This is a genomic window from Nonomuraea sp. NPDC059023 (assembly GCF_042740095.1).
Classification (GTDB): domain Bacteria; phylum Actinomycetota; class Actinomycetes; order Streptosporangiales; family Streptosporangiaceae; genus Nonomuraea.
Genome location: NZ_JBHYIO010000002.1, coordinates 149,493 through 207,163, shown reverse-complemented (window position 1 = coordinate 207,163; position 57,671 = coordinate 149,493). Strand labels below are relative to the sequence as shown.

The following is a 57,671-nucleotide window of genomic DNA, read 5'->3' as shown; positions in this document are numbered from 1 at the left end:
AACCGTATCTGATAACTGCCACTTAACAACGAGAGGTGGCCGGGTCGTGATCCAGGGCAGCTCGTGGTTCGTCAGAGACCAGACCGGACAGGGCGCGCAGGCCCTCGCCATCCAGCAGATCTGCGTCCGGATAGCCGGTCCTGAAGCCCGGATACGCACCGCCGACCTGCCCTTGGGCGGCGTCCAGGTGTGGGCGGAGCCCGATTCGTGCGCTCATGACCGGCTCTGGGCCGTCCACCACCGGATGGCCCGCGAGATCGGCCTGGCCGGATGGCATACCGAGGTCGGCTCCGACCGGCTGCTCGTGCTCGGCTGGAGCGCGCCCGCGCTCGACCACCGCGCCCGTGTGCTGCGCAACGCGCTCGAACACCGGCTCGACGACCACGAAAGGACCGCCTCGCTGGCCCTCAGGACCGCCGCCCGGCTGCTGTGCCGGCCCGGCGCCGACCCGGCCGACATCGCCGCGCAGACCCTGGACCGCGTGGCGCGGGACCTGCGCTGGCCGGCCAGGCTCGCCGTACTCGGAGACCTGGAACGCACCTCCACCGTCGAGCCACTCAGGATCAGGCTCGCCCAGGTGACCGGCCTCGAGGAACGCGTGCGCCGGCGCTGCGCCGAACACCTGGACATCGCCTTGCGCGCCATCCGCACCCTGGCCGGACTGACCGCCCCTCCCCCGGAACCGCAACCCGAGACCCGCCTGGTGGGCACCGCGGAGCGCCTGGTCGCTGCGACCGTACCCAATCGGAGTCCCCAATGACGCTCACGCCCATCCGTGAGCACGTCACGCTCCCGCCGGCGGCCAAGAAGGCCGCCGAGAAGAAACCCAGGAAGCGGCGGCGCCCGCACCGCCACCGCGCCCGCCGTGGTTACGTCCTGCTGCGCCTGGTCGCCGCCGGCGCGGTCGTGGCGATCATGGCGGACAGCACGGCGACGACGCTGGCCGTACCTCTGCTGAGCGCCGATCCCATGACGGCGGGACTGCCCCTCGCCGAGATCACGTGGGTGAGCACGGGGAACTTCGCGGCGGTCGCCGCGCTGCTGGCGACGGCGGGCCGCTTCGCCGACCTGCTCGGCCGGCGCAGCGTGCTCGCGCTCGGCCTCCTGATCTACGGCCTCGGCGCCACCGCGGTGATCCTGGCGCCCGCCTGGCACGTTCTGCTCGCCGGGCGGCTCGCAGAGGGCCTGGGCGCCGCGATGATGTTCCCCGCGTCGCTGGGGCTGCTGCTCGGCGAGCTCCCTCCCGCGCGCCGCGCCGGGGCGGTCGCGCTGTGGGGCGCGTCCTCCGGGATCGGCGCGCTCGCCCTGCAGGGCGGTGGTGGCTGGCTCATGGAGGCGTACGGCTGGCGCGGCCTGTACCTGCCCGGGGCGATCCTGGCGGGCCTGCTGCTCTGCCTCACCATCCGCCTGCCACGGTCGCGCGGCAGCAATCGCCGCCTCCCCGACATCCTCGGCGCCTTCGCCCTCGTCGGCGCCATCGCCAGCGCGGTGATCGCCGTCTCCCGCGGCGACGTGTGGGGCTGGACCTCCGACCGGACACTGATCTGCGCCGGAGCGGCGGTGGTGCTGCTCGGCGCGGCACTGGCCACCTCGTGGCGGCACCCGGCCGGGGCGATCGACATGGGGTTGTGGCGGCGGCCCGGGTTCCTGTGGGGCGGCAGCGCGTCGTTCCTCTACGGCGCGCTGTCGTTCATCGTGCTCGCGACAGGTCCGCTCTACCTGCGCGAAAGCGGGTTCGACACCATACAGATCGGCTGGTGGCTGACGCCGATCTCGATCGCGATGATCGTGGCCAGCCCGATGGCCACGCTGGCCAGCCGCCGGCTCAGCCTCAACGGCGTCATCTACCTGGGCGCGCTGATCCTCGGCGGCGGCTGCGCGCTCCTGCTCGCCCAGCCGTCGCCCACGATGTGGAGCCTGCTGGGCGCGGTCCTGCTCGGCAGCGGCTTCGGCCTGCTGTCGACTGGAACGTTCACCGCGGGCACGATCGCCGCCGAACCGACCCAGTACGCGGCGGCGGTCGGCGCGATCAACACGGCCAGGATGCTCGGCGGCGCCATCGGCGTGGCCGCCGCCTCCGTGCTGATCGAGCACCCGTTCCTGAGCGGGCCCGCCCCGGGGTTCGCCTCCGTCTTCACCGCCTGCCTCGGGATCACGGCCATCATCGGGACGGCCGCGCTGGTGCGGGTCGCCCGCGGGGCCGGCCGGACTCCCATGCCCGGAGTGCTCGCCCTCGAAGAGGAGGTGGCGATGCTGCGCCACCTGCTCGCCGAGCTGCGCGCCAGCTTCATCCAGGTCCGCGCCGAGGCCGAGGAGGAGCTGGCCAGGTTCGGCATCCACGATCCGTCCGGAGTCCGGGTTGGCTGGCCACCTGGCGTCCCCGGGCAGCGGCAACCCTCTGACCAGCGCTGAACCCCCCGTAGGAGCACTTCATGCACGACGACGACGAACCCCGCCGGCCGTACCAGCACCCCTACCAGAACCCCGACGAGACGCCCACCGACGACATGCCCGCGCTGTCGGCGGCGACCGCGCGCACCGTCCACCGGCTGCGCCACATCCGACAGGTGTCCGACCTGGCCATCAACGTGATCGACCAGGCTCTGGAGCGCGCGTCGTGAGCGCCCGCCGCAAGCTCACCGTCACGGTGGAGCCGGGCTTCACCGGCGAGCAGCAGGACGAGCTGGCCGCGCGGATCGGCGGCGCGGCCCGCGAGGTGCTCGGCCGCGGCGCCCGGGTCGAGGTGGACGCCGAGCCCCCGATGGACGCCCGTGCCCGTCGCGAGGCGGCGATCCGCGCCGCGTCGTGGTCGGGCTGCTGATGACCGCCCCGACGCTGTTACCCCGGACCGCTCCGGTGCCCTCCTGGGGCAGCACGGTGCTCGTGATGGCACTGCGCGCCCGGGCGGCCGTGATCTGCGACGCGGAGCTGCGCCGCCTGTCCGCCCGCGTCCCGGAACTGGACGCCCGTGCCCGCGACGAGGTGGGCCGGACCGTCCAGCGGGTGGTGGACGCCTTCCTCGGCGGCGACCTCGGCCAGCGCGTGGCCCATGACGCGGGCCTGGCGGAGGCGCTGCGCGTGCTCTTCTCACTCGACCCCTCGGGAGGCAGATCGTGACCAGAGTGGGTGTCGTGGTTCCGCCCGCCAACCCGGCGGTGGAGCCGGAGTTCGCGCGCCTGCTGGGCGCGCGGGCGGACCTGCACGTCACCCGCTTCCCCGTACGGCCCGGCCTGCAACTGGCCGAACGCCTGGACGCCTACAACGAGGCACTGCCCGCCATGATCCGCTCGTTCGGCGGCCTGCCGCTCGACGCCCTGGTCATGGCCTGCAGCGGCTCGCGCTATCTCCTCGGCCCCGAGCTCGACCGGCGCCGCTGCGAAGAGCTCAGCGCCGAGTTCGGCCTGCCGGTCGCCTCGGCCACCGAGGCCACCCGGCGGGCGCTGGAACACCTGGGCACGCGGGAGATCACGCTGGTCTCGCCGTACCAGCCGTGGCTGACCGACCATGCCGACCGGTACTGGTCGGCGGCCGGGGTGCGGGTGTCCAGGGTGATCCCGGTCAAGGCGGGCGAGCGCTTCGCGCCGTACGAGGTGACCACCGAAGAGCTCGTCGGCCAGATCGAGCAGGCCAGGGCGGCGCCCGACGCCGTACTGCTGCTGACCGGCACCGGCATGCCCACGCTCCGCGCGATCGGCAAGCTGGCCGAGGACAACGACCGGGTCGTGCTGACCTCCAACCTGTGCGGCGCGTGGTGGGCGCTGACCAGCGCGGGCCAGCAGGTCATGCTCGGCCGCAGGAAACACCGTGACGGCGAGCGGGTGCCGACGTGAGCGCCGTGATCGTGGCCGGAGCCGGCCCGGTCGGGCTGGCCGCGGCGCTCACCCTGGCGAGGGCGGAGGTGCCGGTGCTCGTGCTGGAGCGCGAGCCGGCGCTCGGCACCCGCTCGCGCGCCTCCACCATCCATCCGGCCACGCTCGACCTGCTGGACGAGCTCGGTGTCGCGGCCGGCCTCGTCGCGCGCGGCGTGGTCGTGGACCGGGTGCAGTGGCGCGACCTTGCCGGCGCGGTGCTGGCCGAGATGCGGATGGCGGGCCTGGCCGGGCTCACCGCGCATCCGTTCCGCCTGCACGCCGAGCAGGCGGCGCTCACGCCGCTGCTGCTGGGCGAACTCGGCGCGTACGCGCATGCCGAGGTCCGGTTCGGGGCGCCGGTCGAGGCGGTGGCTCTCACGGGCACCGCCGTACGGGTCAGGACCGGGGGCGGATGGGAGCGCGCCCGCTACCTGATCAGCGCCGACGGGGCGCACAGCACCGTCAGGTCCCTGCTCGGCCTGCCGTTCCCCCAGTCCGGCTACCCCACCCAGGCGCTGCGCATCTTCACGGGCTCGCGCCTGGAGGAGATGCTGCCGGGCCTGGCCCCGCTCACCTACGTCCGCGATCCGGCCCAGTCGTGCAGCCTGCTCCGCCTGCCCGACCACTGGCGGATCATCCTCAGGCTCGCGCCCCGGGAGGCCATTCCCGGCCGGGTGGCGGGCCTGGCCCTCACCGACCTGAACATCCTCGGCACGCACCGCTACGACCTGGCCAGCGGTGTGCTCGCCTCCTTCCGGCACGGCCGGGTGCTGTTCGCCGGTGACGCCGCGCACGTCACCTCCACCGCCGGCGGCCTCAACATGAACGCCGGCATCCACGACGCGGTCGACCTCGGCAGAACACTCGCCGGCGTACTCGGGGGACACCAGCCGCCTGCCGCGCTGGAGAGCTGGGCGCGCCGCCGCCGCGCCGTCCTCGTCGACCACGTCATCCCGGCCAGCGAGGCCAGGGTCGCGGGGGTGCAGGACGGCGACGCCGCCCGGCTGCCCGCCGCCATGGCCGCGCTGCGCGCGATCGCCGCCGACGGCGAGGCCACCCGGGCCTACCTGGCCAAGGCCTCCATGCTCGACACCGTCCCCCTTCCCGTGAGGCACACCTGACATGCGAATCTGGTTCCAGAAGCACGCCGTCGAGGGCCGCTCGCCGCTGCTCGACAAGCTTTACGCGGAGCACCTGTCCAAGGTGGCCGGACCCGGCACCACCATCGAGATCCACACCCTGCCGCCGCAGACCTACGCCGCCGAACTACCCGAGGAACTGGTCGGCTTCGGGCCGCTCGGCCTGCTGTTCGGCGACTACTTCGCGCGCACCGCCGGCGCCGCCGAGCGCGACGGCTGCGCCGCCTGGATCAGCGGCGCCGGCCAGGACCCCGGACTCGCCGCCGCGCGCGTGCGCGCCACCATCCCCGTCATCGGGTACGGCGACGCCACCTGGCACGCCGCCCGCCACGAGCGGCACCGGCTGGGCCTGATCGGCTTCATCCCGCACCTGGCCGAGCCGATCACCGACAACATCCGGGCCGCCGGCGCCACCCTGGCCGCCTACGAGATGATCGACAACGGGGCGGCGGTGGTCACCAGGGCGCTGGCCCAGGACTTCGACCCGTTCGTCCGCGCGTACACGGCGGCCGCGCGGCGGGCGGCCAGGGCCGGCGCGCAATGGCTGGTGCCCGCCGAGGGCATACCCAACGAGATCCTGGTCCACCTCGGCATCCGCGACCTGCACGGGCTGCCGGTGATCGACCCCGGCGGCCTGGCCGTCAAGACCGCCGAGCATCTCGTACGGCTGCGCGACCTCGGCATCACCGCCCGGGCCGACGCCGGCTACTGGAACCGGCGCCCGCCCGCGGTCGTCCTGGAGCACGCCGAGCGGATCCTGGGGGCACGGCCATGAGTTACCCGTCCGACCGGCCGCGGCGGCTGCGCCGTACCGCGGCGTTGCGCGCGCTCGTCGCCGAGACCAGGCTGCACCCGTCGGACCTCGTGCAGCCCCTGTTCGTCCGCGAGGGCATCGAAGAGCCCCGGCCCATCCCCTCCATGCCGGGCCAGGTCCAGCACACGCGCGAGAGCCTGCGCAAGGCCGCCGCCGCCGCGGCGCAGGCCGGCGTGGGCGGGATCATGCTCTTCGGTGTCCCCGCGGCCAAGCACGCCGACGGGCGCGGCGCCTGGGACCCCGAGGGCATCGCCCAGCTCGCCCTCGCCGACGTCGCCGCCGAGGTCGGCGAGGCCACCGTCGTGATCGGCGACATCAACCTGGACGAGTACACCGACCACGGGCACGTCGGCCTGCTCGGCCCGGACGGCGACGTCGACAACGACGCGACGCTGCGCGCCTACTCCAGGGTCGCCGTCGCGCAGGCCGCCGCCGGCGCGACCATCGTGGCGCCCAGCGGCATGATGGACGGCCAGGTAGCCGCCATCCGCGCCGGGCTCGACGCCGCCGGGTACCAGCGGGTGCCCATCCTGGCCTACGCCGCCAAGTACGACTCCGCCTTCTACGGGCCCTTCCGCACCGCCGTGGAGTCGTCGCTGGTCGGCACCCGCTCCACCCACCAGCAGGACCCGGCCAACCTCCGCGAGTCGATGCGCGAGGTCGAGCTCGACGTCGAGGAGGGCGCCGACCTGGTGATGGTCAAACCGGCCGGGCTCTACCTCGACGTGGTGCGCAGGGTCGCCGACGCGGTCGACGTCCCCGTCGCCGCCTACCAGGTGTCCGGGGAGTACGCCGCGCTGGAGGCCGCCGCCGGGCACGGCTGGCTGCAGCGCGAACGGGCCATCGAGGAGAGCCTCACCGCGATCCGCCGGGCCGGCGCCCGGATCGTTCTCACGTACTGGGCCACCGAGGTCGCCCAGCGACTGCACCGCTAGCCCCTCCGGAGGAGAAGACGTGTCCCGCGAACTGTGTGAGCACTACGGGCCTCACCTGTACGACTACTGCAGGACGGAGCTTGGCGAGTCCGACGCCGAGCTGGCCGCCGCGGGCACGTTGCTGACCGCGTCGGCGCGCGCGGGCCAGGTCACCGACCCGGCCGCGCTGCGCCCCTGGCTGTACGCGCTGGCCCGCGCGCACCGCGCCGCGCGGGCCGCCTCGCACCCGGCGAGCACCGGGTCGTGGGCGCGTTCCAGCCGCATGTCCGACCTGCTGCCCGAGGCGCTGATCGCGCTCGACGGCCCGTACAGGGAACTGCTCGATCTTTCGGTACGGCACGGCCTGCCGCACGCCGAGATCGCCCTGCTGTTCGACGTGCCCGAATCCCTGATCGACGCCACCGTCAGGGAGGCGGCGTGGCGGCTGGAGACCTGGCTGGCCGCGGTCACCGCGGCACGGGCCGCCCACGGGTGCGCCCAGCTGGCCGGGCGGGTGGCGGAGTGGGCCGCCGCGCCCAGCCGCAGCACCCGCGCCCGGCTGGGGCGGCACCTGTACGGGTGCGTGTCGTGCCTGGCCGCGCCCAAGGGGATGCCCGCGGCCACCCTGCTCACCCACCTGCCGATCGCGGCGCCGCGCGGGCCGCTGTCGGACCTGCTGCCGCTCGCCTCGCCGCTGGCCCCGGACACGGTGGGGTGGCGGGCCGACGGGTTTCCCGTGCAGTCCCACGGTCTTGGCGGCGTCCCGCACGCGCGCCTGGCCGACGGCGCCGCCCTGGCCACGCCGCCGCCGAGCGCCCTCACCGCCACGCACGCGGCGTACGCCGACGCGCGGGCGGCCGATCCCCTGAACACCCCGGTCGCCGACCCCACGACGGCGACCGGGGCCGGGGTCCGACCGGGGGCGGGCGCGGCTGCCCCCGGCCGGATTCCCCTCCCTCTCGGCCCGGACTTCACCTCGACGGACGCGTTCCCCAGCCTTCCCCCCGACGCACCCTCCACCCCGAGCCCCACCGCCGCACCACCGGCCCTTGGAGCCACCAGCACGCCACCCGGCCTTGAGGCCACCAGCGCGTCACCCGGCCCGGCGCCCACCGGTGCGCCATCCGGCCTTGGGCCCACCGGTGCGCCATCCGGCCCTTTCCCCACCGGGGGCGCGTCGTCTGGCCGGGGTTCCGGCGCCTCGTCCGCGCGGGTTTCGGCCGACCACACCTTCTCCGGGCGTGCTTCCGGTGACACGCCCGGAGAAGCGGCGGGGTCCGGGTACCTGGACGCGCTGATCGCCTTCGGAGCCGATCGCAGGACCGCCGCGCCGGATGCCGAGGCCACCGATCCCTCCCTCGGACCGACGGCCGGGCCGCCCCTGGGGTTCGGCGGCCCGGCCCGGCCCGGCGGGTCATCCCATGCGGGGCAGCCAGGTCGCGGGCACCCGTACGCGACGCCCATCTACGCGGCCCCCGTCTACGGCGCGGAACCCGACGAACCCCCCACCACCCACGAGCCCGCCGTCGCCCACCGCAGCACCGACTTCCAGGAGACGGACCCTCGCGGAGCCGGCACCTCTCGTGGCGAGGCCACCCCGTTCCACGAGGACGCCGCTCTACCTCGCGGGGACACGGGCCTGCCGCGCGGGGACACGGGTCTCCCTCGTGGGGACACGGGCTCCTCTCGGGATGGCGCCACGTCCTCGCGCGGCGACGCCGTTCCACCTCATGGGGACATGAGCCCCACGCGCGGCGACACCCGGCCCTCGCACGGGGACGGGGGCGACTTCGCCGAGCGTGATCCCTACGCCCTCCCCTACACCGCGGCCACCCCCGAGGAGCCGCTGGCCGAGGACGAGTTCCGGGCGTGGGAACGGCGGGGCGGCAAGTGGGACGAGTTCTGGAAGGACCGTCCCGACGAGGCCGATCCCGAGGCGCGCATCTCGGTGCGTTCGGTGGCGAGGGTCGGGCTGCTGGTCGGCGCCGGGGTGCTGGTGGCCGGTCTGGCGTGGTCGGGCATCCACGCCCGCCCCCGTCCCACCACGGTCAGCGAGGCCGCGGCCCCGCAACCCCGGCCCGTGATCACCCTGAACGAGCCGGGCTCCGACCCCGAGGTGGAGGTCCCGCCGCAGGAGAACCGGGGGACGACCGATCCAGAACAGCTCATACCGGGAAGGACGCCGCCGCCGACCACCTCCCCCAGCACGAACCCCGCGGAGCCGAAGGACGGCGCCACGAAGAAGCCGTCGGACACGAGAAGCTCCGACGACTCGCCCGATCCGCCGCGCGAGCCCACCACGGCGCCCACCCGCCAGCCGACGAGACAACCGACGAAGCAGCCGACCAAACAGCCGACGAAGCAGCCCACGAAGGCGCCCGACAGGGGTCCGGCGAGGGAGTCGGCGGAGCCGATGGCCAAGAAGGTCGAGCTGCCGAAGCCGCCGCCGCCCAGCGCGCGGTTGTCGAACTCGTCGGCGTCGCTGGGGTCGGGCCGGACGGGTTCGTTCTCGCTCGACTGCGAGGGCTCCTGCCAGATCACCTCGGCCTCCGGCTCGAACAACATCAGCGTCTCCGGCTCCTCCTACACGGTCAGCGCTCCCACCAGCCGTCCCGGCTGCCCGGGAGCCCCCACGACCGAGTCGGGCACGATCACCGTCTCGTGGTCGGGCACCAGGACCGGTGACGGCACCACCACCGCCGGAACCACCAGCGGCGACGGCACGCTGACGATGAGCGTGTCGTGGACGGTGGCCAAGGACAAGGGCACGTTCGTGCCCGACATGAAGGGCGGCGGCTACTGGAGCAACTGCAGCCCGAACAGCGCCGACTACTGAGGCAGGGGATCTGATGAAAGGGTTCTTCACCGGCATCTCCCGGCGCGAGAAGCAGTTCGCCGTCGCCGGGATCGTGATCGCGCTGGTGTTCTTCATGCCGTTCCTGGCGATGGCGGATCCGGGCAGCATCCCGGGTTCCGGGCCATCCGGTACGCGGCCGACGTCGGCCCAGGAGAAGGCGCTCGACGTGAAGCAGGGCGACTCGTGCAAGGACGTGCTGCCCGCCGACACCCCGTCGTACGTGGTGTGCGAATGGCTGACGCCGCCGCAGGACGCGGCGAAGGTGGCGGCGTTCTGGGCGGCGGACGGCGGGGCCAACTTCGAGAAGGCGCGCCCGTTGCCGCAGAACTACGTGCGCTGCAACCAGAAGACGGACCTGTCGAAGGAGCCGAACTGCCGGGGCGGGCAGACGTTCTGCGAGGAGTTGCCGAGCGGCTGGTACAAGTGCATCAACATGGTGAACAACCAGGTCACCTACGAGAAGTACGTGAACGGCAAGAAGCAGGTCCTGACCAGCCCGCCGCCCGACGCCATGACCCCCGCCGACCGCGACGGCACCGACCGTGCCCCCTCAGACTCCGGCACGACGGACCCCGGCAGGACCGACTCCGGTACGACGGACCCTGGTAGGACAGACCCGGGTACGACGGACCGGGGTACGACAGACCGGGGTACGACGGACCCAGGAACGACAGACCCGGGTACGACAGACCCGGGTACGACAGACTCCAGGACGACGGACCCCGGTACGACGGATCCCGGCAAGGGTGACACCGGTGAGACGGGGCGGCCCGCCGTACCCTCGCCGGCGCCCTCCGACGAGCTAGGGCCCGGGCCCACCGTGGGCTCCACCGCGCCCGTCGCCACCGCGATCACGGCCGCGAGCAAGGCCGGGCTGCGGATCTGGGTGGAGAACGACCTGGCCGACGACTTCCGCGCCGGTGACGCGCAGTTCAGGGCGGCGGTGGCCAAGCTCGTGGCGGCGGCGAAGCGGCCGGGCGTGGTGGGCGTGAAGTTCGCCGACTACCTGGGCTTCCGTGACTTCACCTCGGCGTCGCAGGTCAAGCGGTTCGTCTCCGAGGCGACGAAGGCGCTGCGGGCGAAGCTGCCCGGCAAACGGCTGGCGATGGGCGTCGTGGTGCCCGAACTCGGCTGCGGCCAGGCCGAGCAGTGCGTCGCGGACATGCGCTCGCGCTATCCGCTGGTGACGCGCTCGCGGGTCGACGACTACATCCGCACCTCCGGGGTGGACCGCGTGTACGTGGCCTCCGGCCTGTTCGGCAAGTCGTACAGCGGCTTCAAGGTCACCCTGGACGGCCAGGAGAGCGCGATCACCCCGGCCATCGCCGCGCAGGCCCAGTGGATGGCGGTCAAGGCGCTCGGATGGGACGCCGTGGTACAGATCGGCTCGCGCGAGTACGGCCTGACCCACGCCGGCCAGAGCTCCCCCTGGGACAAGGAACGCGCGCAGGCCGAAGTCGACGCCCGGGTCGGCAACGCGATCGGCCTCGGCGCGCAGACCGTCACCCTGTGGGGCCACCGGATCAGCTACGACGCCGACCACCGCCGCATCCTCGACGCCGGCCTGGCGCCGAACGCGGTGTGGCAGGCCCTGATCGGCAAGGGCATGCGGGAACGGCTGTCGGTGCTGTTCGATCCGGGCAATCCGGAGGTGAGCGTGAGCGCGGACATCCAGGCGCTGGCCAAGGGTGTCAGCGAGATCTTCGTGCTGGTGTGAGTCACATGTCGGGCGGCAGATCATGACAATCCACCCAGTTGTCGCAGGTGGGCTCGGGCTCCCCGCCGGACGGGGGCGAGCTGGGCTTCTGGGTGGGCGCCTGGGTGGGCTTGGCGGACGGCAGGGCCGACGGCTTGCCCGACGGTTTCGCGGACGGCCTGGCGCTCGGCTTCGCACTCGGTTTGCTGCTCGGCTTCGCACTCGGTTTCGCACTCGGCTTGGCCGACGGTTTCGCACTCGGCCGGGCGCTCGGCTTCGTGGAGGGCTTAGCGCTCGGCTGGGCTGGGGGTTTGGTGGTCGGCTCGCGCGCGCCGGCCGTGGGCTCGGCGCTCGGCTCCCGTGCGGGCCCGCTCGTCCCGGGCTCCTCGGGGGTACGGCTCGGCAGCGGCGTGAAGACCACCTCCCCCGGCACCTCCATGAGACTGACCTCGGGCGTGGCCACGGCGGGCCGCTCGTCCGGATCGCCCCCGCTCAGTCCGAGCCAGGCGCCGAGCCCCGCCAGCACCACCATCCCGGCGGCGACGGGCACCACGGCCCGCATCCTGAGGTGCCCGCGCCCCGGCCAGTCGTCCAGCACATCGGGCTCCGGCTCCCCCGGCCACCGGGTACGCGGCCGGCTCTCCCACACATCCGACCCCGACCCACCCTGCTCCCCACCCCCGGACCAGGACGCGCCCCGGTCATCGGACCCGGCGCCGGACCACGACGTGTCGGACCGCGCAGTGCCGGACTGCGAACGGTCGGACTGCGAACGGTCGGACTGCGAAGTGCCGGGCCACGGAGCGTCGGGCCGTGGGGCGTCGGACCCGGCCTCTGATCGGGGTGTGTCTCGTCGGCCGAGAGCGTTGGAGCGTGAAGTGTCGGGTCCCGATGTGTCCTGTCGGGCTGACGGGGTCTGGTGGCCGGGGTCGGGGTCGGGCCAGGGTGGGGTCTGGGGGCCGGGGTCGGCGTCGCGGTGCCGGCCGGCGTCGTACGGGTGTGTCATCGTCTTTGACTCCCCATAACGCGAAAAATCGGCAAAAAGGGGCCCGGGGCCGCCAAGCCCCGGGCCAGGGTCCGGTTAGAAGAACGTGTTCTCCGGCTCCGGCAGGTCGAGCAGCGCCGGACCGCGGAAGGCCGTCCTGTCCTGCGGCACGTCCGCCAGCGGGCTGCCGACCACGAACGGCACCCGCACCTGGCTCTTGGCCAGGTCCACGGTGACCTTCGCTCCGGTGCCCGCCTCACCGCTGTAGTCGGCGTCGGTGCCGGCGATCACCAGGCCGATCCGGTGACCCTTCTTGAACGTGTAGTCGTGGGGCAGCGTGTCCCACGCCACCTTCACCGACGTTCCGGGCGGCACCGGCTGCGAGACCAGCGACGAGTCGCGGTTCTGCACGTCGATCCAGCCGCGGGCGACGATCTCAAGCGGGCGCGTGGCCACGTTGGTGATCGTCTTCTTGTAGCAGGCGTCGTCCTGGGCCGTGCTCTCGCCGTGGCAGCTCTCCTCGGTCAGCGTGGTGATGCCGAGGCCGCGCCGCCAGTCGACGCGGGTGTCCTCGCCGAAGTCGACGAGCAGGGCGGTCAGGTTCGAGGTGGACTTGTCGAGCGACACCCGCAGGTCCACGTTCGGCGTACCGGACAGACGCATGTTGAGCGGGAGCTCGCCGGTGGTGAAGGCGACCCGGCCCGGGTGCGGGGTGCCGACGTCGGCGACCATCTGCTCCTCGCTCAGCCTGGTGTCGGTGAACGTCGCCGTCGTGCCGCGCCTGGCTGGCTTCAGGCCGAGCGAGCCGTCGGCGCCGGGCCGCAGGCTCACCTGGGCGGCGTTCGGCGCCGGCCAGTCGCGCTGGGTGATCCACTCGGTGGGCGAGAGCTGGACGTCGGCCCTGGGCTCGTTCATGATCCCGTTGCGTACGTCGTGCAGCCAGTAGTCGAACCAGCGGTGCAACGTGTCCACCCACAGGTCGCGGCGGCCCTCGAAGTCGAACGGGTCGACGTGCTGGTAGTGGCCGACCCAGATCTTGCGCGGGACGTTCCGCTCGGCCAGCTTCTTCCACCAGATGGAGAAGTTGTCCGGCTTCACGTTGAGGTCGTTGCTGGTGTGGGCGACGAAGACGCTCGCCTTGACCTTGGACACGTCGCCCTGCAGCCCGGCGATGTAGTCGCGCAGGGCCCAGAACGCGTTGTAGTTGCCCGTGGCGTCGCCGTCGTCGGCGTCCATCCTGTCGCGTACGGCCTTGCACTTCGGCTCGGGATCGGTGTCCACGTAGTTGGCCAGCCAGGAGGCGTAGTCGTAGTTGTAGACCACCCCGTTGGAGCGCTGGTACTTGTACCACGAGCTGATGGCCGAGATCGGGACGATGGTCTTGAGCCCGTCGACGCCGGTGGCCGCGACGGCGTTGGCCAGCGTGCCGTCGTACGACTTGCCGATCATCGCGGACTTGCCGTTCGTCCAGTCGGCGAGGGCGGGGCTGCCGTCGGCGCGGTAGGCCTTGGCGCGGCCGTTCAGCCAGTCGATGACGGCCTTGCCGCCGAGCACGTCGGCCCGCCCGCCGATGTCGGGGCAGCCGTCGGAGCGGGTGGTGCCGAGCATGTCGACGTTCAGTACGGCGTAGCCGCGCGGCACGAAGTAGTTGTCGTAGAAGAGGGGGAACTTGACCACGTTCCCGGCGGCGTCGTAAACCTTCCGCTCGCCCTCGTTGCCTCGCCCGGAATTGTCGTAGTAGGGGCTCTCATCGATGATGACCGGAACCTTCAGCCCCGGGCCGGACTCCTTGGGCCGGATGATGTCCACCCGTACCCGGTCGAGCCTGCGGTCCCCGTCGCTGTCGAGCGGCGCCTCGACGTAGACGTGCTCGCGTACGGCGTCGGCGTAGGAGAAGACCGGCTGGGTCCGGCCGTTCGCCACGGTGACGGCCGGATCGGCCGTGGCCTGGGCGGGGGTGGCGAGCGCCAGGGTGACGGCGATCGCGGCGATGGCTGGGGATAATTGTGGCACGCGTGTCCTCCGTGACTATTGACGAAAAACATCCGCAATGTGTCACGAACCCCCAACCTGATCAACCCCCCACCTGCCGCCATTACCGGACAAACGATCAAAAGCCAATCGATAACGGTGCGTTCTACCGTCTGGCCCATGCTGAGAATCACGAAGGCCGCCGCGGTCGCCGCCCTCCTCACCGCCGGACTGTCCATGGTCGGCAACGCTCCGGTTTCGGCCGCGTCGGCCGCCGGGCCGTACAAGTTCATCAACTTCGGCAGCAACCACTGCCTCGACAGCAACAAGGCCGGCGACGTCTACTCCATCGCGTGCAACTCCAAGGACTACCAGCGCTGGTACATCGAGCCGGGCATCAGGCCGGGCTGGTACTTCCTGAAGAACAAGGCGACCGGGCGGTTCCTGGAGTTCCGGCACACCGGTTCCAACGGGGTCATCACCCAGCCGTACGCCTCCAAGCTGGTCAACCAGAACTGGTACATCGAGAACAACACCATCCGCAGCGCGACGGACAAGGAGACGCTCTACGACGAGAAGAGCGGTAAGGACGTCCGGGCGACGAGGGGCAGCGTGAACCCGTCCGGCTACGGGAAGTGGACCCAGGACTAGCTGATGGACCGAGGCCCGGACGGGAACGCGATCCCGTCCGGGCCTCTCACGTGCCCCGCGAAGCATCGAAAGCGGATCAAAAGCCGAGTACTTTACCGTCCGGCGCGTCAGGTGAACATCAGCGACGTGCGAGGACGACATGAGCTCAGGTTTACGCCGGTCGGCGGCGGTACTGGCCGCCGTGGCGGCCGTGTGGTGGGGACATCCGGCGGCCGCCGCCGGGCCGGGAGAGCCGCCGGAGCCCCCGGCGATGGGGTCGCCGGAGGAGCGGGTACGGCCGGACGAGTCCGGGACCGCCCAGGCCACCGGCCGGCGCGTGGAGGTGATCGGCGAGCGCACCGAGACCGGCAGGCTGTTCGCCAACCCCGACGGCACGTTCACCCGGGAGCAGCACGCCTCTCCCATCCAGGTACGCACCGCCGCCGGCTGGGTGCCGATCGACACCACGCTCGTGGCCCGCCCCGACGGGACGGTCGCGCCCCGTGCGGCCGCCGTCGACCTGGCCTTCTCCGGCGGCGGCAGCACCGTCCCGCTGGCCAGGATCGGGCGCGACGGCGGCTCGCTGGCGCTCGGCTGGCCGCGCCCGCTGCCCGCGCCGGTGCTGGACGGCTCCACGGCCGTCTACCCCGAGGTCCTGCCGGGCGTGGACCTCAAGGTCACCGCGAACGCCACCGGCTTCTCCGAGGTGCTGGTCGTCAAGACGCGCGCGGCCGCCGCCCAGGAGGCGCTGCGCCGGATCACGCTCACCACCTCCGCCCAGGGCCTGTCCGTCAGCACGGACGCGGCGGGGAACGTCGACGCCCGCGACGCCGGCGGCGAGGTCGTGGTGCACGCGCCCGCGCCCGAGATGTGGGACTCCTCCCAGGCCACCGGTGAGCCGGCCGACCTCCGGGCGCTGGCCGCCGGCACCGCGGTCGGCGGGCGGCGCCAGGTGATGCGGGTGGAGAAGACGGACGGCGGGCTGGTCCTGGTGCCCGACCAGGCGATGCTGAAGGACCCGGCGACCCGCTTCCCGGTCCACATCGACCCGTCGTACGGCGCGGCCAGGACCGCCTGGACCTACGTCTCCAAGCACTTCTCCGGCCAGTCGTACTGGAACTCCAGCGAGTCGGCGCCGTCCGGCTACTACAACGACCCGTCGTCCTTCCCCACGGTGGACACCAAGCGCTCGTTCTTCCGCATGGACACCGACAACGTCAACGGCAAGCACATCATCAAGGCGACGTTCCGCACGTGGGAGAACCACTCGTGGTCCTGTGACGGCCGCACCGTGGACCTGTGGCTGACCGGGGCCATCGACTCCGGGACGAAGTGGAGCGACCAGCCCACCTGGCACCGGCGCCTGGACAGCAAGGACGTCGCCAAGGGCTACAGCTCCAGCTGCCCGGACGGCGGCGTCGACTTCGACGCGACCTCGGCGGTCGTGGAGGCGGCCGGCAAGGACTGGGGCAACCTGACGCTGGGCCTGCGGGCCCGCGACGAGGGCGACACCAAGGGCTGGAAGCGGTTCAAGAACAACCCGACCCTGGAGATCACCTACAACACGGTCCCGTCGGCGCCGGACCAGATCGCGATGGTTCCCGACGTGGACTGCGCCACGGGCGCGGCGCGGCCGTACATCGGAGTGACGACGCCGACGCTGAAGGCGCGCGTGCGCGACGGCGACAACAGCGTGCGCGCCGACTTCGAGTGGTGGGCGCTCGACGGCACCGCGAAGATCGGCAGCTCGCAGACCTCGCAGTCGACCTCGGGTCTGGTACGGCAGGCCGCCATCCCGGCCGGCGCGCTGGTGGACGGCGGCACCTACAAGTGGCGGGTGCGCGCGGAGGACGGCGTGGACTCCAGCGGGTGGAGCCCGTGGTGCGAGTTCACGGTGGACACCACGCTGCCGCACGCGGTTCCCGGCGTTGGCTCGGGCGATTTCCCCGAGGACGCGTGGGGCGGCAGGCTCGGCGAGCCGGGAACGTTCCAGCTGACCTCGGGCGGCGTGGACGACGTGGCGGAGTACGTGTACGGCGTCAACGAGGACCCGCCGTCCACGCGGCTGCGCGTGGCCGCTCCCGGCGAGGGGGCGGCGGTGCGGATCACGCCCACGCGCTACGGGATCAACCGCTTCAGCGTCCGCACCGCCGACCGGGCGGGCAATCCGGGGCCGATCCGCACCTACGTCTTCTTCGCCCATCAGGGGACGGGCCCGTCCGGGCAGTGGGCACTGGACGAGGGCACGGGCGGCGAGCTGGCCGACGCCTCGGGCAACGGCCACCCGGCGGCGCTGTCGGGTGAGACCGCTTGGAGCGACGGCAGGAAGGGCAAGGCGGTCACTTTCACCACGGGCAAGGCGGCCACGAGCGGCCCGGTCCTGTCCGGCGGGAAGGGCTTCACGCTGGCGGCCTGGGTCCTGGCCACCGACAAGGCGACCAGGGCGGCGCTGCGGCAGGACGGCGTGAGCCTCGGCAGGGACGCCGGCGGCAAGTGGGCGTTCACCGCCGGAGCGGCCGTCACCTCGGCCCAGCCCGCGCTCCAGCGCGCCTGGACGCATCTCGCGGGCGTGTACGACCCGGTGACCGGCGAGCGGCGCCTCTACGTCGACGGCGTGCTGGCAGGAGCGGCCACGGCCGCGACGGTCCCCGCGCTCGCCGGGCCCCTGGAGATCGGACCGGCCTGGGCGGGCGCGGTCGACGAGGCCGGCGTCTGGCAGCGGGTGCTCGGCCAGGAGGAGATCGCCGCCCTGGCCGCCACGCGCCCGAAGCCGTCGGGACACTGGGCCTTCGACGAGGGCACAGGAGCCGTGACGGCCGACCTGTCCGGCAACGGGCGGCCCGCCACGCTCCGGGGCGCCACCGCGTGGGAGACCTCCAGGACCCCCGAGTCGGTCACCGCGCTGTCGCTCGACGCCGCCGGGCACGCGGCCACCGAGGGCCCGGCCCTGCGCACCGACCAGAGCTTCACCGTCTCGGCGTGGGCCAAGCCCGCCGACTCCCAGGGCGCCGGGACGGTGCTCAGCCAGGACGGCGCCCGCTCGACCGGCTTCGCCCTGCGGCACTCCGCGACGGGCTGGGCCTTCGCCACCACCGCCGCCGACGCCGACGCGGCCGCGGTCACCAAGGCCGTCTCGCTGCAGAAGCCCGCCGCCGGCGCGTGGGCGCACGTGAGCGCCGTCTACGACGCGCCCGCCAGGCAGCAGCGCCTGTACGTGGACGGGGAACTGGCCGGCACCGCCACCAGGACCACGGCCGGCTGGAACGCCACCGGCGCGCTCCGGATCGGCGGCGAACTCGGCACCGGCGGCTGGAAGGGCCTGATCGACGACGCGCGCGTCTGGCAGGAGATCGTGCCGGAGCACGAGTTGCGCGCGCTGGCCGAGCGCGGTCCCCGGCAGGCCGCGCACTGGAAGCTGGACGAGGGCCGCGGCGGCGCCGCGGGCGACAGCAGCGGCCGCGGCCACACCGCCACGCTGGCGGGCGGGGCGACCTGGAGCCGCGGGCCGACCGGAGCGGACGGCACCGCGTTGCTCCTGGACGGCGAGGACGACCGCGCGGTCACGACGGGCCCGGTCGCGCAGACCGACCGGAGCCTGACCGTCTCGGCCTGGGTCAGGCAGGACGACCAGGCGGGCCACAGAACCGTGCTGTGCCAGCAGGCGAACGCGTTGTGCGGCCTCTACCTGGCGTGGAGCGGCGACGACGGCGCGATGCGGATCATGAAACCCGCCTCCGACGTGACCGAGCCGGCCTCCTGGGGCGAGGCCCAGGCCAAGGGCGCGCCGGACCTCGGCGTCTGGACGCACTTCACCGGCGTCTACGACCACGCCGCCCGCCAGACCCGGATCTACGTCAACGGCGTGCTCAAGGGCAGCGCGGACGCGCCCGGCGCCTGGAAGGCCACCGGCCCGGTCAGCCTCGGCCGCACCTTCAAGAACGGCACCGCGTACAGCCACTTCCTCGGCGCCATCGCCGACGTCCGCATCTACCAGGGCGAGCTGAGCGACGACGAGGTCTTCCAGCTCGCCCACGACAGCTGACAGGAGTTCACGATGTCCCGACGTTCGCGTCTGGCCACCTTCTCCGCCGCGGTCGTCCTGCTGCTCACGCACTTCCACGCGCTCCCGGCCGCGGCCGGGGTCGCCGCCGCCGACCGGCGGCCGGGCGTGCAGCAGGAACGATCCGTCCCCGGCGAGAAGGTGCCGGTCAAGCAGTTACCCAAGGACCCCGCCATGCAGGCGGCGGTCACCACTTCTCCCCAGGTCACCTGGCCCTCCGGCACGGGCGACGCGCGCCTCGGCGCGGCCGGGCGGGCCCGTGCGGGCGCGCTGCCGGTGTGGGTCACCGCGCCGGGGGCCCAGCAGGCCACCGTGGAGGTGGCCGACCGCGCGACGACGCGGCGCGCGGGCGTCGACGGCCTTCTGATCAAGGTACGGCAGGCCGCCGCGGCCCGGATCGACCTGGACTACTCCGGGTTCCGGCACGCCTACGGCGGCGACTGGGCCGCCCGGCTGCGCGTGGTCGCCTACCCGGGCTGCTTCCTGACCACGCCCGAGCAGGAGGCCTGCCGTACCGGCACCTCGATTCCCACCCGGAACGACCCGGCCACCTCCACGCTCGCCGCGGACGTGGGGCCGGCGGCGAGGAGCGCCGACGGCGTGTTCGCGGTGACCGCCGCGACCGGCGGCAGCACGGGCAGCTACTCCGCCACGTCGCTGTCACCGTCGGCCATCTGGCAGGTCAGCGCGCAGACCGGCGACTTCACCTGGAACTATCCGCTGCGCATGCCGCCGTCCACCGGCGGGCCGGCGCCGCAGGTGGGTCTGTCGTACTCCTCCGGGGGCATCGACGGGCGGACGGCCTCGACCAACAACCAGCCGAGCTGGGCCGGGGAGGGCTTCGACTTCTGGCCCGGCTACATCGAGCGCAAGTACAAGTCGTGCGCCGACGACGGGGTGAAGCCGAAGACCGGCGACCAGTGCTGGTCGTCCAGCAACGCCACGATGGTGCTCAACGGCGGCGGCGGCGAGCTGGTGCGCGACGACGACACCGGCGCGTGGAAGCTGAAGAGCGACGACGGCTCGAAGATCGAGAAGCTGGACGGCGCGGCGAACGGCGACAACTCCGGCGAGCACTGGCGGGTGACGACGCTCGACGGCACCCAGTACCACTTCGGGCTCAACCGGCTGCCGGGCTGGAAGAGCGGCGACGAGGAGACGACCTCGACGTGGACGATGCCGGTCTTCGGCGACGACGCGGGCGAGCCGTGCCACGCCTCGACGTACGCCGCGTCGTGGTGCACGCAGGCCTGGCGGTGGAACCTCGACTACGTCGTGGACCCGAGCGGCAACGTGATCAGCTACTACTACGGCAAGGAGACCAACCGCTACGCCCGCAACCTCAAGACGGGCACGACCTACGACCGTTCCGGCTACCTCAAGCGCATCGACTACGGCGACCGCCACGGCGAGGTCTACAAGGGCAAGTCGCCGCTCCAGGTGGCCTTCACCACCGCCGGCCGCTGCGTGCCCGGCACCGCCTGCTCCACGGACCAGCCGAAGGACTGGCCGGACGTGCCGTGGGACCAGAAGTGCGCCGACGGCGACTGCCCGGAGAAGTACTCCCCCACGTTCTGGTCCACCAAGCGGCTGGCCAAGATCACGACCAGGGTGCTGGACGGCGCCGGCTACCGCGACGTGGAGTCGTGGACGCTGCGCCACGAGTTCCCCAAGCCGGGTGACGGCACCAGCCCCGCGCTCTGGCTGGAGTCGATCACGCACACCGGCGGCTCGTCGGCGATGCCGCCGGTCAACTTCGACGGCGCCCAGCTGATGAACAGGGTCGACGGGCTCGAAGGCCTGCCGCCGCTGTACAAGTACCGCGTCCAGACCGTGCACAACGAGACCGGCGGCCAGGTCAGCGTGACCTACAAGCCGGCCGAGTGCACGCGCGGCACGGTCCCGGCCAAGCCGGACCAGAACACCAAGCGCTGCTTCCCGCAGCAGTGGCTGGCGCCGGAGGGCGGCGAGCCGATCGAGAACGACTGGTTCCACAAGTACGTCGTCGCCCAGGTCGACCAGATCGACCGGACCGGCGGCTCGCCCGACCAGCGCACCACCTACGACTACCTGGGCACGCCGGCCTGGCACTACAACGAGGACGAGGACCTGGTCCCGGCCGAGCGCAAGACGTGGTCGGACTGGCGCGGCTACGAGCGGGTCCTGGTACGGCGCGGCCTGCCGGGCGAGCAGCGGTCGGAGTCGGAGTTCCTGTACTTCCGCGGCATGGACGGCGACCACCTCGAAGGCGGCGGCTCCCGCGACGTCTCGATCACCGACAGCGACGGCGTCAAGGTGGCCGACCACCGCGCCTACCGGGGCCAGATCCGCGAGGAGATCCAGCGCGACGGGCCCGGCGGGGCGGTCGTCAGCCGGACCGTCAACGGCCTGTGGAAGCGCGGCCCCACCGCCAAGCACGGCGGCCAGGAGGCCTACATCGTCCGCCAGGCCAGGGTCACCGGGCACTCGGCGCTGGCCGGGGGCGGTTTCCGGACCGTCGAGGTGGCCAAGGAGTTCGACGAATACGGGCTGGTGACCAAGACCGGCGACCTGGGCGAGGCCGGGGCGGGCGACGACCAGTGCGTACGCCACGAGTACACGCGCAACACCGCCAAGTGGATCATCAACAAGGTCGGCAGGATCCAGAGCGCCGCCGCGCCCTGCTCGGCCACCCCGGCGCCCGGCGACGTGCTCTCCGACGTGCGCACCACCTATGACACGCGTGGCCTGGTCACCAAGGTCGAGGAACTGTCCGGGTGGAACGCCGGGCAGCCCGCCTACACGACGACCTCCCGGGCCGTCTACGACGCCAACGGCCGGATGACCGAGTCCTACGACGCCCTGGGCAGGAAGTCGACCACGTCGTACACACCGGCGACCGGCGGCCCGCTGACCGGGGTCAGGACCGTCAACCCGCGCGGCCACACCGCGACCTCGGAGCTCGATCCCGGCTGGGGCCGGCCCACGGCCGAGATCGACGCCAACGAGCGGCGCACCGACCTGGTCTACGACGGGCTGGGCCGGCTGTCGAAGGTGTGGCTGCCGGGCCGTTCCAAGGCCGACGGCCACACGCCGACGGGCGAGTACTCCTACCTCGTCAGGACCAACGGCCCGGTCGTGGTGACCTCGACGTCGGTCAAGCCGGACGGCGGCAACGTCTCCTCCTTCGAGCTGTACGACGGCTTCCTGCGCCACCGCCAGAGCCAGGTGCCGGCGCCCGGCGCCGGACGGGCGCTGGCCGACACCGTCTACGACTCGCGCGGGCTGGTGGCCAAGCGCAACACCAGCTACTACAACGACCAGCCGCCGGGCACGGCGCTGCACCAGGCGGCCGACAACCAGGTTCCCGCCCAGACCGTGTTCGTGCGCGACGGCGCCGAGCGGACCACCGCGGAGGTCTTCAAGGTCAACGGCGCCGAGCGCTGGCGCACCTCCTACACCCACGGCGCCGACTGGACCACGACGACGCCCCCGTCGGGCGGCACCGCGACCGCCGCGCTCAGCGACGCCCGCGGCCGGGTGAGCGAGCTGCGCCAGTACGCCACCGGCACGCCCACCGGCGCCTACGACGCCACCAAGCACACCTACACGCCGGACGGCCTGCGGGAGAGCACCACCGACCCGGCGGGCAACGTCTGGCGCAACCACTACGACGTGCGCGACCGCCTGGTGAAGAACGAGGACCCCGACCGCGGGGCCACCGCCTACACCTATGACGCGGCCGGGCAGCTCCTCACCTCGACCGACGCCCGGGGGCGCACGCTCACCTACCGCTACGACGACCTCGGCCGCGCCACGAGCCTGTCGGAGGGTTCGGCCAAGCTCGCCGAGTGGGCCTACGACGCGCCGCTCAAGGGCCTTCCGTCCGGTTCTACCCGGTACGTCGGCGACGACGCGTATACCAGCACGATCACCGGCTACTCCCCGGCCAACAAGCCGACCGGGTCGAAGGTGACGATCCCGGCCTCCGAAGGGGCGCTGGCCGGCACCTACGAGTTCGGCATGAGCTACAACGGCGACGGGTCCATCTCCAAGATCCACTACCCGGCCGCGGGCGGGCTGCCCGCCGAGAGCGTGAGCCTCGGCTACGACGCGCTTGGGCTGCCGTCCACGCTGACCGGCGCGGCGCCGTACGTGAGCGAGACGCTCTACACCAAGTTCGCCGAGCCGATGCAGCACACGATGAACGCCGGCGGCAAGCCGGCGTGGCTCACCAACTACTACGAGGAGGGGACCCGCCGGCTGGAGCGCGCGCGGGTGGACAGGGACGACCCGGCCCCGCAGCTCGCGGACGTGGGCTACACCTACGACCAGATGGGCAACGTGCTGCGTCTCGGCGACGCGGTGTCGCGGGACACGCAGTGCTTCGAGTACGACCATCTGCGCCGGCTCACCCAGGCGTGGACGGCCGCCGACCAGTGCGCCGCCGCTCCGTCGAACGCCACGGTCGGGGGGCCGCAGCCGTACTGGGACTCCTACACCTACGACACGGTCGGAAACCGCCTCACCCAGGTCAAGCACTCGCCCGCGGGCGACACCACCAGCACCTACACCCAGCCCGCGCCGGGACAGCCGCGCCCGCACACGCTCAGCAAGGTCGTCACCAGCGGCCCGGCAGGAGAGCGCCTGGACACCTACTCCTACGACGCCGCGGGCAACATGACCACGCGCGTGCTCGCGGGCGAGGAGCAGACGCTGGAGTGGGACGCGGAAGGCAGGCTGGCCAAGTCCACGAAGGCCGGCAAGGCGACCACGTTCGTCTACGACGCCGACGGCGACCGGCTCCTCAAGCACGAGCCCGGGACCAGCACGCTCTCGCTCGGACTGATGGAGCTGAACCTCGACAAGTCCGACGGCAAGGTCAGCGCGCTGCGCTACTACGGGCTCGGCGGCGCCGTGGCCGTACGCGACTCCGGCGGCAAGGTCACCTACCTGACCGGCGACCACCAGGGCACCGCCCAGATGGCCGTGGACGCCACCACGCTGCAGGCCACGCGGCGCACGTTCACCCCGTTCGGCGAGCCGCGCGGCCAGGCGCCGTCGGCCTGGCCCGACCGCAAGGGCTTCGTCGGCGGTGACATCGACGCCTCGACCGGGTTCACCCATCTGGGGGCGCGCGAGTACGACCCGTCGGCGGGCCGCTTCATCTCCGACGACCCGATCTCCGACACCGGCGACCCGCAGCAGCTCCACGGGTACGCCTACGCCAACAACAGCCCGGCCACGTTCAACGACGCCTCGGGCCTGATGTACGACATCGGCGGCGGCGGTGGAGGCGGCGGTGGCGGCGGCTCGTCCACCTCCTCTTCCTCTTCGTCTTCGTCGGGCAACAACAACGGCGGCCCCTCGAAGGACCAGATCGACCAGGCGATGGCGACGAAGAACAAGAGCTTCGTCGACGTGGTGGTCGAGGCCGGCGCCGAGATCCTCCTGGATCTGCTCGGCGTGAACGACATCATCAACTGCGTCGGCGGCGACATCGGCTCCTGCGTCAGCATGGTGATCGGCTTCCTGCCGTGGGGCAAGATCTTCTCGGTCGGGGCCGATGTGGCCAAGGGCGTCGTCAGAGTGGCCAAGGGCTTCGTGAAGTGGCAGGACGACCTGAAGGCCGCCGACGACGTCCTGAGACAGGCGGACGAGGCGGCGGCCGCGGCGGCCAAGAAGGGCGACGACGCCGCCTCCGGCACCTCCAAACAGGCCGACGACGCCGCGGAGACCGCCTCCTCGAAGGGCGATCCACCCGCGAAGAAGAAGACCGAGGATCCGGGAGGATCATCGAGCGGGGGGTCGTGTTCGAGCTTCACGCCCGACACCCCCGTGCTCATGGGCGACGGCTCCCGCCGCCGCATCGACCAGGTGCGGATCGGCGACAAGGTCACGGCCACCGATCCCGAGACCGGCAGGACACGGCCCAGGACCGTGGTGGCCACCATCATCAGCGACGGGCGCAAGGACCTGGTCGAGGTCGGCGTCGGCGACGGGACGATCGTGGCCACGGCCAACCACCCCTTCTGGGACGAGGGCGCGAAGGAGTGGGTGCGCGCCGATCGGCTGCGTCCCGGCACGGTCCTGCGCGACGAGGACGGCGGCACGGTGACGGTCGGTTCCGTGCGGGCGTTCACGCGGCCGCAGAAGGTGCGCAACCTGACGGTGGCGACCGACCACACGTACTACGTGGCGGGCGGGGACGAAGACGTCCTGGTCCACAACAGGAACTTCCAGCAGAATCTCGTGTGCGGGGTCCGTGCCCAGACCGACCGGCGCAAGATGGCGGAGAACCGGGCGGCGCTGGCCCGCACACCGGTGATCCAGCCCCAGGTGTCGACCACCGGGTTGCATCAGATCCCGGCGTTCGCCCGCAAGACGCAGGGAGCACCGCCGCTGGTCAAGCTGCACGACCACGTGACGAAGCAGCTGGGACAGGATCCGGTGAAGTTCGCCTCGAAGCTCGAAGACAAGGTGGAAAAGGCGGAGAAGTATCTCGGCATCCTGAGCAGGTTCGGTGAGCTTTTCGGGTGAAAGGATGCTAGTTTGGCCGTATGACTAACTTGGTCGAACGGCCAACTTCGCCTCGTGGAGATCGGCGGCGGGAGGAACTGGTGGCGGCGGGGATCGGCCTGCTCTGTGAGGAGGGCTGGCCCGCCGTCACCACCCGCGCCGTCGCCGAGCGGGCCGGGACCAATCCCGGCCTCATCCACTACCACTTCGGCGGGCTGCCCGGCCTGCACGCCGCCATCGCGCGTGCGGCCGGGGAGCTGGTGATCGGGCCCCTGGTGGCGGAGTTGCTCGGAGCCGTTGACGCGCGGGCGGCGCTGGGCAGGATCCGGGACATGCTGGGAGAGACCACGGGGGACGAGCGGGCCACGCGGCTGGCGGTCGAGGTGATCGCGGGGGCGGCGCGGGATCCGGCGCTCGGTGAGGTACTGCGCGAGCAGCTACGGCAGGCGCGCGGGCAGATCGGCGAGGCGCTCGGGCGGATGTACCCCGAGTGGCCGGCCGAGCGCAGGGCCGGGGCGGCGGTGCTGGTGACGGCGGCCGTCGACGGGCTGATGCTGCACTACCTGCTCGATCCGGAACTTCCCGTGGGCCAGGCCGTGAGCGCGGCGGAGGGGTTGCTGTCATGAGGGTGCTCATCAACGGGGGCGGGGTCGCGGGGCTCACGCTCGCGTACTGGCTGCGGCGCAACGGGATCGAGCCGGTCGTCCTGGAACGCTCCCCGCACGGGCGGCTCGGCGGGTACGGGATCGACTTCTTCGGCACCGCCCACGACGTGGCCGAGCGCATGGGGATCATCGACCGGCTGGTGCCGCGCCAGCTGCCCGTCGACTCGGTCGACTTCGTGGACGCCTCCGGGCGGGCCTGGGCGCGCCTGACCGTTCCCCTGCTCGATCGGGTGATCAAGGGGCCGCGGCTGGGGCTCATGCACACCACGCTCGAAGAGGCCCTGCTGGAGGCGGTCCAGGACGACGTGGAGATCCGCTTCGGGGAGAGCGTCGCGGGTGTGCGCCTCGTGCCCGGCGGCGTGGAGGCCGATCTGGCCTCGGGCGGCACCGAGGAGTTCGACCTGCTGGTCGGCGCCGACGGCATCCACTCCCTGACCAGGGAGCTCGTCTTCGGCGCCGAGGAACGTTTCGCCCGGTACCTGGGCTGCCGGCTGGCCTCCTACCCGGTGCCCGACCGCTACCACCTGGGGCGGATCCGCGCCCACTACACCGAACCCGGGCGCCAGACCGTCGTGTATCCGACCGGGCGCGCGGACGAACTGGCCGCGCTGTTCATCTTCCGTGCGGCGAACGGCGGCGCCGTACCCCGGCAGGAGCGGCTGGACCTGCTGCGCTCCACCTTCGACGGCATGGGCTGGATCACCCCGGCGCTGCTGGAGGACGCGCCGGCCGACGGGGACGTCTTCATGGACACGATGACGCAGATCGTGCTGCCCTCCTGGCACCGCGGCCGGGTGGCGCTGGTCGGCGATGCCTGCGGTTCGATGACCATGCTCTCGGCGCAGGGTGTCTCGATGGCCATGGGCGGGGCGTACCTGCTGGCCGAGGCGCTGCGCGACGAGCGCGAGCCCGAGCGCGCCTTCGACCGCTACGAGCGGCGCATGCGCGGCGAGGTCGCCAAGCGGCAGCGCACCGCGCGGTTGTTCACCAGGACGCTGGTCCCGGCCACGCGGCCACAGCTCGTGGTGCAGAAGGCGGTGACCAGGACGATCACGCGCCAGGCGTTCGCGCCGGTGCTGCGGCGGCAGTTCGGCGCGCAGACGATCCTGGCGAAGCGGGCGGTGCCGCCGACCGGGTGGCGCCGCCGGGCGTGGCGGCTGCCGATCAGCCTGTTCCGCGCGGGGCTGGGCTGGCTGGTGCCGCACCGGATGATGTTGCTGACGCACACCGGCCGCAGCTCGGGGCAGCCGCGCCAGGCGGTGATCGAGATCGTGGCGCGGGACGGCAGGAGCGTGGTCGCGGCGTCGGGGTTCGGCTCGGGCGCCGACTGGTACCGCAACGTGCTGAAGACGCCGGAGGTCACGATCCAGATCGGCGGTCATCCCCGCCCTGCCGTCGCCGTTCCCCTGTCCGCCGCCGAGGGCGCGGACATCATGGCCACGTACGCCGCCCGCCACCCGGCGGCGGCCCGGCGGCTCTGCGCCCTGATGGGGTTCGACGACGTGCTGGACTTCCGGCAGATCGGCGGGCGGATCCCGTTCGTGCGCTTCAGTGCGCCACGTTGACGCGCTGTGACGGGGTGGTCGGGTTCTCCAGCTCGTCCACCAGCGCCACGGCGTAGTCCTCGGCGGTGATGAACGGGCCGACCAGGGTGTCGCCGCCCTTGCGGTAGGCGCCGGTGCGCTCGCCGGGGGCGATCTGGGCGGCCGGGGAGATGTAGGTCCAGCGCAGGTCGTCCGCCTCGGCCCGGATCACGTCGAGCAGCGCGGCCTGCGCCAGCGCCTCCCTCTTGTAGATCTCGGGGAAGTCGGGGGTGTCGACCAGGCGGGCGCCGGGTGCGATCTCCAGGCTGCCCGCGCCGCCGACGACCACGAGGCGGCCGACGCCCGCGGCGCGCAGGGCGGCCAGGACCGCGCGGCCGGCGGCCAGCAGCGGGGCCTCGGGCTCGGTGCCGTCCCTGGGCGGAGCGATGGACAGGACCACCGCGTCCTTGCCCTTGGCCAGGGCGGTGATGGCCGCGACGTCGGCGGCGTGGGCGGTCTGGGTGCCGTCCTTGCCCGAGCGGGTGACGCCGGTGACCTCGTGGCCCCGGTTCGCGGCCTCGGCGGCCACCCGGCTGCCGATCATTCCACTGGCGCCGATCAGCAGGATGTTCATTGCGGACCTCCTCAGTTGCGGTTGCGACTGCGAAGGTATCCATTGGATACTGGTTACTTCAACGTGCCATTGCTACCTTTGGGAAACCATGACGAACGGCGATGCTTTCGACCCGAACTGCCCCACCCGGCTGGTGCTCGACCGGATCGGCGACAAATGGTCGGTGCTGGTCGTGCTGAGCCTGCGCCACGGGCCGAAGCGCTTCACCGAACTGCGCGACATGATCGGCGGGGTGACGCCCAAGGTGCTGACCCAGACCCTGCGCGCCATGGCCGCCGACGGGCTGCTCACTCGGGAGGTGTTCGCGGAGGTGCCCCCCCGGGTGGAGTACACGCTGACCCCGCTCGGCCGGTCGCTGCAGGAGCCCATCCAGGCGATCACCGACTGGGCGGAGCAGTACGTCACCGAGGTCATGGCCGCGCGGGAGAGCCGGCAGGGGCGGGAACGCTGACCCGCCCCCGCCGGGAGTCCTCCGCTACGGGTTGCCGTTGATCAGTGCCATGGCCAGGTCGGGGCTGAACTGCCCGGCCGGCGTGGTCGGCGCGATGCCGCACCTGCCGTCGGAGTCGCCGGGCACCTTGACCCAGTAGTGGTACTCGGCGCCCGAGGCCGGCTTGGCCGGGGCGGCGCCCAGCTTGCGGTTCGGCGGGTTGCACCAGTCGTCCTCGGGCGTGGAGTCGCCGGGGTAGGGGCCGTTGCCGTTGCGGCTGGTGTCGATCACGAACGGCTTGTTCCCGTGGGCGGGCGCCAGCAGGTTCTTGACGTCCGTGCCGTAGGTGGTGGTCTGGTCGGTCCACTTGTAGTTGGAGACGTTCAGCGAGAAGCCGCGGGTGTTGGCGATGCCGGCCTTGCCGAGGCGGGTGACCAGGTCGTTCTTGTTGGTCACCCAGCCGGAATTGCCCGCGTCGAGGTAGACCCAGGCGTTCGGCGCGGCGGCCTTCAGGACCTGGGTCGCGTCCAGGAGGATCCGGTACTGGTCCTCCGGGTCCCCGCCGACCTGCGTCACGCAGGGGGCGGCGGCGACGGCGTCGGGCTCCAGGATCACGACCGCGTGGCGGCTGCCGATCGCCCGCGCGAACGCGGTGATCCACGCGTGGTAGGCGGCCGCGTCGGCCGCGCCGCCGTTGGAGTGGGTGGCGCAGGCGTCACGGTAGGGGATGTTGTACGCGACCAGCATGGGCAGCTTGTCGGCCGCCTGCGCGGCGCCCACGTAGTCGTCCACGGCCTTGGTCAGGTCGCCGAACCAGCCGCCGAACCACATGAAGATCGGCTTGGTGGCGATGCCGTTGTTGATCGCCTCGGCCTTGGCCCGCTGGGCGTCCCAGTTGTTCCTGACCCACACGGCCGGGTTGGACTCGCCGGAGACGAACAGGCCGGTCGGCCGGGTCGCCTGGGTCTCCATGAGCGAGACGTTGTCGAACCACACCGTGGCCGCCCGGTCCTTCGAGCCGACCTGGAACGTCACCTCGACGGTGAGGTCGGAGGCGTCGGCGGGGGCCTTGGCCGTGAAGGTGTACAGGAAGCGCTTGCTCGTGGTCGTGACCGGGAACGTCGTGCCCAGCGACTGGTTCTGGCCCGGCGTCTTGAGGTACTGGACGGTCGTGGCCGGAGTGAACGCCTCCGAGCCCTGGGCGTCGAAGGAGAGCGTGTAGGTCCTGCCCGGCTTCAGCGTGGCGGTGGTGTTGGCCGCCGTCATGGCGTTCCACGGGTCGTTGACCCGGGTCTTGGCCCGGACCTTCATCCGGCCCGCGTCGGCGGTGACCTCGGCCTGGTCGATCTGCTTCCAGCCGGCGACGCCGCCGCCGAACCCGCCGTTGGCGACGAGCTGCGCCGCCGCTGATGCGGGGGTGGGCGCCGTGAGAAGTGCCGCCGCGACGGCGGTCAACGCCACTGCGGCCTTTGCTGCGATAAATCGCACTACATCACCTTTCGTTGGTTCCAGCGGAGTGGGTGTCGGCGGAACGGGTGTCGGCGGAACGGGTGTCGGCGGAATGGGTTTCAGCGGAACGGGTGTCGGCGAAGGCTGTGAGCCATGCCAGGGCGGAGTTCCAGTTGACGGCGACCTCGTTGGTCGCATAGGAGCCGATGTCGTCGATGTAGCACTTGGCGGGGGCGCAGCCCTGGAGGTTGCGCTGGGCGACCGGGTCCTGCAGGCCGCTGTTCGGGCCGCCCGCGAGAGATCCCGGCGCGGGGTACGGCAGCGCCGGGTCGAGCTGGTGCGCCCAGAACCGGTGATGCTGGTTCCGGGCAGCGCGCTCGCCGTAACCGGTCACGTAGGACTGGTTGAGGGCGTTGCGCCCGAGGAGGTAGTCAAGGGATTCGACCGCCGCCTCCCGATATTTCGGGACACGAGTGAGCTCGTAGGCGTAGGCCAGCACCAGCGCCGTGTTGGCCGTCGCACTGCTGGAGCCCCAGACATACATGCCATCGGGCGGCAGGAACGGGTTGGCGTAGCCCTGCGCCCGCAGGTCGGCCAGATGCCGATCGGCCACGCGGGCCACCCGGCCGGTCAGCTTGAGCGCGGCGAGCGGGCCGAGCTTGCCGCGTACCCGGGCCAGTGCCAGGTCGGCCAGCCCGCCGGTGTCCTTCCAGGAGAAGTTCTCCGTGGTCAGACCGGTGGTGACCGCCTTGAGGTAGGAGCGCCGGCCGGTGGCGGCGAACAGCTCGGCCGCCGCCCACGAGAACTCGTCGCTCACCTTGGTGTCGTCGTACGGCCCGCCGCCCACGCTCTCGGCGGGTGCGAACAGGGCCGGGTTCGCGTGCGCCGCGTCCCAGGCCCGGCGCGCGGCCTCCAGGCAGCGGGCCGAGAACGCGCGGTCGAAGCGCTGGTAGACGCGGTGGCAGCGGGCGCCGACCGCGGCCAGGTTCAGGGTCGCTGCGGTGGAGACGGGGAAGAGCAGGCGGGGCTGGGCGTCGGCCTCCGGGCGCAGCGGGAGACCGGTCCAGGCGGCGTCGTGGATCTTGTGGTGGACCATGCCGTCGGGGCGCTGCATGCGCAGCAGGAAGTCCAGCTCCCACCTGGCCTCGTCGAGGACGTCGGGCAGCCTGCCGCCGGACTCGGGGATGGCCAGCCGTACGTCGCCGGACTGCTCGTAGGCGTCGATGAGCTGCCAGGCGGCGAGCGCGCCGTTGACCACGTACTTGCCGTGGTCGCCCGCGTCGTACCAGCCGCCGCGCACGTCCATCCGGTAGTCGCAGGCGCCCGGGGCGCACGGGACGTCGAGGTCGCCCTGGTTGGGGGCGACGCCTGCGTGCCCGGCGGGGCGGGCGTAGGCCTGGCCCACGTGCCCGGCCTCGATGGGGGTGCCGGACCGGTTGTGGTAGAAGTACGCGAGCGCGTCCCTGCGCAGCTTGCCGTACAGGCCCGCGTCGATCTCGAAGGGCTCGCTGACCTCGTCGCCGACGGCGAGGCGGAAGGCGCCCCGCGCCCGATATCTGGTGAAGTCGGCGGTGTGGACGTGGTCCCCCGACATCGCGTCGTCGCCGAAGACCCGCGTGAAGCCGGTGGCGACCGCCCGGCCGGAGGCGTCGAGGAGCCGCCAGGGCAGCGGCGCGCGCGACGGGGTGACGACCGTGGCCCGCTTGGGGCCGCCGGGCAGGTAGCCGAGCTGGTTGACGCGTACCGGCGAGCCGAGGTCGCGCACCCCGCCGGGCGGGATCACGCCGCCGGTGAAGGAGATGTCGTCCAGGCACAGCGTGTACGCCTCGCTCGCGCCGCCCATCTGGAAGGCGATCTGCGACTTGGCCTCGTCGATCGTGGACGTGCCGGTGATCTCGAACGTGCGGGGGGTGGTGGTGACGTCGGCGCCGCCCGCGATCGGGGTGGTGTGCGGCGGCCCGCTCATCTGGGCGATCGCCTTGATCGTGACGTCCTTCGTGGCCACCGCCGTGAACACCAGCTTGTACGGCTGGCCGTTCTCCAGCGGGATGTCGTTCTGGCCGATCATCGAGTCCCAGGGGTTGACCGTGCCGGCGGGCACCTCGGCGCACAGCCGCCCCGCCTCGACCCGGGACGGCGTGGTCTCGCTGCTCCACCACGGCTCCTTGGAACCGCCGCCGAACGTGCCGTTCAGCACGCGTTCGTAGGTCGCCTCGGCCTGGGCGGGAGCGGCGGGCAGTAAGGCCGCCGCCACGGTCAGCGCGCACGCCAGCCGCGATCGAAAAGACATGCCGGACCTTCTCTCGAAGCGGTCCGGCGGCGTCGGCGTGATCTTTACTGACAAGGAGGGTCAGCGTCAAGAGGGAAATTTCCGTTATGCCGGAGACCTTTCACACGGACCGAATCATGGTCTAACGTCATGGGAGCGCTCCCATACGGAGCTAGACACCGGTGCCGGCGGCGTCAAACGCAGGCCCCTCGTCCAGTTTCCCAGAGAGGTACCCCCCGCATGACGACTCACGTTCGCCGCGGACTCTTCGCCGCGGTCACCCTCGCAAGCCTGGTGGCCACGGCCGCCTGCGGCGGCGCCGCCAAGGAGGAAACCCCCCAGGCGGGCGGGAAGATCGAGCTGGTCGTCAAGACCTTCAGCAAGTTCGGCTACGAGGAACTGTACAAGAAGTACGAAGCCTCCCACCCGAACATCACGATCAAGGAAGAGAACATCGCCCAGCTCGGCGACTACCTTCCCAAACTCCAGCAGTGGATGGCCGCGGGCAGCGGCGCGGGCGACGTCGTCGCCCTGGAGGAGGGCATCCTCGTCCAGTTCATGGCCAAGCCCGGCAACTTCGTCAACCTCCTCGACCACGGCGCCGCCCCGCTCCAGGACAAGTTCCTCGAATGGAAGTGGAAGCAGGCCCTCACCCCCGACGGCAAGACGCTGATCGGCCTCGGCACCGACGTCGGCGCCCAGGGCATGTGCTACCGCCGCGACCTGTTCGAGAAGGCCGGGCTGCCGACCGGCCGCGAGGAGGTCGGCAAGCTCTGGCCCACGTGGGCGGACTACACCGAGACCGGCAAGAAGTTCGTGGCGGCCGTCAAGGAGGCGAAGTTCTTCGACTCCGCGGGCGGCATCTTCCAGAACGTCCTCATGCAGCAGGGCGACCACACCTACTTCGACACCGCCAACAAACTCGTCATCGACACCAACCCCGGCGTCAAGACCGCCTGGGACACGACCACGGCCATGGTCGGCGCGGACCTGTCGGCCAAGCTCCAGATGTGGGGCCCGCAGTGGAACGCCGGGTTCAAGAAGGGCTCGTTCGCCACCATCGCCTGCCCGGCCTGGATGCTCGGACTGATCAAGGAGCAGGCCGGCGACGGGCTCAAGGGCCAGTGGGACGTGGCCCGCGTACCCGGCTCGGGCGCGGTGCGCGGCGGCTCGTTCCTGGCGGTGCCCAAGCAGAGCAGGCACCCGAAGGAGGCGGCCGAGCTGGCCAAGTTCCTGACCAGCCCGGAGGGGCAGCTGGCGGCGTTCAAGGCGGAGAACAACTTCCCGTCCTCGCCGCAGGCCATCGACGACCCGGCGGTGCGGGCGTTCACGAACGAGTACTTCAACAACGCGCCGGTCGGCCAGATCTTCGGCGAGTCGGCCAAGACGCTGAAGCCGGTCTACCTCGGCCCCGGCAACCAGGCTGTGGGCGACCGCGTGGGCGAGGCGCTTCTGGCCCTCGAACAGGGCAAACTCGACGCCGCCCAAGCCTGGACCAAGGCCCTCACCGACGCCAAACGCAGCGCGAAATAGCCCGCTTTCTGCCGTGCTTCTGTTTTTTGCGCCATCTGTCGCGCTTCTGGCCGTTGTGCTGCTGTCCGTTGTGCTTCTGTCCGTTGTGCTTCTGTCCGTCTCGCCGCCATCCGTTACGGCTGCGCCACCCCCCACGCCACCCGCCGCCATGGGCTGGCGCCGATCGTGGGGGTCGCTTCTCACGCCGGACGTGGTGCGCGCCGTCACGGCCATCGCCGGCCATCCGAGGGGGCTGAGTCGTGAGTGTTGATCTCGGGGTGAAACCGTCGGCCAGAGGCGGGCACGCCAAGAAGGTTCCCAAGTCCCGTCTCCGGTCGCGCTTTGACCGGAACACCGCGCCGTACCTCTATATCGCGCCCTTTTTCGTGATTTTTGCGTGTTTTGGGCTATTTCCATTGATCTACACGGCTTGGGTGTCGCTGCACAAGTGGGATCTTGTCAGCGGGAACCAGGGGTTCGTCGGGCTCGAGAACTTCGCCGTGCTGTTCGCCGATCCGGACTTCTGGAACGCGGTCGTCAACACGGTCGGGATGTTCCTTGTCGCCGGCGTGCCGCAGTTGCTCATCGCGCTGGTGCTGGCCAGTCTGCTCAACCGGCCGCTGCGCGGGCTGACGTTCCTGCGCATGGGCGTGCTGGCGCCGATGATCACCTCGATCGCGGCGGTGGCGATCGTGTTCTCGCAGCTGTTCTCGCGGGACGCGGGACTGGCCAACTGGGCGATCGGGCTCGTCGGCGTGGAGCCCGTCGACTGGCAGGCCGACAAGTGGTCGTCGTGGACGGCGATCGCGGTCATGGTCGACTGGCGCTGGACCGGCTACAACGCGCTGATCTACCTCGCGGCCATGCAGTCGATCCCGCGCGACGTCTACGAGGCCGCCGAGCTCGACGGGGCCTCGAAGGCGCGGCAGTTCTGGCAGATCACCATCCCGATGATCAAGCCCGCGGTGATCTTCACGGTGATCATGTCGACGATCGGCGGCATGCAGCTGTTCACCGAGCCGCTGCTGTTCGGGCAGGGCGACCTGACCGGCGGCAGCCTGCGGCAGTTCCAGACCGCCGCCATGTACATGTTCCAGCAGGCCTTCGAGGAGTTCGACTACGGATACGGCTCCGCCGTCGCCTGGATGATCTTCGTCCTCATCGTGCTGATCGCGCTGGTGAACTACCTGATCTCCAGGAGGATGAAGTGATCAGGCGGAACAAGCTGGTCTACCTGACCCTGCTCGCCGCGATCGTGATCTCGGTCTTCCCGCTCTACTGGATGTTCGTCATCGCCACGCGGACCAACGACGTCGTCGGCCAGTACCCGCCGCCCATGACGCCGGGCGGGGAGCTCGGCGCCAACGTCACCCGGCTGTTCGAGGCCGAGCAGGCCAACTTCGCGCTCGGCATGCTCAACTCGGCCCTCGCCTCGGTCGCGGTGACGGTCTCGACCGTGTTCTTCTGCTCGCTGGCCGGGTTCGCCTTCGCCAAGCTGAAGTTCCGGGGGCGCGGGGCGCTGCTGGTGATCGTCCTGGGCACGATGATGATCCCCGTCCAGATGGGGATCATCCCGCTCTACATGGTCATGGTGGAGCTGGGCTGGCAGAACACCATGCAGGCGGTCATCGTGCCGTTCCTGGTGTCGGCGTTCGGGGTGTTCCTGATGCGGCAGTACGCGATCAGGGCGGTGCCCGACGAGCTGATCGAGGCGGCGATCGTCGACGGGAGCTCCAGCTTCCGCGTCTACTGGAGCGTCGTGCTGCCCGCGCTGCGGCCGGGCGCGGCCGTGCTGGCGCTCTTCACGTTCATGGGGACCTGGAACGAGTTTATCTGGCCGAGGGCGGTGCTGGAGGCGGACAACCCGACCGTCCAGTTCTCGCTCAGCCAGCTCGCCACCGAGTACTACACCGACTACACGCTGATGTTCGCCGGGACGCTGGTGGCGACGCTGCCGCTGCTCGCCGTCTTCATCGTCTTCGGCCGCCAGATCATCGGCGGCATCATGGAAGGAGCCGTCAAGGCATGAGCAGTTCGTTTCTCTGGGGTGCGGCGACGTCCAGCTACCAGATCGAGGGCGCGTTCGCGGATGACGGCAGGGGGCCGTCCATCTGGGACACCTTCAGCCGCACGCCGGGCAAGGTGCGCGACGGTGAGAACGGTGACGTGGCCTGCGACCACTACCACCGCTACCTCGACGACGTGCGGCTGATGGCGGGGCTCGGGTTGCGGGCCTACCGGTTCTCGGTGGCGTGGCCGAGGATCGTGCCGGAGCGGGGAGTGGTGAACCAGGCGGGCCTGGACTTCTACCGGCGCCTCGTGGACGCGCTGCTGGAACGTGGCATCACGCCGTGGCCGACGCTCTACCACTGGGATCTGCCGCAGTACTTGGAGGACGCGGGCGGGTGGCCCAACCGCGACACCGCCTACCGGTTCGCCGAATATGCCGACATCGTGCACACGGCGTTGTCTGACCGGGTGGAGAACTGGACCACGTTGAACGAGCCGTGGTGCTCGGCCTTGCTCGGGTACGCCAACGGTGAGCACGCGCCGGGGCGGGCCGAGCCTGAGCAGGCGGTGAAGGCCGTGCATCATCTCCTGCTGGGGCATGGGCTGGCCGTACCACTTTTGTCCGGAAATATCGGCATCACCTTGAATATGTCGCACGTGACGCCCGCCACGACCTCGCCCGCCGACGTGGACGCCGCCCGCCGCATCGACGGCATCCAGAACCGCCTGTTCATCGACCCCGTCCTGCTCGGCGCCTACCCCGAGGACGTGCTGGCGGACCTGTCCCACCTCAGCGACTTCAGCCACGTGAAGGACGGCGACCTGGCCACGATCTCCCGCAAGATCGACATGCTGGGCATCAACTACTACTCCCCCGCCCTCGTCGCCGCCGCAGACCCCGTCCCCTCCGGCACCACCCCGTGGATCGGCGCCGAGTCGGCGCACTGGGTGGACGGCGGCCGCCCCCGCACCGGCATGGGCTGGGAGATCGACGAGAACGGCCTGCTGGACCTGCTGCAGCGGGTGGTCAAGGACTATCCCGCGATCGACCTCTACATCACCGAGAACGGCGCCGCCTTCGCCGACTCGGTCAGCTCCGGCGGCGCGGTCCACGACCCGGAGCGCATCGACTACCTGGAGCGGCACATCTCCGCCTGCGCCGAGGCGGTGAACAGGGGCGTGCCGCTCAAGGGCTACTTCGCCTGGTCCCTGCTGGACAACTTCGAGTGGGCCCACGGATACGGCCAGCGCTTCGGCATCGTCCACGTGGACTTCGGCACGCAGAAGCGCACGCCGAAGGACTCCGCCCTCTGGTACGCCGCCCGCATCCGCAAGGGCCTGCTTTGACCGCCGCTCGGACGGGAGGCCGGAGGTGGTGAGCGGGGCCAGGAAGCGGGTCACGCTGGAGGAGGTGGCGGCGCACGCCGGGGTCGGCCGGGGCACCGTGTCGCGGGTGATCAACGGGGCGGAGAACGTCAGCCCGGAGACCCGGGAACTGGTGGAGCGGGCCGTCGCGGAGCTCAACTACGTGCCCAACCACGCCGCGAGGTCCCTGGCGGCCAGCCGTACCGACAGCATCGCCTTGGTGATCGCCGAGCCTGAGGCGAGGCTCTTCTCCGACCCGTTCTTCGCCGGGATCATCCGCGGGATCACCTCGGAGCTGACCGCCACGGGCCGGCAGTTGCTGCTGACGATGGCGGGGACGCCGGAGGAGCGGGCGAACCTGGAGGGGTACCTGTCGGGCGGGCACGTCGACGGCGTGCTCCTGCTGTCGCAGCACCGCGACGATCCGCTGCCGGGGTTCCTGGTGAACATCGGGGTGCCGACGGTGCAGGGCGGGCGCTCGATCGGGCCGCAGGTCGTGCCGCAGATGGTGGACGTGGACAACCATCTGGGCGCGCATGTCGCCGTCGGCCACCTGCTGGAGCGCGGACGCAGGAAGATCGCGACGATCTCCGGGCCGATCGACATGATCGCGGGGCTGCACCGGCTGGGCGGCTACCGGGAGGCGCTCATGCTGGCGGGCCTGCCCGAGTACATCGCCCACGGGGACTTCACCGAGCTCAGCGGCGCCCGCTGCATGCGCGAACTGCTGGAGCGCGCGCCCGATCTGGACGCGGTCTTCGCCGCCTCCGACCTCATGGCCGTCGGCGCGCTGCGGGTGCTGGCCGAGGCGGGGCGGCGGGTGCCGCAGGACGTGGCGGTGGTCGGGTTCGACGACTCCAGCCACGCGCAGTTCACCGGGCTCAGCTCGGTGCACCAGCCCATCGAGGACATGGGCAGGGAGATGGTCAGGCTGCTGACCTCGCTCATCTCCGGGCTCGGCGCCGGCGAGCGTCCGTCGCGCGCCGCGCTGGTCCTCACCCCACACCTAGTGATCCGTGAATCGAGCTAAAGCATGGAATTTCGTCATCTCGGGCGCAGCGGCCTCATGGTCAGCGAGATCGCCTACGGCAACTGGATCACCCACGGCTCGCAGATCGACGAGGACCGGGCCCGCGCCTGCGTCCGCGCCGCGCTGGACATGGGCATCACCACGTTCGACACCGCCGACGCCTACGCGGAAGGCCGCGCCGAGGAGGTGCTCGGCCGCGCCCTCCGGACGGAACGGCGCGACGAGATCGAGATCTTCACCAAGGTCTACTGGCCGACCGGCGGCGGAAGGAACAACCGCGGCCTCAACCGCAAGCACATCCTGCGCTCGGCGGAGAACTCCCTGCGCCGCCTGGGCACCGACTACATCGACCTCTACCAGGCCCACCGCTACGACTACAGCACCCCGCTAGAGGAAACGCTCCGGGCCTTCGACGACCTGGTACGCCAGGGCAAGGTCCTCTACGTGGGCGTCTCGGAGTGGACCGCCCCCGAGATCGCCGAGGCGCTCGGCGTGGCCCGCGACATGGGCCTCGACCGGATCGTGTCCAACCAGCCGCAGTACAACATGCTGCGCCGGGTCATCGAGCCCGAGATCGTGCCGCTGTGCGAGCGCGAGGGCGTGGGCCAGGTGATCTTCCAACCGATGGCGATGGGCGTGCTGACCGGCAAGTACCCGCCCGGCGCCCCTCCTCCGTCCGGCACCCGCGCCACCGACCCGGAGGGCGGCCAGTACGTGACCCGGCTGCTGACGGACGACGTCCTGACCCGCGTCCAGAACCTCCGCCCCCTGGCCGCCGACCACGGCCTCACGCTCGCGCAACTGTCGATCGCGTGGACGCTGGCCAACCCGAACGTCTCCAGCGCCATCGTCGGCGCCTCCCGCCCGGAGCAGATCACGGACTCGGCGGCGGCAGCGGGCGTCCGCCTCGGCCCCGACGCCCTGAAGGCGATCGACGAGACCCTCGGCACCATCATCGAACACCACCCCACCGGCCCCCCAAGCCCCCAATCCCGCCCCTAACCGCTCTCCCGTACCGCTGCGAGCTTCCGCGCGTCCGGCCGCCGACCTTCTCGCCGGGGTTCTGCCTGCCAACCCCCGGGTTGCGGCAAGCCGGGTTCTGTGCGTTCGCCTCGCCGGGGTGCCGCGCGCCAACCCACCGGGTTACGGCAAGCCGGGTTCTGTGCGTTCGCCTCGCCGGGGTGCCGCGTGCCAACCCCCTTGCGGGGTTACGGCAAGCCGGGTTGCCCGGTCCGCCGCACCCCGCCGGGGTCTGTCGAGCGATGGTCGTGAGGGCTCACGGGGTGCTCGCCGTGACAACTCCGCTCTTGGCCGGTCGAGGGCTCGGGCTCAGCGGCGTTCGTTCACGCAGCGCAGGACCGGGTAGCGGGTCAGCGCCTTGTGGTCCAGGTGCTGAGTCGTGGTGATGTGGAAGGTGGTGCTCTCCCCCGGCAGCAGGGTGACGAGCTGGTCGTCGATCTTGGCGTCGGGGGCGAGGCGGTCGGGGAAGACGGCCAGGTCGCGCAGGATCGTCCTCGCGGTCACCCGCAGCCGCACGCCGTCGTTCACCGGCTCCACCTCGGTCGTGTAGTCGGCCACCGGGTAGCCCATCTCGGGGTCCTCCTCGGCCGGGCGCAGCGCTCTCGTGCCGTCCAGTTCGGCGACCAGCAGTTCGCCCGTCGCCAGGTCGGCTATCGCGGGTTCCACGCCCAGCACGGCCCTCGGTTCGACCCTGATCGTCACCGACTCCTTGGCCAGCGTCTCGCCGGTGACGGACATCCTGGTGATCGCCAGTTCGCCCTCCCACGGCTCGGCGGAGTCGTTGACCGCCACCAGTTCGGTGCCCTGGAAGGTGAGGAGCCGGGGGGCGTAGGCGCGGCGCATGCCGTACCAGAGAGGCTTCTTGCGGCCGTCACCGTCTACGGCCGACCAGGACGTGACCGGCCAGCAGTCGTTGAACTGCCAGATGATCGTGCCCATGCAGTACGGCATGAGCGCGCGGAAGCGCTCGACGCCGAAGGCCATCGCGCGGGCCTGGTTGAGCTGGGTGTAGTAGTGCCAGTCGTCGAACGTCTCCGGCCGTGGCAGGTGCGCGCCGAGGCCGCGCAGGAGCTTGTCCTGGCCGCCGATCGCCTTCTGCGGGGAGGAGTCGGGCGTGAGCGGCTGGTCGGAGGAGGCCCTGCGCAGGGTGGCGTAGGCGGGCGGGCCCTGAAAGCCGAACTCGGCCACGAAGCGTGGAGTGTAGTTCGCGTAGTGCGTGTAGTCCTGGGCGTTCCAGACGGTCCAGATGTGGATCGTGCCACGCGAGGGGTCGTTCGGGTCGCGGTCGGACGTGCCGGAGTAGGGGCTGCCCGGCCAGTACGCGCGCGCCGGGTCGACCTCGTTCACGACGCGCGGCAGCAGATCCTGGTAGAAACCCTCTCCCCAGGTACGCCCGGCGAGCTCCTTCTTCCAGCCCCAATGCCAGAAGCCCTCGATGTTCTCGTTGTTGCCGCACCACAGGACCAGCGACGGATGGCGCATCAGGCGGGCCACGTTGTCGCGGGCCTCGGCCTCGACCTCGCTCCAGAGGGGCTCCTCCTCCGGGTAGGCGGCGCAGGCGAACGGGAAGTCCTGCCAGATGAGCAGGCCGCGCTCGTCGGCGAGGTCGTAGAAGGCGTCCGACTCGTACGTGCCGCCGCCCCAGACGCGCAGGAGGTTGGCTCCGGCGTCGGTGGCCTGGGTGAAGCGCTCGGCCAGGTTCGCGGCGGTGACGCGGGCGGGGAAGCAGTCGTTCGGGATCCAGTTGAAGCCCTTGACGTAGACGGGGGCGCCGTTGACCGTCAGGCGGAAGGCCTCCCGGTCGACGTGGACGTCGCGGAAGCCGATGCGCTCGGTCCGCACCTGGTCCCCGAGCCGCACCGTCAGCTCGTACAGCCGGGCCTCCCCATACCCCCGGGGCCACCACAGCTCCGGGTCCTCCACCCGCATCCGCAGGACGGCACTGGTCTGCCCGGCGGCCAGCCGTACCCGCGCCTCGGCCCCCGCCACCTCCGCGACCACCTCGCACGCGGCGGGACGGGCGTGCTCCACCCGGACGCGCACCTCGACCTCGCCGTCGGCCCGCGCGGTCGGCAGCACCTCCGCCAGCCGCGCGCCCGACCAGGACTCCAGCCCGATCGCCCGCCAGATGCCCGCCGTGACCAGCGTCGGTCCCCAGTCCCAGCCGAAGTTGCAGGCCATCTTCCTGATGAAGGGGTACGGCTCCGCGTAGGCGCCGGGCCGCTCCCCCAGCTCGGCGCGGCGGGCCTCGGCGTAGGCGTAGGGCGAGTCGAAGTGGACGGTCAGCGTGTTGGCGCCCTCGCGCAGCAGGTGTTCGACCGCGAAACGGTAGGTCCGGTGCATGTTGGCGGTGCGGCCCGCCTGCATGCCGTTGACCAGCACGGTCGCCACGGTGTCGAGCCCGGCGCAGACCAGGTCCACCCGGTCCTCGCCGGTGTCGGTCCAGTCGAACGTCGTCTCATAGGTCCAGGGGGTGCGGCCGATCCAGGCCAGCCGTTCCTCGTTGCGGTCGAGGTAGGGGTCGTCGATCAGGCCCGCCGCCAGCAGATCGGTGTGTACGCAGCCGGGGACCGTGGCGGGGATGCCGGAGAAGTCCGAGCCGGTCAGGGTCCAGCCTTGGTGCAGGGTGCGCAAGTCATCTCCACTGGTGGGGGCCGGGTTGACGCTAGGGCGGACGTGACAACGTTGTCAAGATCAGCCAGGTTGACCTGATCTCCAGACAATTCGCGAAATTTACGGCAAGGTCGGTGAGAATCCCGACATAGCGCGAGGTTCCCGCTCATGGATCTGTCGTCCTGCCCAGTCTGCGACACCGTCCAGCCCCAGCGCGCCCCTTCCTGCCCGCAATGCGGCACGGTACTGACCGGGGCGGCGGCCGAGGAGTACGCGGCGGTCGCGATGTCGCTGGCCGCCCTGGACCACGAACGCGCCACCCTCCTGGCCCGCCGCGAAACCGCCCTGACCCGCCTCCGCGCCACCACACGGGCAACCGGCAACCACCCCACCCCATCAGAGCCAACAACCCCCGAACCCCCGACCGCCGAGTCCACGACCCCCAGACCCACGCCCGTCGCGTCCACAACCCCCGAGCCCGCGACTGTCGGGGCCGCGTCCGCCGGGTCCGCGGCCCCCGAGCCCACGGCCATCGGGCGGGAGTCGGCCGGACAAGCGGCCACCAGACCGGCGGGCGGTGAGAGCGGTGGTGGCAGGCGGTGGGATCTGTCGCATCGGGCCGTGCAGAACGTGCTGCTCGGCCTGGGCGGCGTGCTGCTGTCGATCGCCGCCATCGTGTTCACGCTGGTCAGCTGGGACGTCCCCGCGTTGCGTGCGCTGATCCTGTGCGCGTTCACGCTGGGCGTGCTGGCCGTCCCCTGGCTGCTGGTACGCCGCCGCCTGGCCGCCACCGCGGAAACGGTCGCCTACCTGGGCCTGGTCCTCCTCCCCCTGGACGGCGTGGCCATCGCCCAAGCCCTGTCCGGCCCGCCCTCCGAGGCAGGTACGGCGGCGCCGCACCCGTTCTGGATCGTGGCCCTGGCCGCCGCCGCCCTGACGGTGCTCTGGTCGGCCTACGCCTGGATGTCGCCGCTGCGCCTGCCCGCCCCCACGGCGATCGTCCTGGCCAACGTCGCCCTGGGAGCGATGGCCCTCGCCGTCCTCGACATGTCGGTGGCGGGACTGCCCTGGGCGGCGGCCGTGGCCGTCCTGGCCTGCGCGGCCGACTACGCCCTGTGGCGGGTGGCCCGCGACCGCCTGGCCGTCCTCGAGTACGCGGTCTCCGCCGCCGTCGCCGCCCTCGCCGGGACGGCGGCCCTGGCCCTGGGCATCCTGGTGGCCGCCACCGCGGAGCCCGCCGTGGCCCCGGCCGCCGCGGCGACGCTGGCCGCGATGACGGCCCTGTTCGCCGCGTGGGCGCTGTCGGCCCGCGGGGCGGCCTGGCGCTTCCCGGTGGCCGCCGCCTCGGGCCTGGCCGCCATGTCCACCTTGGCCGCAATCCCCCTGTCCCTGCTGACCCCGGAGAACCTGACCGCCCTGGCAGGCCTGCTCACCCCGGAAGCCCCGCCCTTCCCGGCGAACGGCCCAGAGAGGTTCTGGAGCACGGCCGGACCCTGGGGTGTGGGCGGGTCCTGGGGCGCGACCGGCCCGTGGCAGGTGACCGTCTGGGCGGCGGCGGCCTGTGTGGTTCTGGCGGTCGTGCGCCACCTGCCGGCCGGGCTGCGTCCCGGCGTGCGCGGCGGCGTGCTCGTCGTGCTCCCGCTGGCCGCCGTCTTCGCCGGCCCCTCCCTGCTGACCGTGGCCACGGCGCCCTTCTCCTGGCTCGCCAGCCCATGGCCCGCGGCACCGCTGGACGTACCCGCACGCCAGATCTGGCAGGTGAGCGCGGGCGACGCCGTCACGCTGGGCCTGCTCGCCCTGGCCCTGTCGCTGGCCGCGGTGGGCGATCGGCGGTGGCGCCGGGCCGGGGTGTGGGTGCTGGGATCGGGCGCGGTGGTGGTGCTGCCGGTCGGGGCGGGCCTGCCGTACCCGATGGCGCTGCTGGTCGTCGCGGGGACCGCGGCGTTCGCGCTGTGGACGGGCGCGCGGCGGGCCGGGCCCGCCGTCTGGGTGGGCGGCTATCTCGCGGCGCTGGCCGTGTGCTGGTCGCTGGCGGATCGCGAGGCCACCGTGCTCGTGGCGGCGGGACTGGGCGCGGTGCTGGCGGTGGGGGCGGTCAGCGCGCGTACGGCGCCGGCCCAGGCCCTGACCGGCGCCGGGGCGACGCTGATGGCGGGGGTGCTCGCGCTGTCCCTGTTCTCAGGACCGGGCGCGGTGGCCGCAGGCGCCTGGGCGGCGGGGGCGCTGCTGGCCGTCAGGGCGTTCACTCTCGTGGTGACTCGGCCCTCGCGCAAGCTGACCCGTGCCGTGGTGGACGCCCCGACCATCGGCCGCACGCTGCTGCTCGGCTTGCTCGACCGGCTCACCCGCGCGGTTCGGCCCGGCGGGCGGGGCGCGGTGGAGGCGGCGGCCGTGGTGCTGAGCGCGTTCGCGATCTGGGTGAGCGGGCCGGAGCGCGCCCTGGTGATCGCCGTGGCGGCGGTGCTGGCCGCCTGTTCGGCGTGGCGCCGTCCGCGCGGCCGGTGGCGGGACGCGGCGGTGGCGGAGGCGGGCGTCCTGGCGGTGCTCGCGCCCTTCGCCCTCTCCAGTACGGCGGGCCCCGCCCTGTTCGGCCCCCTGACCTGGATCCGGAACGCCTGGCCGGAGGCGGCAGGATCGCCGGAGGAGTCGCTGCAATGGGCCCTCCCCGACCATCCGGACGGCGCGCTGCTCGCGGTGCTGATCCTGTCGGCGACCGCCGGAACGCTGGCGGCCGGGGCGCGCTGGGGCCGCGCGGCGGCCGCCGGGGTCGCCTCGCTGGCCTACCCGGTGGCGCTGACGGCGGTTCCGCTGGCGTCCGACCTGCCGTACTGGGTGTCGCTGGCCTTCCTCGTGGGCGTCACCGGCACGCTGGCCCTGTGGTCGGCCGTGGCCGCCACCGACCTGCCCGGTCTCGGCAGGACCGCGGGCACGGCGGGCGCGGCCGGGCTGTGGACCGGGACGCTGGCCGTCTCCTGGTCGCTGGCCGACCGGACCGCGACGCTGGCCGTGCTGGGCGCGATCGCCGCCATCGGCCTGCTCTGCGCGCTGCGCGGGCGCGGCTCCCCGGTCACCTCGGCGGCCTCGGCGGTGACCGGGCTGGCGATCGGCGCCGAAGGCGTGGCGGCGGCGCTCAGCGCCGGGGTCACCAGCGAGAACGCGGCGTTGCTGCTCCTGATGATCGCCGTCCTCCTGGTCAGGGCGGCCATGCTCACGCCCCGCGCGGTGGCGGTGCCGCTCGCCGCGACCGCCGGCGTCCTCTGGACGGTGGCCCTGGGCATGGCGGGTGACGTCCTGAGGCTGTCGATCGTGCTCGCCGTGGGCGCGCTCGCCATGGCCGCGGCCTCCGCACGGCGCACGAGGAAGCAGCAGGAGGCGCTGGCCCTGGGCGCGATCCTGGCCGGCGCCGCCGCCCTGCTGCCGCATCTGCCCGCGTGGGTGATGGTCGTCGCGTTCCCCTACGGCTGGCTCGTCCGCCCCTGGGCGGGGGTGCCCGGTGAGGTGTTCGCGGTGGAGGAGACGTCGATGGCGCTACCCGGCGATCTCGGCGGCACCGGCACGCCGCTGGCCGTGGGAGTCCTGGTGACGGTCGCCTACGTGATCACGGCGCGGCGGCTGGGCGGCGGGCGGGCGGGCCTGGCGATGGCCACGGTGGCGGTACCGCTGTGTCTCCAACTGGTCCCGGTGGCGGCGATGCTGCCGTATGCGGGGGTGGCGGCGTTCCTGGGGTGTGTGGTGGTGGCGCTCGCCGTGCAGGCCGGGCGGGATCGTCTGGCGGGCTGGATGGCGCTCGTGCTGGCGGCGCACCTGGTGGTGTGGTCGCTGGCGGCGGCGCCGTACACGCTGGGGGTGCTCGCGGGGCTGACGCTGCTCGCGGGCGCGCTCGCGGTGCGGGCGCGCGACCTTCGCGTGCGGCGGGGCGCGGCCGCGACGGCCACCGTCGCGGGCGGCGGCCTGGCGCTGGCCGCGGCGCTCGCGGCCGGGCTGCCCGGGGAGCAGGCGGCGTTCGCGCTGATCGCCGTCACGGCGCTGGCCGCGCTGACCGCCGCGCGGCTGCACCCCCGGCCGGTCGCGGTGGCCGTCGAGCTGCCGGGGTGGGCACTGGCGGTGGCCGGGGTGCTGCTGACAACGAGCGAACCCGCTCTGGCCTGCCTGGCGCTGGCCACGACCGGGGTTCTGGCGCTGGCGGTGTCGCTGCGGCCCGAGCGCCGCGACACCCGCTGGGCCGGACTGTTGCTCCTGCAGCTCGCGCTCTGGATCAAGCTGGCGCTCGAAGGGGTGACGGCGCCGGAGGCGTACACGGTGCCGCTGTCGGTCGCGGGGCTGATCGCGGCCTGGCTGGTACGGCGGCGCGACCCCACCGTCTCCTCCTGGATCGGCTACGGCTCCGCCCTGGCGCTGACCTTCCTGCCCAGCCTCGTGGCGGCCTGGAACGACCCGGCGCTCCTGCGTCCGCTCCTGCTGGGCACCGCCGCCTTCGCCGCCACCCTGGCCGGAGCCCGCGCCCGCCTGCAGGCGCCGCTGCTGCTCGGCGGGGCGGTGCTGGTGGTGACGGCGGCGCACGAGTTCGCCCCGGCGATCGGCGAGCTGGTCGGCCAGGGGCCGCGCTGGCTGCCGATCGCGCTGGCGGGCGCGTTCCTGCTGTTCACCGGCGCCACGTACGAGCACCGGCTGCGCGATCTGCGCCGCGTGCGCGGGCTGCTGGTGCGGATGCGCTAGGCGTTAGGGTCGTGCCATGGTCCGCGCCGACGCCGAACGCAACATCGAAGCCATCCTCGCCGCCGGACAACGCCTGCTGAGCGGCGATCCCGGTGCGAGCGTGGCGGAGGTGGCGAAGGCCGCGGGCGTGGGCCGGGTCACCCTTTACGGGCATTTCCCATCACGCGAGGACCTGGTGGACGCGGTCCTGGCCCGCGCGATCGCCGAGGCGCATCTGGCGCTGGACGACCCGGAGCTGGCCACGCTGCCCGCCCCCGACGCGCTCGCCCGGCTGGTGGGCTCGTCCTGGGAGACACTCAACCGGCACAGCCGCCTGTTCGTCGCCGCCGACCGCACGCTGCCGACCGAGCGCATCCGCGAACGGCACGCCGAGCCGCTCAAGCGGGTCGAGGAGCTGATCGAGCGGGGCCGCGACAGCGGCGACTTCCGTACGGACGTGCCGGTGTCGTGGCAGGTCAGCTCGTTCTTCGCGCTCCTGCACACCGCGGCGCAGGAGGTGGAGGCCGCCCGCCTCGACGGCGGGGAGGCGGGCGGCGTGCTCGTCACGTCGCTGCGGTCTCTGCTTTCGGCTCGATCCCCGTCAGCAGGTTGAACGCGCCGGTCAGCAGGTTCAGCGAGACCAGGCCGACGACCTCGGCGATGACCCGGTCGCTCCAGCCGTGCGCGCGCAGTTCCGCGACGTCCTCGTCGGTGAGCGAGCCCGGGTCGGCCAGCACCCGCACGGCCACGCCGATGAGCGCCGCCTCGCGCGCGTCGGTCGAGGTCCCCTGGCGGGCGAGCTCCACGTCGCTCGCGCTCAGCCCGGCCGCGAGCGCCGCCCGCTCGTGCGCCTGCTTGCACATCGCGCAACCGATCCACTCCTGTACGGCCAGCGAGATCTTCTCCGACAGCGGCCGGGGGATCTTCACCCGTTTCATGGCCCGCGAGAACGTGAGATAGCCCTCCAGCAGCGCCGGGGAGTGGGCCATGGTGGCGACCATCTCGCCCGCCGAGCCGCGCCGTTCGATGATCTCGTTCAGCAGTTCACGGGACCTGGCCGGGGCCTGCTCGGGCTCCAGGGCGTTCAGGCGTCGCATGCTTCCTCCTCAGTTGATACCCCCTGAGGGTATAAGCAAGACCGCTCCGCTGGCTATTCCCAGTCCCAGGGAGACCGCGGCGCAGACGTAGGCCACCCACCCGTTCCCCTGCGTCTCACCCTCCCCGGCCGCGTACAGCGGCCGGATCCAGCGCAGGTAGTAGAACAGGCTCGCCACCGTGTTGAGCGCGGCCACCACCGCCAGCCAGGCGTAGCCGCCCTGCCACGCCGCGGCGAACACCAGCACCTTGCCGACGAACACCGCCGTCGGCGGCGTGCCCACCAGCCCCAGCAGGCAGACCACCAGCGAGAACGCCAGCCAGGGCGAACGCCTGGCCAGCCCGGCGTACCCGGAGAGCCGGTCGGTCCCTGCCGCCGCGACGACCGCGAACGCGCCCAGGTTCGTGACCGCGTAGGCGGCCACGTAGAACAGCAGCGCCGGTTCCGCCAGCTCGCCGCGACCCGCCATCGCCACCGGCACCAGCAGGTACCCGGCCTGGCTCACGGTCGAGTACGCCAGCAGGCGGCGCACGTTGTCCTGCGCGAAGGCGGCCAGGTTGCCCAGCGTCATCGTCACCGCCGCCAGGACCGCCAGCAGCATGGGCTGGTCGAAGACGTCCTGGGCCAGCCGGTACAGCGCCACGAACGCGCCCGCCTTGGGCACCGTCGTCAGGAACGCCGCCACCGGCCTGGAGGCGCCCTCGGCGGCGTCGGGCACCCAGAAATGACCCGGTACGCCGCCGGCCTTCACCAGCATCCCGGCCAGCAGCAGCACCACGGCCACGCCGGGGGCGGCGCGGTCCAGCCCGGGGTAGGCGGTGGCGCCGGCCGTACCGTAGACGAGGGTGACGCCCGCCAGCATGAGCACGCCGAGAAAGGCGCCCAGCAGGTAGTACTTCAGCGCCGCCTCGGTGCCGGCGGCGTCCTTGGCGAAGCCGGTGAGCGCGTACGCGGGAATGCTCGCCAGCAGGTACGCGGCCACCAGCACCAGCAGGTCGTCGGCCCCCGCCAGCACCAGCGCGCCGAGCGCGGCCAGCATGACCAGCGTGTACACCTCGCTCTCCCGCCGGTCGCCGCGGGCCCAGGACCTGGCCAGGGGGAGCACGAGCAGGGTGGCGGCGGCGACGGTGAGGCGGGCGACGTTCGTGGGCAGGTCGGCGGCGAACGACTCGAAGGCCATCACGTCAGGGCCGCCGATGACGGCCAGCGTCGCGGCGAGCGAACCGGCCAGGGCCGCGGCGCAGATCCAGGCCACGACGCCCTGCCGTTCGCGCGGCACGAACAGGCCGGTCAGCAGGCCGAGCACCGCCCCGGCCAGGATGAGCAGCTCGGGGAGCAGGTCGAGCGGGTTCTCCGCCATGCCGGTCATCGGCTCACCAGGCTCACCAGCGCGGCGGAGAAGGGTTCGATCAGGTCCAGCAGCCAGCGCGGAGCCAGGCCGATGACCAGGGACAACACCAGGAGCGGCGCGACGGCCGCCAGCTCCCGCGGCCGTACGTCGGAGACCTCCAGCTCGCCGGGCGCGCCGAGAAAGGCGCGGTGGAAGACGCGCAGCAGCAGCGCGGCGGTGATCAGGATGCCGAGGATGGCCGGCACTCCCGCCACCACCGCGCCCGCCCCGATCACGCCGGTGAAGATCTGGAACTCCGCGATGAAGCCCGACAGGCCGGGCAGGCCGAGTGCGGCGAAGGCGGCGACCGCCATCATCGTGGTGAACACCGGGGCGGTCCCGGCGATCCCTCCGTATCTGCCGACGTCATAGCTTCTGGCCCGGTCCCAGAGCACGCCGGTCAGCAGGAACAGCGCCCCCGTGATCAGCCCGTGGCTGACCATCTGGGTGACCGCGCCGCTGACCGCGAGCTCCCTGGCCCGCTCGGCCCCCGGGGCCAGCCCGGCCGCGCCGAGCGCCAGCACGATGTAGCCCATGTGGTTGACCGAGGTGTAGGCGATCAGGCGCTTGAGGTCGTCCTGGGCGAGGGCGACCAGCGCGCCGTAGAGCACGCTGACCACGCCCACCACCATGATCACCCAGGCGTACGCGCGCCACGCCTCCGGCAGCATCGGCATCGCGATCCTGGCGAAGCCGTACGTGCCCATCTTGAGCAGCACGCCGGCGAGGATCGCCGAGCCCGCGGCGGGCGCGTCGGTGTGCGCGGGCGGCAGCCACGTGTGGAACGGCACCGTCGGCGTCTTGACCGCCAGCCCCACCCCGATCGCCAGCAGCACCACCGCCGGGACCACGGGCGGCTCGGCGATCAGCTCGACCATGTCGAACGTCCCGCCGCCCAGGTAGAGGCCGATGAAGCCGAGCAGCAGCGCCAGCGAGCCGAGGAAGGTGTACAGGAAGAACTTCAGCGCCGACCTGGCCCGGTCGCCGTGGCCCCAGCCGGCGATCACGAAGTACATGCCGACGATCGACAGGTCGAAGAAGACGAAGAAGACCAGCAGGTCGAGCGCGGCGAACAGGCCGATGGAGACGGTCTGCAGGAACAGGAACAGCGCCGCGTACGACCTCGGCCGCCGCGTCTCGCGCCACGAGTAGACGGCGCACAGCAGGAACAGCACCGCCGTCATCGCGATCAGCGGCAGCGAAAGCCCGTCCACGCCGACGTGGTAGCCGGCGCCGACCGACGGGATCCAGCGCAGCCTGGTCTCGTAGCCGATGCCGCCGTCGTAGCCGAGCCACATGGCCACGACGAGCGCCAGGTCCACGGCCGTGGCGCCCACCCACACCCAGCGCGCGCTCACCCCGGGCACCGCCAGCAGGGCCGCGGCCAGCAGGGGCAGGAAGATCACCAGGTCGAGCATCGCTCACCTCACCAACGCGATCGCGACGGCCAGGATGATCAGGCCGACGGCGGCCTGGGCGAGGTAGGTGTGCACCTGGCCGTTCTGCGGGCGCCTGGCCAGCCGCCCCAGCCCCATGGCGGCGACGCCGACCGCCCGCACCACGCCGTCCACGCCCATCTCGAACGGCGTGCGCGCCAGCCTGGCCGCCGCCATCCCCAGCCTCGGCACCGCCTCGACCGCGCCGTCGACCACCCGGTCGTCGAACCACGCCGCCCCTCTGGCCAGCGCGAGCAGCGGCCGCCACACCACGGCCCGCGCCGCCGCCTCCAGTCCCAGCCAGCCCGTCAGCGCGCGTGGCTCGGGCAGGCGTACCAGCGCGCTGAGAACGGCGGCGGCGGCCAGCACCCCCGACAGCGCCAGCGAACCCGCGTCCACCCGCGCGGCGCCAGGATCGCCCAGCAGCCCGGACCACCAGGCCCAGACCGCGGGCAGCCCGACGACGCCCAGCACGGCCGCGCCCGCCGCCAGGACCGGCAGCGGCGCCCAGGCGAGCGTCTCCGGTGGCCGCCCGTCCGAGCGGGAACCCCGCCAGACCGCGACCAGCGCCCTGCCCGCGTAGGCGGCCGACAGCGCGCCCGCGGCCAGCCCGATCGCGTGCAGCCAGGGGTCGTGCACGGCCGCCAGCACGCTGTCCTTGGTCACCCACAGCGACAGCGGCGGCAGCCCGGCCAGCGCCAGGGCGCCCACGGCGAAGCTCGCCCCCACCACCGGATAGCGGCGGCCCGCCCCGCGCAGCTCGGACAGGTCCTTGGTGCCGAGCGCGGTCAGCCACGCGCCCGCGCCCAGGAACAGCAGGCTCTTCACCGCCGCGTGCGCCACCAGATGGGCCGCGCCCCCGGCCACCGACCCCATCACCATGAACCCGAGCTGCGCGCACGTGGAGGCGGCCAGGAGTTGCTTGAGGTCGCGCTGGGCCAGCGCCACGCCGCCGAGCAGCAGCGCGGTCAGCCCGCCCGCCCAGGCCACCAGCGGCCCCGCCCACCCCGTCGCGACGAGCAAGGGCTGCACCCGCAGCAGCAGGTACGCCCCCGCGGCCACCATCGTCGCCGAATGCAGCAACGCCGAGACCGGGCTCGGACCGGCCATGGCCCGCGACAGCCAGAAGGAGAACGGCAGCTGGGCCGACTTGCCGAGCGCGGCCAGCACGATCCCGCCCGCCACCAGGTCCCGCCACGGCTGCGGCAGCTCGGGCAGTCCGGCCAGCCCGAGCACCTGCCCGGACGTGCCACCCGCGGCGAAGACGGCTCCCGCGGCCGCGTACAGGCCGAGGTCGCCCGCGCGCGTGGTCACGAACGCGACCCCCGCCGAGGTCACCCGGTCGCCGTCGCGCCACCAGTAGCCGATGAGCGCGTACGACATCGCGCCCATCACTTCCCACCCCATCAGCAGCACGGTCAGCTCGGTCGCGGTGACGGTCGCGAGCATCGCGCCGACGAAGATCAGCATGAGGCCGTAGAACCTGGCCTCCCGCAACTCGCCCGTGGCGAACACCAGCACCGCCAGCGCCACCGCCGCCACGGTCACCACCATCACGGCCGACAGCCCGTCGACCGCGAAGCCGGAGGTGAAGACCAAGGGGAAGGTCGTCGTGGGCCGGGCCACGGCGGCCCAGACGGCCAGCGCCAGGGTGGCCGCCGCGGTGGCGACGGCTGTGGCGCGCGGAGCCCGGCGTACCAGGAGGAGCAGGGCGCCGGCGGCGGCGGGCAGGATCCAGATCATCCCTTGAGGTCCCCCGCGCCGTCGGTGGTGTCCACGTCGCGGGCGCGGAAGATGGCGGTGGTCACGGCGAAGCCCATCGCCATCTCCAACGCCATCACGGTGACCGCGACGAGCACGAGGACCTGGCCGTCGGCCGTCCGCGGCGCCACGAAGTACCAGAAGGCGCCGCCGGCCACGATGAGGCCGTTGATCATGAGCTCCAGGCCCATCATGAGCATGACGATCGACTGCTGGGACAGCGCGCCGTACAGGCCGATCGCGAACAGCGCGGCGGCCAGCAGCAGGAAGCCCTCAAGCGTCATAACGGCCCCGCCGCGTCGCCAGCACCACCGTGGAGATCATCGTGGCCAGGATCGCGACCCCGATGACCATCATGACCAGCATCTTCGGACCCATGATCGACATGCCGAGGGCCTCGGTGGGGTCGGGGGGCGGCGCCCCCTTGCGGTCCGGCCAGTCGGTCAGGAAGATCCCGGCCACCAGCAGCACGAACACCGCCGCGGAGATGGCCGCCGCGCCCTTCTTGTTGTGCAGCATCGACATGGGCATGAGCCCCGCCGGGTTCATCATGAACATGATCATGAAGACGGCCATCACCAGCATCTCCATGATCATCATCAGGATGATCAGCGCACCGAGGTAGTGCAGGTCGATCAGGAAGAACGTCGCGCCGACCGCGATCAGCGAGGCCAGCAGCGCGAACGTGGCCCGCGCCATCGAATCCACCACGAACACCGCGATCCCGCTCGCCACCGCGAGCACCGCCAGGATCCAGAACGCCATCACATCACCACGATCCCGACGACGAGCAGTTGCAGCAGCGACAGCGGAATGAGCACCATCCAGGCGAACGTCATGAACCTGTCCATCCGTACGGCCGGCACCCGCCGCCCGATCCCGGCGAACAAGGCCAGCACGGCCACGGTCTTCACCGCCGTCCACGCCCACGCGGGCAGCCAGGGCCCGGCCCCGCCGCCCAGGAACAGCGGCACCGCCGCCGCGGCCGCCACCACCAGCAGCGCGTAGCGCCCCGCGAGGAACACCAGCCGATCCGGCCCGGCCAGCTCGGCCGTCACCCCACCGGCGACGCCCGCCCCGGCCGGCTCCCCCATCGGCCCCCAGAACGCCATGGCCAGAGCCGAGATCAGATACACGAGGAACGCCACCGGCATCCACACCACGAACCAGAGCCCCCGCTGAGCCGCCACCACGTCGGCGAACCGCAGCGACCCCGCCCCCAGCGCCACCGTGATCAGCGCGAACATGTGCGGCAGCTCGTAGGCCAGCCCTTGGGCCACGAACCGGTACCCGCCGACCAGCGGGAAGACCGAGTTCGCCCCCCAGCCGGCCAGCCACACCGCCGCCCAGGCGCCGACCTCCATCGCGTTGAACCACACGATCCCCACGCCCAGGTCCAGCACCGCCCGCTCGCCCACGGGCAGCACGAGCGCGGCCAGCACCGCGACGACCGGCAGCGTCACCACGCCCAGCCGGGTGAGCGGCAGATCGGGCAGAAGCGTGCGCCGACGCTGCACCACCAGCCCGCGCGCCACGCCCGCCCAGTTCCTCTCGCTCAGGGCGATGGCCGCCACCAGCACCCCGAGCCCACCCACCAGCCCGGCCACCTCACCCACGCGCCCCACCTCCCCCATGCGCCGCCTCGGAGGAGAGCTGGGCCAGATCGGGATCGAGACTGGCCACGATCAGCCGCGCCTCGGCCAGCTCGGCGCCCTCCAGAAGACCGGGCAGAAGATCCAGAGCAGCCCGGCTCCACCCGGTCGGTCCCCTGTCTGCGCTCAGCGGCGTGCGATCCCGCAGCCGCCCGATCGCGTCACCGGCCGCGTCCAGCCGACGGTGCACCCGGTCGAGCACGTCTCCGGCCAGGAACGCGTGATCCATGCCGACCTGGCCGATCCCACGCAGCATCCAGGCGAGCACCCACGACCTCCGCACCCGCCGGGCGAAGCGCGCGTAACCGGCGGCCACGTCCCCGTCGTCTCGCAGGAGGCGGTCGCGCAGGTGGCGGGCGGTGCGGGCGGCGTCGGGCCAGCCTGCTACGGAGAGGAGGCGGCCGAGGCCGTCGAGGTGTGCCGCGGCCCGGCGACGTTCGGCGGCGCCGCGGGTGACCGGCTCGCCCTCGGCGGCGGCCAGCCACGGCTCGGCCCAGAAGCTCCGCCCGGTCCCGGGATGCCCCGTCACCACGACGGCCCGCTGGATGACGTCACCCTGCATGACCGTCTCGACGACGAGCCCGTCCGGCCAGTCCGCCAGCACCGGCCCGAGAGGCACGTGCAGCAGGTCAAGCATGAGCCCGTCCCGATCCGGCCCACGCCCGGCCATCGCCACCCCGCCCGCAACCCCCGTGTGCCCCTCATGCCCACCCTCGCCCGAGTGCTCATGCGAAGCCTCGCTCCCACCCGAATGCCCGCCGGAGTGCTCGTGCGAAGCCCCGCCCCCGGCCGAGGATCCATGCCCGTCGGAGGGGGCGGGCGGGTCACCCGTGCCGCACGACATCGTGTGCCCGGCCTCCTCCGGGCGCCAGGCCGTGGTGAGGTGTTCTGCCGCGTCCCGTAGCTGGGCGGCCTCGTCGGCCAGGGACTCGCGGGCCCGTTCCAGCGCGGCCCGCACCTCCGCCGCCGTCGCGTCCGCGGGCAGGGATACCCGGGCTCTCGGCCCCGGCACGTCGTTCCAGACGGTGTCGGCCGCCTCGGCCAGTCTCTCGCCCAGCGGCCCGCAGGTCACCAGGACCGCGGCCGCCGCGGGCGAGCGGGCCTGTGGCCACCCGCACGCCTCGACCAGCAGACGAAGACGCGTGCCGTACGGCCCGGCGACCACCAGCACCGGCGGCCGGGAGGCGGCGCGGCACAGCAGCCACCCCCTCAGACCCACCGCAGCGCCCCTTCCCGCCAGGCGTAGACCACCCCGACCATCAGCAATCCGAGGAAGAGGAACATCTCCACCACCGCGACCGTCCCCACCTCGGCCACGACCAGCGCCCACGGGTACATGAACACCATCTCCATGTCGAAGGCCAGGAAGATGAGCGTCACGGCGTACCAGCGCACGTGGTAGCGCGACAGGGCGTGCTCGGCCGGCCGCGCACCCGACAGGTACGGCCCCGCGCGCAGCACTCCCTGTGGCGCGACGACCAGCGAGACGCAGTAGACGCCCGCGATGCCGACCGCGAGCAGGATCAGCACGACGAGCACGCCGGCCACCCCCTCACCAAGCTACTAAGATCCGTAGTTCCCTGATGAGTGGACGCCAACCATCACGCGCGTGGCCCCCGCCGCGTCCGGCGAGGGCCACCGCCCGGCCCCTCGACCTGCGGCGATCAGCCGGACACGGTGATCGTGTCCGTCTTGCCGTCCGCCGGGGTCTCGTCCATGGGGCGTCTGCGGGCCAGCCGTACCCCTGCCAGAGTGACCGCCGCACCACCCAGCCCCGCCAGCAGCAGCGCGTACGGCGGGAAGCCCGCGGCCTCGTCCGCCGCCTTCCCAGCAGGCGCAGGCACCGAGACCGGAGCCGGAGCGAGAGCCGACGCCGACGCCGGCGCCGAGGCCGAGGCCGGGGCCGCCGCCACCCGGTCGGCGGTGCCGCCGGCCGGGAAGCCGGGCGGGCGGATCGCGCCCCAGTAGTCCTTGCCGTCCCCGCGCAGATCCTGGGGCGGCGGGTTGATCTTCAGGCCGCCGGGCACGGTGAGCGTGCCGACGTCGTGCTCCTTGAACAGTCCCTGGACGCCCTCCACCTTCCACGTGCCCTTGGGGACGGCGATCGAGGTCACGTAGTGGCCCGCTTCCGGCCGCGCCGTACCGTCGAAGGTCATGACCTCGCCGTCGGCGGCGGTCAGCCGCAGGCCCGTCTTGCCCAGGTCGCCCTCGAACGGGTGCGTGCCGTGCTGCAGCACCCAGAAGCCGACCGTGTAGGTCGTGCCGGGCTGGAACCGGTCCGGCAGCGGGTCCAGATAGGTCATCGCCCAGCCGCCCGCGTTCGCGGGTGTCGCGAGCCAGCCCGCCGCCAGGACCAGCGTGGCGGAGAGCACGAACAGGAGTCTTCTCATGACTACACCTCCGCTGCTTGTACACCGCGAGCGGGACCGGAGGTTCCGGGCCGTAAACTGGCCCGCATGTATGAAGTCGTCGCCGCCCTCGTCCCGCCCGCGGTCGTGGCCACGGCCTTCCTGCTCGGGGTGCGTGCCGTACTCAAGCGGGAACGTGCCGACCGCGAACACGAGCGCTCCGAGTCCGCCACCCGCCCGGCCGCCCAGTAGTTTCTAGGTAAAACCCGCTGCGAGGCCGCAGAATGGAGGGGACGGCGAGGGAGCGAGGAGTCCTGCCCCCGTGCCCGCCCCCAACCGCGAGAACCTGGCAGCGATGCTGGACGTGCTCGTGTACGAGAACGTGCTCATCGCCTGGCGGCGCCTGTCGTTCGGGCGATACGAGATCGTGTCCAGGGACGGCGAGGAGATCATCCTGTCCACCGCCCACGCGGAGATGTGGGCCGTCGGCGCGTTCGCGGTGTATCTCGCGCTGGTGGACCAGGGGCGGATCAGCCCGCGCATGCCATGAGTTTCCGCGGCGTTCCCGATCATCCGCGCCGGTCACGACGTAGGTTGGGCGGAACGCCGTTGGGAGATGTGGAGGATCATGGCCGAGGACGAGCGCCCCAACCGGATTCATCAGCTCTTGTTCGGAGCCATGTCGCTGGCGGGGCCGCGGGTTCAGCGACGGCTGCTGCGCGGGTACTTCGATCTCTGGCACATCCGCGCCGACCCGTGGAGCGTCACGGTGGACGCGTACGAGCGGGAGAAGTACAAGGCCACGCTGGAGCAGGTGCCCAAGCGTGACTACCGCCGGGTCCTCGACGTGGGGTGCAGCGAGGGCTGCTTCACGATGCTCGCCTCCGCCGCGCACCCGGAGGCCGAGACGGTCGGGGCGGACATCTCCCACCGCGCGCTGCGCCGGGCCCGCGAGCAGGCGGCCCGCACCGGGTCGTCGGCCACGTTCGTGCGCCTGGACATCCTGACCGAGGACGCGGGCGGGCCGTACGACCTGATCTTCGTCGGTGAGCTCCTCTACTACCTGGGCAACACGTCCGCGGTGGCCGACCGGCTCGCCGGCCTGCTGGAGCCCGGCGGCCATCTGGTCCTCACGCACTCCCGCCCGCAGGCCCGGCTCCTGCACACCCACTTCGACGGCCATCCCCGGCTGAGGAGCCTGTCGAACGAGGACGGCGAGCACGACGGCCGCTTCTACAACGTCGCGGTCTACGAGCGGACCTGAGGCGTTCGAGGACGCCGCCTGCCGGTGGTGCGGTAGCGCGGGGCCGGCGCCCCCCCCCCCCCCCCCCCCACCCCACCCACCCCCCACACACCCC

44 protein-coding genes are annotated in these 57,671 nt (G+C 72.3%); 28 read left to right on the top strand and 16 right to left on the bottom strand.

From position 1 onward, the window contains the following. Nucleotides 1-46: 46 nt before the first annotated feature. The 11 genes from ACFWYW_RS04330 (at nucleotide 47) to ACFWYW_RS04280 (ending at nucleotide 11,292) form a co-directional block, all read left to right on the top strand. Nucleotides 47-760 (top strand): hypothetical protein, encoded by a 714-nt coding sequence (locus tag ACFWYW_RS04330; RefSeq protein ID WP_379609612.1) that lies wholly within the window; start codon nucleotides 47-49, stop codon nucleotides 758-760. Then, complete coding sequence (locus ACFWYW_RS04325; RefSeq protein WP_379609611.1) at nucleotides 757-2,412, top strand: MFS transporter; 1,656 nt, start codon at nucleotides 757-759, stop codon at nucleotides 2,410-2,412. The genes ACFWYW_RS04330 and ACFWYW_RS04325 overlap by 4 nt, the downstream gene beginning before the upstream one ends. 20 nt (nucleotides 2,413-2,432) lie before the next feature. After that, nucleotides 2,433-2,621 (top strand): hypothetical protein, encoded by a 189-nt coding sequence (locus tag ACFWYW_RS04320; protein WP_379609610.1) that lies wholly within the window; start codon nucleotides 2,433-2,435, stop codon nucleotides 2,619-2,621. After that, entirely contained in the window at nucleotides 2,618-2,821 is a 204-nt protein-coding gene (locus tag ACFWYW_RS04315) for a hypothetical protein (protein WP_379609609.1), read from the top strand. The genes ACFWYW_RS04320 and ACFWYW_RS04315 overlap by 4 nt, the downstream gene beginning before the upstream one ends. 65 nt (nucleotides 2,822-2,886) lie before the next feature. Then, nucleotides 2,887-3,117, top strand: a complete 231-nt coding sequence (locus ACFWYW_RS04310) for a hypothetical protein (protein ID WP_379609608.1) — start codon at nucleotides 2,887-2,889, stop codon at nucleotides 3,115-3,117. Next, the gene (locus tag ACFWYW_RS04305) at nucleotides 3,114-3,830 is read left to right on the top strand and encodes a hypothetical protein (RefSeq protein ID WP_379609607.1); all 717 of its coding nucleotides are present in this window, start codon (nucleotides 3,114-3,116) and stop codon (nucleotides 3,828-3,830) included. Before ACFWYW_RS04310 ends, ACFWYW_RS04305 begins: the two co-directional genes overlap by 4 nt. Beyond that, a complete protein-coding gene (locus ACFWYW_RS04300; RefSeq protein WP_379609606.1) occupies nucleotides 3,827-4,972 on the top strand; it encodes an FAD-dependent oxidoreductase in 1,146 nt (381 codons plus the stop codon). The genes ACFWYW_RS04305 and ACFWYW_RS04300 overlap by 4 nt, the downstream gene beginning before the upstream one ends. A 1-nt stretch (nucleotide 4,973) precedes the next feature. Next, nucleotides 4,974-5,765 carry an aspartate/glutamate racemase family protein gene (locus tag ACFWYW_RS04295; protein WP_379609605.1) on the top strand — a complete coding sequence of 264 codons (792 nt, stop codon included), beginning with the start codon at nucleotides 4,974-4,976 and terminating at the stop codon, nucleotides 5,763-5,765. Beyond that, entirely contained in the window at nucleotides 5,762-6,739 is a 978-nt protein-coding gene (hemB, locus tag ACFWYW_RS04290; RefSeq protein ID WP_379609604.1) for a porphobilinogen synthase, read from the top strand. Before ACFWYW_RS04295 ends, hemB begins: the two co-directional genes overlap by 4 nt. Nucleotides 6,740-6,758: 19 nt before the next feature. Beyond that, on the top strand, nucleotides 6,759-9,554 hold the full coding sequence (locus ACFWYW_RS04285; protein ID WP_379640902.1) for a PT domain-containing protein: 2,796 nt from the start codon (nucleotides 6,759-6,761) through the stop codon (nucleotides 9,552-9,554). Nucleotides 9,555-9,567: 13 nt separating this feature from the next. After that, a complete protein-coding gene (locus ACFWYW_RS04280; RefSeq protein WP_379609601.1) occupies nucleotides 9,568-11,292 on the top strand; it encodes a hypothetical protein in 1,725 nt (574 codons plus the stop codon). 1 nt (nucleotide 11,293) lies between these two features. Here the strand turns inward: ACFWYW_RS04280 and ACFWYW_RS04275 are convergent, their stop codons facing one another. Beyond that, nucleotides 11,294-11,920, bottom strand: a complete 627-nt coding sequence (locus ACFWYW_RS04275) for a hypothetical protein (protein ID WP_379609600.1) — start codon at nucleotides 11,918-11,920, stop codon at nucleotides 11,294-11,296. A 432-nt stretch (nucleotides 11,921-12,352) separates the two neighbouring features. Further along, nucleotides 12,353-14,269, bottom strand: a complete 1,917-nt coding sequence (locus tag ACFWYW_RS04270) for a Xaa-Pro dipeptidyl-peptidase (RefSeq protein WP_379609599.1) — start codon at nucleotides 14,267-14,269, stop codon at nucleotides 12,353-12,355. A 138-nt stretch (nucleotides 14,270-14,407) separates the two neighbouring features. On the opposite strand from ACFWYW_RS04270, the gene ACFWYW_RS04265 reads away from it, so the two are divergent. The 5 genes from ACFWYW_RS04265 (at nucleotide 14,408) to ACFWYW_RS04245 (ending at nucleotide 27,645) form a co-directional block, all read left to right on the top strand. Then, nucleotides 14,408-14,878, top strand: a complete 471-nt coding sequence (locus ACFWYW_RS04265; protein ID WP_379609598.1) for an RICIN domain-containing protein — start codon at nucleotides 14,408-14,410, stop codon at nucleotides 14,876-14,878. 139 nt (nucleotides 14,879-15,017) lie between these two features. Further along, entirely contained in the window at nucleotides 15,018-18,899 is a 3,882-nt protein-coding gene (locus ACFWYW_RS04260; RefSeq protein ID WP_379609597.1) for a LamG domain-containing protein, read from the top strand. Nucleotides 18,900-18,911: 12 nt separating this feature from the next. Further along, nucleotides 18,912-25,436: a polymorphic toxin-type HINT domain-containing protein gene (locus ACFWYW_RS04255; RefSeq protein WP_379609596.1), complete on the top strand. Its 6,525-nt coding sequence runs from the start codon at nucleotides 18,912-18,914 to the stop codon at nucleotides 25,434-25,436. Nucleotides 25,437-25,456: 20 nt separating this feature from the next. After that, nucleotides 25,457-26,041 (top strand): TetR/AcrR family transcriptional regulator, encoded by a 585-nt coding sequence (locus ACFWYW_RS04250; RefSeq protein WP_379609595.1) that lies wholly within the window; start codon nucleotides 25,457-25,459, stop codon nucleotides 26,039-26,041. After that, complete coding sequence (locus tag ACFWYW_RS04245; RefSeq protein ID WP_379609594.1) at nucleotides 26,038-27,645, top strand: nitroreductase family deazaflavin-dependent oxidoreductase; 1,608 nt, start codon at nucleotides 26,038-26,040, stop codon at nucleotides 27,643-27,645. Before ACFWYW_RS04250 ends, ACFWYW_RS04245 begins: the two co-directional genes overlap by 4 nt. Here ACFWYW_RS04245 and ACFWYW_RS04240 read toward each other — a convergent pair. Continuing rightward, on the bottom strand, nucleotides 27,629-28,237 hold the full coding sequence (locus ACFWYW_RS04240) for an NAD(P)-dependent oxidoreductase (protein WP_379609593.1): 609 nt from the start codon (nucleotides 28,235-28,237) through the stop codon (nucleotides 27,629-27,631). The genes ACFWYW_RS04245 and ACFWYW_RS04240 overlap by 17 nt on opposite strands. A gap of 88 nt (nucleotides 28,238-28,325) precedes the next feature. Here ACFWYW_RS04240 and ACFWYW_RS04235 point away from each other — a divergent pair, with 88 nt between their 5' ends. Further along, nucleotides 28,326-28,688 (top strand): winged helix-turn-helix transcriptional regulator, encoded by a 363-nt coding sequence (locus ACFWYW_RS04235; RefSeq protein WP_379609592.1) that lies wholly within the window; start codon nucleotides 28,326-28,328, stop codon nucleotides 28,686-28,688. 24 nt (nucleotides 28,689-28,712) lie between these two features. Here ACFWYW_RS04235 and ACFWYW_RS04230 read toward each other — a convergent pair whose 3' ends face one another. Both ACFWYW_RS04230 and ACFWYW_RS04225 read right to left on the bottom strand, forming a co-directional pair. Beyond that, the gene (locus ACFWYW_RS04230; RefSeq protein ID WP_379609591.1) at nucleotides 28,713-30,155 is read right to left on the bottom strand and encodes a glycoside hydrolase family 6 protein; all 1,443 of its coding nucleotides are present in this window, start codon (nucleotides 30,153-30,155) and stop codon (nucleotides 28,713-28,715) included. Between the two features lie 4 nt (nucleotides 30,156-30,159). Continuing rightward, the gene (locus ACFWYW_RS04225; protein ID WP_379609590.1) at nucleotides 30,160-32,406 is read right to left on the bottom strand and encodes a glycoside hydrolase family 9 protein; all 2,247 of its coding nucleotides are present in this window, start codon (nucleotides 32,404-32,406) and stop codon (nucleotides 30,160-30,162) included. Between the two features lie 219 nt (nucleotides 32,407-32,625). Here ACFWYW_RS04225 and ACFWYW_RS04220 point away from each other — a divergent pair, with 219 nt between their 5' ends. The 6 genes from ACFWYW_RS04220 to ACFWYW_RS04195 all read left to right on the top strand — a co-directional run bounded on the left by ACFWYW_RS04220 (nucleotide 32,626) and on the right by ACFWYW_RS04195 (nucleotide 39,304). Then, nucleotides 32,626-33,918: an extracellular solute-binding protein gene (locus ACFWYW_RS04220; protein ID WP_379609589.1), complete on the top strand. Its 1,293-nt coding sequence runs from the start codon at nucleotides 32,626-32,628 to the stop codon at nucleotides 33,916-33,918. Nucleotides 33,919-34,331: 413 nt separating this feature from the next. Beyond that, on the top strand, nucleotides 34,332-35,108 hold the full coding sequence (locus ACFWYW_RS04215; protein WP_379609588.1) for a carbohydrate ABC transporter permease: 777 nt from the start codon (nucleotides 34,332-34,334) through the stop codon (nucleotides 35,106-35,108). Then, complete coding sequence (locus tag ACFWYW_RS04210; RefSeq protein WP_379609587.1) at nucleotides 35,105-35,926, top strand: carbohydrate ABC transporter permease; 822 nt, start codon at nucleotides 35,105-35,107, stop codon at nucleotides 35,924-35,926. The genes ACFWYW_RS04215 and ACFWYW_RS04210 overlap by 4 nt, the downstream gene beginning before the upstream one ends. Continuing rightward, the gene (locus tag ACFWYW_RS04205) at nucleotides 35,923-37,254 is read left to right on the top strand and encodes a GH1 family beta-glucosidase (protein WP_379609586.1); all 1,332 of its coding nucleotides are present in this window, start codon (nucleotides 35,923-35,925) and stop codon (nucleotides 37,252-37,254) included. Before ACFWYW_RS04210 ends, ACFWYW_RS04205 begins: the two co-directional genes overlap by 4 nt. 28 nt (nucleotides 37,255-37,282) lie before the next feature. After that, the gene (locus tag ACFWYW_RS04200) at nucleotides 37,283-38,302 is read left to right on the top strand and encodes a LacI family DNA-binding transcriptional regulator (protein ID WP_379609585.1); all 1,020 of its coding nucleotides are present in this window, start codon (nucleotides 37,283-37,285) and stop codon (nucleotides 38,300-38,302) included. A 3-nt stretch (nucleotides 38,303-38,305) separates the two neighbouring features. Next, nucleotides 38,306-39,304, top strand: a complete 999-nt coding sequence (locus ACFWYW_RS04195; RefSeq protein ID WP_379609584.1) for an aldo/keto reductase family protein — start codon at nucleotides 38,306-38,308, stop codon at nucleotides 39,302-39,304. A gap of 327 nt (nucleotides 39,305-39,631) precedes the next feature. On the opposite strand, the gene ACFWYW_RS04190 is transcribed toward ACFWYW_RS04195, so the two are convergent. After that, nucleotides 39,632-41,956 (bottom strand): glycoside hydrolase family 2 protein, encoded by a 2,325-nt coding sequence (locus ACFWYW_RS04190; protein ID WP_379609583.1) that lies wholly within the window; start codon nucleotides 41,954-41,956, stop codon nucleotides 39,632-39,634. Nucleotides 41,957-42,103: 147 nt separating this feature from the next. Here ACFWYW_RS04190 and ACFWYW_RS04185 point away from each other — a divergent pair, with 147 nt between their 5' ends. After that, entirely contained in the window at nucleotides 42,104-46,651 is a 4,548-nt protein-coding gene (locus tag ACFWYW_RS04185; protein WP_379609582.1) for an SCO7613 C-terminal domain-containing membrane protein, read from the top strand. 16 nt (nucleotides 46,652-46,667) lie between these two features. Continuing rightward, entirely contained in the window at nucleotides 46,668-47,243 is a 576-nt protein-coding gene (locus tag ACFWYW_RS04180; protein WP_379609581.1) for a TetR/AcrR family transcriptional regulator, read from the top strand. On the opposite strand, the gene ACFWYW_RS04175 is transcribed toward ACFWYW_RS04180, so the two are convergent. The 10 genes from ACFWYW_RS04175 to ACFWYW_RS04130 all read right to left on the bottom strand — a co-directional run bounded on the left by ACFWYW_RS04175 (nucleotide 47,194) and on the right by ACFWYW_RS04130 (nucleotide 56,355). Then, on the bottom strand, nucleotides 47,194-47,727 hold the full coding sequence (locus ACFWYW_RS04175) for a carboxymuconolactone decarboxylase family protein (RefSeq protein ID WP_379609580.1): 534 nt from the start codon (nucleotides 47,725-47,727) through the stop codon (nucleotides 47,194-47,196). The genes ACFWYW_RS04180 and ACFWYW_RS04175 overlap by 50 nt on opposite strands. A gap of 9 nt (nucleotides 47,728-47,736) precedes the next feature. Then, the gene (locus ACFWYW_RS04170) at nucleotides 47,737-49,095 is read right to left on the bottom strand and encodes an NADH-quinone oxidoreductase subunit N (RefSeq protein ID WP_379609579.1); all 1,359 of its coding nucleotides are present in this window, start codon (nucleotides 49,093-49,095) and stop codon (nucleotides 47,737-47,739) included. Further along, nucleotides 49,092-50,534 carry a NuoM family protein gene (locus ACFWYW_RS04165; RefSeq protein ID WP_379609578.1) on the bottom strand — a complete coding sequence of 481 codons (1,443 nt, stop codon included), beginning with the start codon at nucleotides 50,532-50,534 and terminating at the stop codon, nucleotides 49,092-49,094. The genes ACFWYW_RS04170 and ACFWYW_RS04165 overlap by 4 nt, the downstream gene beginning before the upstream one ends. Before the next feature lie 3 nt (nucleotides 50,535-50,537). After that, entirely contained in the window at nucleotides 50,538-52,295 is a 1,758-nt protein-coding gene (locus tag ACFWYW_RS04160; protein ID WP_379609577.1) for an NADH-quinone oxidoreductase subunit L, read from the bottom strand. Continuing rightward, nucleotides 52,292-52,597: an NADH-quinone oxidoreductase subunit NuoK gene (nuoK, locus tag ACFWYW_RS04155; protein WP_379609576.1), complete on the bottom strand. Its 306-nt coding sequence runs from the start codon at nucleotides 52,595-52,597 to the stop codon at nucleotides 52,292-52,294. Before nuoK ends, ACFWYW_RS04160 begins: the two co-directional genes overlap by 4 nt. Further along, nucleotides 52,587-53,078, bottom strand: a complete 492-nt coding sequence (locus tag ACFWYW_RS04150; protein ID WP_379609575.1) for an NADH-quinone oxidoreductase subunit J — start codon at nucleotides 53,076-53,078, stop codon at nucleotides 52,587-52,589. The genes nuoK and ACFWYW_RS04150 overlap by 11 nt, the downstream gene beginning before the upstream one ends. After that, the gene (locus tag ACFWYW_RS04145; protein ID WP_379609574.1) at nucleotides 53,078-53,929 is read right to left on the bottom strand and encodes an NADH-quinone oxidoreductase subunit H; all 852 of its coding nucleotides are present in this window, start codon (nucleotides 53,927-53,929) and stop codon (nucleotides 53,078-53,080) included. Before ACFWYW_RS04145 ends, ACFWYW_RS04150 begins: the two co-directional genes overlap by 1 nt. Beyond that, on the bottom strand, nucleotides 53,922-55,184 hold the full coding sequence (locus tag ACFWYW_RS04140; RefSeq protein WP_379609573.1) for a hypothetical protein: 1,263 nt from the start codon (nucleotides 55,182-55,184) through the stop codon (nucleotides 53,922-53,924). Before ACFWYW_RS04140 ends, ACFWYW_RS04145 begins: the two co-directional genes overlap by 8 nt. Further along, nucleotides 55,175-55,504 carry an NADH-quinone oxidoreductase subunit A gene (locus ACFWYW_RS04135; RefSeq protein ID WP_379609572.1) on the bottom strand — a complete coding sequence of 110 codons (330 nt, stop codon included), beginning with the start codon at nucleotides 55,502-55,504 and terminating at the stop codon, nucleotides 55,175-55,177. Before ACFWYW_RS04135 ends, ACFWYW_RS04140 begins: the two co-directional genes overlap by 10 nt. A gap of 125 nt (nucleotides 55,505-55,629) precedes the next feature. After that, on the bottom strand, nucleotides 55,630-56,355 hold the full coding sequence (locus ACFWYW_RS04130; RefSeq protein WP_379609571.1) for a hypothetical protein: 726 nt from the start codon (nucleotides 56,353-56,355) through the stop codon (nucleotides 55,630-55,632). Between the two features lie 66 nt (nucleotides 56,356-56,421). Here ACFWYW_RS04130 and ACFWYW_RS04125 point away from each other — a divergent pair, with 66 nt between their 5' ends. The 3 genes from ACFWYW_RS04125 to ACFWYW_RS04115 all read left to right on the top strand — a co-directional run bounded on the left by ACFWYW_RS04125 (nucleotide 56,422) and on the right by ACFWYW_RS04115 (nucleotide 57,577). Beyond that, a complete protein-coding gene (locus ACFWYW_RS04125) occupies nucleotides 56,422-56,565 on the top strand; it encodes a hypothetical protein (protein ID WP_184974673.1) in 144 nt (47 codons plus the stop codon). Nucleotides 56,566-56,635: 70 nt separating this feature from the next. Then, nucleotides 56,636-56,863, top strand: coding sequence for a hypothetical protein (locus ACFWYW_RS04120; protein ID WP_379609570.1), 228 nt, complete (start codon nucleotides 56,636-56,638; stop codon nucleotides 56,861-56,863). 78 nt (nucleotides 56,864-56,941) lie between these two features. Further along, nucleotides 56,942-57,577 (top strand): class I SAM-dependent methyltransferase, encoded by a 636-nt coding sequence (locus tag ACFWYW_RS04115; RefSeq protein ID WP_379609569.1) that lies wholly within the window; start codon nucleotides 56,942-56,944, stop codon nucleotides 57,575-57,577. Nucleotides 57,578-57,671 lie beyond the last annotated feature (94 nt).

Excerpts from the sequence above, each read along its gene's own strand:
- ACFWYW_RS04325 (WP_379609611.1), top strand. The coding sequence starts at position 757 with ATGACGCTCACGCCCATCCGTGAGCACGTCACGCTCCCGCCGGCGGCC.
- ACFWYW_RS04320 (WP_379609610.1), top strand. The coding sequence starts at position 2,433 with ATGCACGACGACGACGAACCCCGCCGGCCGTACCAGCACCCCTACCAG.
- ACFWYW_RS04310 (WP_379609608.1), top strand. The coding sequence starts at position 2,887 with ATGGCACTGCGCGCCCGGGCGGCCGTGATCTGCGACGCGGAGCTGCGC.
- ACFWYW_RS04295 (WP_379609605.1), top strand. The coding sequence starts at position 4,974 with ATGCGAATCTGGTTCCAGAAGCACGCCGTCGAGGGCCGCTCGCCGCTG.
- hemB (WP_379609604.1), top strand. The coding sequence starts at position 5,762 with ATGAGTTACCCGTCCGACCGGCCGCGGCGGCTGCGCCGTACCGCGGCG.
- ACFWYW_RS04280 (WP_379609601.1), top strand. The coding sequence starts at position 9,568 with ATGAAAGGGTTCTTCACCGGCATCTCCCGGCGCGAGAAGCAGTTCGCC.
- ACFWYW_RS04265 (WP_379609598.1), top strand. The coding sequence starts at position 14,408 with ATGCTGAGAATCACGAAGGCCGCCGCGGTCGCCGCCCTCCTCACCGCC.
- ACFWYW_RS04260 (WP_379609597.1), top strand. The coding sequence starts at position 15,018 with ATGAGCTCAGGTTTACGCCGGTCGGCGGCGGTACTGGCCGCCGTGGCG.
- ACFWYW_RS04255 (WP_379609596.1), top strand. The coding sequence starts at position 18,912 with ATGTCCCGACGTTCGCGTCTGGCCACCTTCTCCGCCGCGGTCGTCCTG.
- ACFWYW_RS04250 (WP_379609595.1), top strand. The coding sequence starts at position 25,457 with ATGACTAACTTGGTCGAACGGCCAACTTCGCCTCGTGGAGATCGGCGG.
- ACFWYW_RS04245 (WP_379609594.1), top strand. The coding sequence starts at position 26,038 with ATGAGGGTGCTCATCAACGGGGGCGGGGTCGCGGGGCTCACGCTCGCG.
- ACFWYW_RS04240 (WP_379609593.1), bottom strand. The coding sequence starts at position 28,237 with ATGAACATCCTGCTGATCGGCGCCAGTGGAATGATCGGCAGCCGGGTG.
- ACFWYW_RS04235 (WP_379609592.1), top strand. The coding sequence starts at position 28,326 with ATGACGAACGGCGATGCTTTCGACCCGAACTGCCCCACCCGGCTGGTG.
- ACFWYW_RS04225 (WP_379609590.1), bottom strand. The coding sequence starts at position 32,406 with ATGTCTTTTCGATCGCGGCTGGCGTGCGCGCTGACCGTGGCGGCGGCC.
- ACFWYW_RS04220 (WP_379609589.1), top strand. The coding sequence starts at position 32,626 with ATGACGACTCACGTTCGCCGCGGACTCTTCGCCGCGGTCACCCTCGCA.
- ACFWYW_RS04205 (WP_379609586.1), top strand. The coding sequence starts at position 35,923 with ATGAGCAGTTCGTTTCTCTGGGGTGCGGCGACGTCCAGCTACCAGATC.
- ACFWYW_RS04195 (WP_379609584.1), top strand. The coding sequence starts at position 38,306 with ATGGAATTTCGTCATCTCGGGCGCAGCGGCCTCATGGTCAGCGAGATC.
- ACFWYW_RS04185 (WP_379609582.1), top strand. The coding sequence starts at position 42,104 with ATGGATCTGTCGTCCTGCCCAGTCTGCGACACCGTCCAGCCCCAGCGC.
- ACFWYW_RS04180 (WP_379609581.1), top strand. The coding sequence starts at position 46,668 with ATGGTCCGCGCCGACGCCGAACGCAACATCGAAGCCATCCTCGCCGCC.
- ACFWYW_RS04175 (WP_379609580.1), bottom strand. The coding sequence starts at position 47,727 with ATGCGACGCCTGAACGCCCTGGAGCCCGAGCAGGCCCCGGCCAGGTCC.
- ACFWYW_RS04170 (WP_379609579.1), bottom strand. The coding sequence starts at position 49,095 with ATGACCGGCATGGCGGAGAACCCGCTCGACCTGCTCCCCGAGCTGCTC.
- ACFWYW_RS04165 (WP_379609578.1), bottom strand. The coding sequence starts at position 50,534 with ATGCTCGACCTGGTGATCTTCCTGCCCCTGCTGGCCGCGGCCCTGCTG.
- ACFWYW_RS04160 (WP_379609577.1), bottom strand. The coding sequence starts at position 52,295 with ATGATCTGGATCCTGCCCGCCGCCGCCGGCGCCCTGCTCCTCCTGGTA.
- nuoK (WP_379609576.1), bottom strand. The coding sequence starts at position 52,597 with ATGACGCTTGAGGGCTTCCTGCTGCTGGCCGCCGCGCTGTTCGCGATC.
- ACFWYW_RS04150 (WP_379609575.1), bottom strand. The coding sequence starts at position 53,078 with ATGGCGTTCTGGATCCTGGCGGTGCTCGCGGTGGCGAGCGGGATCGCG.
- ACFWYW_RS04130 (WP_379609571.1), bottom strand. The coding sequence starts at position 56,355 with ATGAGAAGACTCCTGTTCGTGCTCTCCGCCACGCTGGTCCTGGCGGCG.
- ACFWYW_RS04125 (WP_184974673.1), top strand. The coding sequence starts at position 56,422 with ATGTATGAAGTCGTCGCCGCCCTCGTCCCGCCCGCGGTCGTGGCCACG.
- ACFWYW_RS04115 (WP_379609569.1), top strand. The coding sequence starts at position 56,942 with ATGGCCGAGGACGAGCGCCCCAACCGGATTCATCAGCTCTTGTTCGGA.